Source organism: Brachybacterium fresconis (assembly GCF_017876515.1).
Classification (GTDB): domain Bacteria; phylum Actinomycetota; class Actinomycetes; order Actinomycetales; family Dermabacteraceae; genus Brachybacterium; species Brachybacterium fresconis.
Map to the genome: position 1 here is coordinate 3995236 of NZ_JAGIOC010000001.1, position 56897 is coordinate 4052132.

Annotated in this window: 53 protein-coding genes (2 of these 53 only partly in view); 31 read left to right on the forward strand and 22 right to left on the reverse strand. The window is 71.4% G+C overall.

Annotated elements, in window-relative coordinates:
• The 3 genes from guaB to JOF44_RS17690 form a co-directional block, all read left to right on the forward strand.
• Window positions 1-926: the 3' portion of an IMP dehydrogenase gene (gene guaB, locus JOF44_RS17680; protein WP_209894595.1), read on the forward strand. Its footprint begins 574 nt before the window's first position; the window shows 926 of its 1500 coding nt (coding positions 575-1500); its start codon lies beyond the left edge, outside the window; the stop codon is at window positions 924-926.
• A 126-nt stretch (window positions 927-1052) separates the two neighbouring features.
• On the forward strand, window positions 1053-1769 hold the full coding sequence (locus JOF44_RS17685) for an exonuclease domain-containing protein (RefSeq protein WP_209894598.1): 717 nt from the start codon (window positions 1053-1055) through the stop codon (window positions 1767-1769).
• Window positions 1770-1818: 49 nt separating this feature from the next.
• The gene (locus JOF44_RS17690) at window positions 1819-2928 is read left to right on the forward strand and encodes a GuaB3 family IMP dehydrogenase-related protein (protein ID WP_209894601.1); all 1110 of its coding nucleotides are present in this window, start codon (window positions 1819-1821) and stop codon (window positions 2926-2928) included.
• A gap of 36 nt (window positions 2929-2964) precedes the next feature.
• Here the strand turns inward: JOF44_RS17690 and JOF44_RS17695 are convergent, their stop codons facing one another.
• The 3 genes from JOF44_RS17695 to pta form a co-directional block, all read right to left on the reverse strand.
• Window positions 2965-3513, reverse strand: coding sequence for a hypothetical protein (locus JOF44_RS17695; protein WP_209894604.1), 549 nt, complete (start codon window positions 3511-3513; stop codon window positions 2965-2967).
• 93 nt (window positions 3514-3606) lie between these two features.
• Window positions 3607-4830: an acetate kinase gene (locus JOF44_RS17700; protein ID WP_209894606.1), complete on the reverse strand. Its 1224-nt coding sequence runs from the start codon at window positions 4828-4830 to the stop codon at window positions 3607-3609.
• 26 nt (window positions 4831-4856) lie between these two features.
• Window positions 4857-6965, reverse strand: coding sequence for a phosphate acetyltransferase (pta, locus tag JOF44_RS17705; RefSeq protein ID WP_209894609.1), 2109 nt, complete (start codon window positions 6963-6965; stop codon window positions 4857-4859).
• 71 nt (window positions 6966-7036) lie between these two features.
• On the opposite strand from pta, the gene JOF44_RS17710 reads away from it, so the two are divergent.
• The 3 genes from JOF44_RS17710 (at window position 7037) to guaA (ending at window position 10033) form a co-directional block, all read left to right on the forward strand.
• A complete protein-coding gene (locus tag JOF44_RS17710; RefSeq protein ID WP_209894612.1) occupies window positions 7037-7903 on the forward strand; it encodes an SURF1 family protein in 867 nt (288 codons plus the stop codon).
• Window positions 7904-7906: 3 nt separating this feature from the next.
• Window positions 7907-8320: a DUF3817 domain-containing protein gene (locus JOF44_RS17715; RefSeq protein ID WP_209894615.1), complete on the forward strand. Its 414-nt coding sequence runs from the start codon at window positions 7907-7909 to the stop codon at window positions 8318-8320.
• Between the two features lie 102 nt (window positions 8321-8422).
• Window positions 8423-10033: a glutamine-hydrolyzing GMP synthase gene (gene guaA, locus JOF44_RS17720; protein ID WP_209894618.1), complete on the forward strand. Its 1611-nt coding sequence runs from the start codon at window positions 8423-8425 to the stop codon at window positions 10031-10033.
• Between the two features lie 41 nt (window positions 10034-10074).
• Here guaA and JOF44_RS17725 read toward each other — a convergent pair whose 3' ends face one another.
• Genes JOF44_RS17725 through JOF44_RS17735 form a run of 3 tightly spaced genes read right to left on the reverse strand, consistent with a single transcriptional unit; the run spans window position 10075 to window position 13324 of the window.
• On the reverse strand, window positions 10075-10980 hold the full coding sequence (locus JOF44_RS17725; protein ID WP_209894620.1) for a carbohydrate ABC transporter permease: 906 nt from the start codon (window positions 10978-10980) through the stop codon (window positions 10075-10077).
• Window positions 10977-12011: a carbohydrate ABC transporter permease gene (locus JOF44_RS20875; protein ID WP_209894623.1), complete on the reverse strand. Its 1035-nt coding sequence runs from the start codon at window positions 12009-12011 to the stop codon at window positions 10977-10979. Before JOF44_RS20875 ends, JOF44_RS17725 begins: the two co-directional genes overlap by 4 nt.
• The gene (locus tag JOF44_RS17735; protein ID WP_209894626.1) at window positions 12008-13324 is read right to left on the reverse strand and encodes an extracellular solute-binding protein; all 1317 of its coding nucleotides are present in this window, start codon (window positions 13322-13324) and stop codon (window positions 12008-12010) included. The genes JOF44_RS20875 and JOF44_RS17735 overlap by 4 nt, the downstream gene beginning before the upstream one ends.
• A gap of 439 nt (window positions 13325-13763) precedes the next feature.
• Between JOF44_RS17735 and JOF44_RS17740 the strand changes: the two genes are divergently transcribed.
• Together JOF44_RS17740 and JOF44_RS17745 are read left to right on the forward strand one after the other, a co-directional pair.
• Entirely contained in the window at window positions 13764-14825 is a 1062-nt protein-coding gene (locus JOF44_RS17740; protein ID WP_209894629.1) for a LacI family DNA-binding transcriptional regulator, read from the forward strand.
• 8 nt (window positions 14826-14833) lie between these two features.
• Entirely contained in the window at window positions 14834-16561 is a 1728-nt protein-coding gene (locus tag JOF44_RS17745; RefSeq protein ID WP_245349004.1) for an FAD-dependent oxidoreductase, read from the forward strand.
• Window positions 16562-16704: 143 nt separating this feature from the next.
• Here JOF44_RS17745 and JOF44_RS17750 read toward each other — a convergent pair whose 3' ends face one another.
• Together JOF44_RS17750 and JOF44_RS17755 are read right to left on the reverse strand one after the other, a co-directional pair.
• Window positions 16705-17823, reverse strand: coding sequence for a GNAT family N-acetyltransferase (locus JOF44_RS17750; protein WP_209894632.1), 1119 nt, complete (start codon window positions 17821-17823; stop codon window positions 16705-16707).
• 178 nt (window positions 17824-18001) lie between these two features.
• A complete protein-coding gene (locus JOF44_RS17755) occupies window positions 18002-19735 on the reverse strand; it encodes an MDR family MFS transporter (protein WP_342591831.1) in 1734 nt (577 codons plus the stop codon).
• 179 nt (window positions 19736-19914) lie between these two features.
• On the opposite strand from JOF44_RS17755, the gene JOF44_RS17760 reads away from it, so the two are divergent.
• A complete protein-coding gene (locus tag JOF44_RS17760; protein ID WP_209894638.1) occupies window positions 19915-20565 on the forward strand; it encodes a TetR/AcrR family transcriptional regulator in 651 nt (216 codons plus the stop codon).
• On the opposite strand, the gene JOF44_RS17765 is transcribed toward JOF44_RS17760, so the two are convergent.
• On the reverse strand, window positions 20562-21566 hold the full coding sequence (locus JOF44_RS17765; protein ID WP_209894641.1) for an acyltransferase domain-containing protein: 1005 nt from the start codon (window positions 21564-21566) through the stop codon (window positions 20562-20564). The two genes, JOF44_RS17760 and JOF44_RS17765, sit on opposite strands and share 4 nt — an antisense overlap.
• A 119-nt stretch (window positions 21567-21685) precedes the next feature.
• Between JOF44_RS17765 and JOF44_RS17770 the strand changes: the two genes are divergently transcribed.
• Window positions 21686-22126, forward strand: a complete 441-nt coding sequence (locus JOF44_RS17770; protein WP_209894643.1) for a DUF6653 family protein — start codon at window positions 21686-21688, stop codon at window positions 22124-22126.
• Window positions 22127-22242: 116 nt separating this feature from the next.
• Here the strand turns inward: JOF44_RS17770 and JOF44_RS17775 are convergent, their stop codons facing one another.
• The gene (locus JOF44_RS17775; RefSeq protein WP_209894646.1) at window positions 22243-22989 is read right to left on the reverse strand and encodes a phosphoglyceromutase; all 747 of its coding nucleotides are present in this window, start codon (window positions 22987-22989) and stop codon (window positions 22243-22245) included.
• 114 nt (window positions 22990-23103) lie between these two features.
• Here JOF44_RS17775 and JOF44_RS17780 point away from each other — a divergent pair, with 114 nt between their 5' ends.
• Window positions 23104-23808: an HAD hydrolase-like protein gene (locus tag JOF44_RS17780; protein WP_209894649.1), complete on the forward strand. Its 705-nt coding sequence runs from the start codon at window positions 23104-23106 to the stop codon at window positions 23806-23808.
• Window positions 23809-23823: 15 nt separating this feature from the next.
• Here JOF44_RS17780 and dtd read toward each other — a convergent pair whose 3' ends face one another.
• Both dtd and JOF44_RS21040 read right to left on the reverse strand, forming a co-directional pair.
• Window positions 23824-24249 (reverse strand): D-aminoacyl-tRNA deacylase, encoded by a 426-nt coding sequence (gene dtd, locus JOF44_RS17785; RefSeq protein WP_209894652.1) that lies wholly within the window; start codon window positions 24247-24249, stop codon window positions 23824-23826.
• Between the two features lie 145 nt (window positions 24250-24394).
• A complete protein-coding gene (locus tag JOF44_RS21040; protein ID WP_209894655.1) occupies window positions 24395-26221 on the reverse strand; it encodes a phosphotransferase in 1827 nt (608 codons plus the stop codon).
• A 54-nt stretch (window positions 26222-26275) separates the two neighbouring features.
• On the opposite strand from JOF44_RS21040, the gene JOF44_RS17795 reads away from it, so the two are divergent.
• The 7 genes from JOF44_RS17795 to purM all read left to right on the forward strand — a co-directional run bounded on the left by JOF44_RS17795 (window position 26276) and on the right by purM (window position 32753).
• Window positions 26276-26701 (forward strand): DUF3151 domain-containing protein, encoded by a 426-nt coding sequence (locus tag JOF44_RS17795; RefSeq protein WP_209894657.1) that lies wholly within the window; start codon window positions 26276-26278, stop codon window positions 26699-26701.
• Between the two features lie 345 nt (window positions 26702-27046).
• A complete protein-coding gene (locus JOF44_RS17800) occupies window positions 27047-28345 on the forward strand; it encodes an adenylosuccinate synthase (RefSeq protein ID WP_209894659.1) in 1299 nt (432 codons plus the stop codon).
• A 4-nt stretch (window positions 28346-28349) separates the two neighbouring features.
• Window positions 28350-28832, forward strand: coding sequence for a sterol carrier family protein (locus JOF44_RS17805; RefSeq protein WP_342591832.1), 483 nt, complete (start codon window positions 28350-28352; stop codon window positions 28830-28832).
• Window positions 28829-29626, forward strand: coding sequence for a copper homeostasis protein CutC (locus JOF44_RS17810; protein WP_209894665.1), 798 nt, complete (start codon window positions 28829-28831; stop codon window positions 29624-29626). Before JOF44_RS17805 ends, JOF44_RS17810 begins: the two co-directional genes overlap by 4 nt.
• Window positions 29623-30063 (forward strand): hypothetical protein, encoded by a 441-nt coding sequence (locus JOF44_RS17815; protein ID WP_209894668.1) that lies wholly within the window; start codon window positions 29623-29625, stop codon window positions 30061-30063. The genes JOF44_RS17810 and JOF44_RS17815 overlap by 4 nt, the downstream gene beginning before the upstream one ends.
• 54 nt (window positions 30064-30117) lie before the next feature.
• Complete coding sequence (gene purF / locus JOF44_RS17820; protein WP_209894670.1) at window positions 30118-31608, forward strand: amidophosphoribosyltransferase; 1491 nt, start codon at window positions 30118-30120, stop codon at window positions 31606-31608.
• Window positions 31605-32753, forward strand: a complete 1149-nt coding sequence (purM, locus tag JOF44_RS17825) for a phosphoribosylformylglycinamidine cyclo-ligase (protein ID WP_209894673.1) — start codon at window positions 31605-31607, stop codon at window positions 32751-32753. The genes purF and purM overlap by 4 nt, the downstream gene beginning before the upstream one ends.
• A 178-nt stretch (window positions 32754-32931) precedes the next feature.
• Here the strand turns inward: purM and JOF44_RS17830 are convergent, their stop codons facing one another.
• Entirely contained in the window at window positions 32932-33129 is a 198-nt protein-coding gene (locus JOF44_RS17830; protein WP_209894675.1) for a DUF3073 domain-containing protein, read from the reverse strand.
• 351 nt (window positions 33130-33480) lie between these two features.
• On the opposite strand from JOF44_RS17830, the gene JOF44_RS17835 reads away from it, so the two are divergent.
• The 3 genes from JOF44_RS17835 to JOF44_RS17845 all read left to right on the forward strand — a co-directional run bounded on the left by JOF44_RS17835 (window position 33481) and on the right by JOF44_RS17845 (window position 35232).
• On the forward strand, window positions 33481-33702 hold the full coding sequence (locus JOF44_RS17835; protein ID WP_209894678.1) for a BldC family transcriptional regulator: 222 nt from the start codon (window positions 33481-33483) through the stop codon (window positions 33700-33702).
• Window positions 33699-34667 (forward strand): alpha/beta hydrolase, encoded by a 969-nt coding sequence (locus JOF44_RS17840; protein WP_209894681.1) that lies wholly within the window; start codon window positions 33699-33701, stop codon window positions 34665-34667. Before JOF44_RS17835 ends, JOF44_RS17840 begins: the two co-directional genes overlap by 4 nt.
• Window positions 34668-34746: 79 nt before the next feature.
• A complete protein-coding gene (locus JOF44_RS17845) occupies window positions 34747-35232 on the forward strand; it encodes a hypothetical protein (protein WP_209894684.1) in 486 nt (161 codons plus the stop codon).
• Here JOF44_RS17845 and JOF44_RS17850 read toward each other — a convergent pair.
• Entirely contained in the window at window positions 35205-36326 is a 1122-nt protein-coding gene (locus JOF44_RS17850) for a lysylphosphatidylglycerol synthase domain-containing protein (protein ID WP_209894687.1), read from the reverse strand. The genes JOF44_RS17845 and JOF44_RS17850 overlap by 28 nt on opposite strands.
• A 61-nt stretch (window positions 36327-36387) precedes the next feature.
• Here JOF44_RS17850 and JOF44_RS17855 point away from each other — a divergent pair, with 61 nt between their 5' ends.
• Both JOF44_RS17855 and JOF44_RS17860 read left to right on the forward strand, forming a co-directional pair.
• A complete protein-coding gene (locus tag JOF44_RS17855) occupies window positions 36388-36732 on the forward strand; it encodes a hypothetical protein (RefSeq protein WP_209894690.1) in 345 nt (114 codons plus the stop codon).
• 114 nt (window positions 36733-36846) lie between these two features.
• Window positions 36847-39828 (forward strand): UvrD-helicase domain-containing protein, encoded by a 2982-nt coding sequence (locus JOF44_RS17860; protein ID WP_209894693.1) that lies wholly within the window; start codon window positions 36847-36849, stop codon window positions 39826-39828.
• 10 nt (window positions 39829-39838) lie between these two features.
• On the opposite strand, the gene JOF44_RS17865 is transcribed toward JOF44_RS17860, so the two are convergent.
• The 3 genes from JOF44_RS17865 to JOF44_RS17875 all read right to left on the reverse strand — a co-directional run bounded on the left by JOF44_RS17865 (window position 39839) and on the right by JOF44_RS17875 (window position 41357).
• Window positions 39839-40276 (reverse strand): VOC family protein, encoded by a 438-nt coding sequence (locus tag JOF44_RS17865; RefSeq protein WP_209894696.1) that lies wholly within the window; start codon window positions 40274-40276, stop codon window positions 39839-39841.
• A 140-nt stretch (window positions 40277-40416) separates the two neighbouring features.
• Window positions 40417-41067 carry a hypothetical protein gene (locus tag JOF44_RS17870; protein ID WP_209894699.1) on the reverse strand — a complete coding sequence of 217 codons (651 nt, stop codon included), beginning with the start codon at window positions 41065-41067 and terminating at the stop codon, window positions 40417-40419.
• A 14-nt stretch (window positions 41068-41081) separates the two neighbouring features.
• Window positions 41082-41357, reverse strand: a complete 276-nt coding sequence (locus JOF44_RS17875; RefSeq protein ID WP_209894701.1) for a hypothetical protein — start codon at window positions 41355-41357, stop codon at window positions 41082-41084.
• Between the two features lie 197 nt (window positions 41358-41554).
• On the opposite strand from JOF44_RS17875, the gene sucC reads away from it, so the two are divergent.
• From sucC to JOF44_RS17905, 6 genes are all read left to right on the forward strand, one after another.
• Window positions 41555-42724, forward strand: a complete 1170-nt coding sequence (gene sucC / locus JOF44_RS17880; RefSeq protein ID WP_209894704.1) for an ADP-forming succinate--CoA ligase subunit beta — start codon at window positions 41555-41557, stop codon at window positions 42722-42724.
• Window positions 42725-42736: 12 nt separating this feature from the next.
• Window positions 42737-43627, forward strand: a complete 891-nt coding sequence (sucD, locus tag JOF44_RS17885; protein WP_209894706.1) for a succinate--CoA ligase subunit alpha — start codon at window positions 42737-42739, stop codon at window positions 43625-43627.
• Window positions 43628-43804: 177 nt separating this feature from the next.
• Entirely contained in the window at window positions 43805-43957 is a 153-nt protein-coding gene (locus tag JOF44_RS17890) for a hypothetical protein (protein WP_209894709.1), read from the forward strand.
• A gap of 43 nt (window positions 43958-44000) precedes the next feature.
• Entirely contained in the window at window positions 44001-44720 is a 720-nt protein-coding gene (locus tag JOF44_RS17895) for a metal-dependent transcriptional regulator (protein WP_209894712.1), read from the forward strand.
• A gap of 191 nt (window positions 44721-44911) precedes the next feature.
• Window positions 44912-45850, forward strand: coding sequence for a C40 family peptidase (locus tag JOF44_RS21045; protein WP_209894715.1), 939 nt, complete (start codon window positions 44912-44914; stop codon window positions 45848-45850).
• A 204-nt stretch (window positions 45851-46054) separates the two neighbouring features.
• Window positions 46055-46879, forward strand: a complete 825-nt coding sequence (locus tag JOF44_RS17905; protein ID WP_209894717.1) for a hypothetical protein — start codon at window positions 46055-46057, stop codon at window positions 46877-46879.
• 88 nt (window positions 46880-46967) lie between these two features.
• Here JOF44_RS17905 and JOF44_RS17910 read toward each other — a convergent pair whose 3' ends face one another.
• The 4 genes from JOF44_RS17910 to JOF44_RS17925 all read right to left on the reverse strand — a co-directional run bounded on the left by JOF44_RS17910 (window position 46968) and on the right by JOF44_RS17925 (window position 52118).
• Window positions 46968-47795 (reverse strand): HAD hydrolase family protein, encoded by an 828-nt coding sequence (locus tag JOF44_RS17910; protein WP_209894719.1) that lies wholly within the window; start codon window positions 47793-47795, stop codon window positions 46968-46970.
• 120 nt (window positions 47796-47915) lie between these two features.
• Window positions 47916-48872 (reverse strand): putative RNA methyltransferase, encoded by a 957-nt coding sequence (locus tag JOF44_RS17915; RefSeq protein ID WP_209894721.1) that lies wholly within the window; start codon window positions 48870-48872, stop codon window positions 47916-47918.
• Window positions 48873-48907: 35 nt separating this feature from the next.
• The gene (locus JOF44_RS17920) at window positions 48908-49687 is read right to left on the reverse strand and encodes an MBL fold metallo-hydrolase (RefSeq protein WP_209894723.1); all 780 of its coding nucleotides are present in this window, start codon (window positions 49685-49687) and stop codon (window positions 48908-48910) included.
• Between the two features lie 43 nt (window positions 49688-49730).
• Window positions 49731-52118 (reverse strand): ATP-binding cassette domain-containing protein, encoded by a 2388-nt coding sequence (locus JOF44_RS17925; RefSeq protein ID WP_209894725.1) that lies wholly within the window; start codon window positions 52116-52118, stop codon window positions 49731-49733.
• 137 nt (window positions 52119-52255) lie between these two features.
• Between JOF44_RS17925 and JOF44_RS17930 the strand changes: the two genes are divergently transcribed.
• Entirely contained in the window at window positions 52256-53683 is a 1428-nt protein-coding gene (locus tag JOF44_RS17930) for a mycothione reductase (protein WP_209894727.1), read from the forward strand.
• A gap of 22 nt (window positions 53684-53705) precedes the next feature.
• On the opposite strand, the gene JOF44_RS17935 is transcribed toward JOF44_RS17930, so the two are convergent.
• Window positions 53706-56045 carry an LCP family protein gene (locus JOF44_RS17935; protein WP_209894729.1) on the reverse strand — a complete coding sequence of 780 codons (2340 nt, stop codon included), beginning with the start codon at window positions 56043-56045 and terminating at the stop codon, window positions 53706-53708.
• Between the two features lie 98 nt (window positions 56046-56143).
• Between JOF44_RS17935 and JOF44_RS17940 the strand changes: the two genes are divergently transcribed.
• On the forward strand, window positions 56144-56897 hold the 5' portion of the coding sequence (locus JOF44_RS17940; protein ID WP_209894731.1) for a GuaB1 family IMP dehydrogenase-related protein. 716 nt of this gene lie beyond the right edge of the window; 754 of the gene's 1470 nt are visible here — the first part of the coding sequence; its start codon is at window positions 56144-56146; its stop codon lies beyond the right edge, outside the window.

The following is a 56897-nucleotide window of genomic DNA, read 5'->3' on the forward strand; positions in this document are numbered from 1 at the left end:
CCGACGGCCGCCTCACCGGCCTCATCACCGTCAAGGACTTCGTGAAGTCCGAGCAGTTCCCCGACGCCTCCAAGGACCGCCAGGGCCGCCTGCTCGTCGGCGCCGGCGTCGGGTTCTTCGGCGACTCCCTCGAGCGGGCCGCGGCCCTGCGGGAGGCCGGGGTCGACGTGCTCGTGGTCGACACCGCCAACGGCCACGCCCGTCTGGCGCTGGAGATGATCCGGACCATCAAGAACGACCCGCACTTCGCCGGCGTCCAGGTGATCGGCGGCAACGTCGCCACCCGCGCCGGCGCGCAGGCCCTGGTCGACGCCGGGGCCGACGCCGTCAAGGTCGGCGTCGGGCCGGGGTCCATCTGCACCACCCGCGTGGTCGCCGGCGTCGGCGTCCCGCAGGTCACCGCGATCTACGAGGCCGCCAAGGCCTGCGGCCCCGCCGGGGTCCCGCTGATCGGCGACGGCGGACTGCAGCACTCCGGAGACATCGCCAAGGCCCTGGTCGCCGGGGCCGACACCGTCATGGTCGGGTCCCTGCTGGCCGGCACCGAGGAGTCCCCGGGCGAGGTGGTGCTCGTCGGCGGCAAGCAGTACAAGGCCTACCGCGGCATGGGCTCCCTCGGGGCGATGGCCTCGCGCGGCAAGGAGTCCTTCTCGAAGGACCGCTACTTCCAGGCCGACGTCGACTCCGACGACAAGATCGTCCCCGAGGGCATCGAGGGCCGCGTCTCCTACAAGGGGCAGCTCGGCTCCGTCATCCACCAGCTCGTCGGCGGTCTGCACCAGTCGATGTTCTATGTCGGGGCCGACACCGTGCCCGAGCTCAAGGAGCGCGGGAACTTCGTGCGCATCACCGCGGCCGGGCTCAAGGAATCCCACCCCCATGACATGGCCGCGATCATGGAGGCCCCGAACTACTCCTCGCACTGAGGACGCTGGCGCGGGCCCGGGTGGGCGATCCGCCCTCCCGGGCCCGCTGCGTCGGAAGGTCGTCCCCAGGGAGTGGTCGTCCCCAGTGAGGGATCGACCGTCGGTCCGCCCCGATACGCTGGGTCCATGACCATCAGCACCGCTTCCTGGATCGATGCCCCGCTGCTCGGCTTCGACACCGAGACCACCGGCACGAACGTGACCTCCGATCGGATCGTGACCGTGGCCCTCGTGCACTCGGTCGGTCCGGGCCGGGAGAACGAGACCGTCGCGACCTGGCTGATCGACCCGGAGATCGACATCCCCGAACCCGCTCAGCGGGTCCACGGCATCAGCACCGAGCATGCGCGGGTGAACGGCATGAAGGCCGCGGAGGCGCTCGAGGAGGTCGTCACCATGATCGCCGACGCCCTGAACCAGGACGTCCCGCTGGTCGCCTTCAACGGCAGCTTCGACCTCGCGATCCTCGAGAACGAGCTGACCCGCCTCGGCCTGCCCACCCTCGCCGCGCGCCTCGGCCACGACATCGCCCCCGTGATCGACCCGCTGGTGGTCGACCGCGGCGTGGACCGCTACCGCAAGGGCAAGCGCACCCTCACCGACCTCATCGCCCACTACGGCTGCGAGCAGGACGGTCGCCTGCACACCGCCGACGTGGACGTCTCGGCCACCCTGGACGTGCTGCGCGCCCTCGTGCTCGCCCATCCGAAGCTCGCCGGCTCCGCCCTGCCGGACCTGCATCGCGAGCAGATCGCCTGGCACCGCAGCTGGGCGGAGAACTTCAACCAGTTCCTCCAGAAGAAGGGCAAGACCCCGGACGTCAGCACCACCTGGCCGCTGTGAGTCGGGACCTGGTCGTTCCGAGCCGGGCCGACGGTAGACTCCCTCTGTGATGAGCGAGATCGAGATCGGCCGGAACAAGCGCGGACGCCGCAGCTACGCCTTCGACGACGTGGCGGTGGTCCCGTCCCGGCGCACGCGGGACCCCGAGGACGTCTCGACCGCCTGGCAGGTGGACGCCTATCACTTCGACATCCCGATCTTCGCCGCCCCCATGGACTCCCTGATGTCGCCTGAGACGGCGATCCAGCTCGGGGAGCTCGGCGGTCTCGGAGTGCTCGACCTGGAGGGCCTGTGGACCCGCTACGAGGATCCGACCCCCCAGTTCGACCGGGTCGTCGGGGCGGCCGACGATCAGGTCGTCGACGTCATGCGAGAGATCTACGCCGAGCCGATCAAGCCCGAGCTGATCCGCGATCGCATCCAGCAGCTGCGCGACGCCGGCGTCACCGCCGCCGGGTCGCTGTCCCCGCAGCGCACCCAGGAGCACTGGCGGACGGTCGTCGACGCGGGTGTGGACCTGTTCTTCATCCGCGGCACCACCGTCTCCGCCGAGCACGTCTCGACCGGCCGCGAGCCGCTGAACCTCAAGCGGTTCATCTATGAGCTCGACGTCCCCGTCATCGTCGGCGGCTGCGCGACCTACACCGCCGCCCTCCACCTCATGCGCACCGGCGCCGCCGGCGTGCTGGTCGGTTTCGGCGGCGGCGCGTCCCAGACCACCGAGGAGACCCTCGGCATCTCGGTGCCGCTGGCGAGTGCGGTGGCCGACGTCGCCGCCGCCCGCCGCGACTACATGGATGAATCCGGTGGCCGCTACGTGCACGTCATCGCGGACGGCGGCCTCGGCCGCTCCGGCGACCTCGTCAAGGCCATCGCCTGCGGCGCCGACGGGCTGATGGTCGGTGCGGCGCTCGCCCGTGCCGAGGAGGCGCCCGGCCGCGGCCACCACTGGGGCAGCGAGGCGCATCACCCCACCCTCACCCGCGGCCACCGCGTGGACGTGACCACGGCGGCGCCGCTGGAGCAGATCCTCTTCGGGCCCTCCCTCGGGGCCGACGGCACCACCAACCTCGTCGGTGCCCTGCGCCACGCGATGGCCACCACCGGCTACACGGATCTCAAGGAGTTCCAGCGCATCGAGGTCGTCACGACCGTCTGACGAACGGGCGGGGCCTCGCGAGGCCCGCAGGAGCACTCAGGACCGCACGCGGGCGATGATCCCCCAGATCAGCAGGGCGAGCGCGAGGATGCCCAGGACGATCGGGATCACCAGACCGACGCCGAAGCCGACCAGGGTCCCCATCAGACCGATGTCGGCGACCGCGACATCGCTGACACCCTCGCAGGTCATCGTGACCTCCTGGTCGGAGGTGACCTCGACGGTGCCGATCGGGGTGTACTCGGTGCCGTCGACCGTGGTGGGCACCATGGACTCGTCATCGGGCGCCCAGACCACGTCGGAGCCGCCGTCGGCGGTGCACGAGGCCGATCCGACGTCGGAGGTCGGGACGTACACGTAGTGCAGCGAGGACAGCGAGGCGTCGAACGTGCCGGTCGATCCCCCCAGCGATACCGGCGTCGCGGAGAGCAGTGCGATGAGGGCGACGACGAAGCCGGCGACCAGCGGCATCACGATCAGCCCGATGCCATTGGCGATGATGCCCAGGCTCCCGAAGATGATCCGCTTCAGTCCCCGCTTCTTGCGCGGTGGTTGATACGTGCCGTAGGACGCCTGGTATGTCATCTGTTCCCCCTGAGTATGTCGTGGTCGATCCTCAGCAGGATACGGGTCCGGCAGCGATTCCCGGGATGGGGAGAACTCCCCAGCGGATCCCGCTCAGGCTCTCTCGCGGGCGACCGCGGCGGCCTGCTGCGCGATCGACAGCTCCTCATTGGTCGGCACGATCATCACCGTCACCGGCGAGTCCGGGGTGGAGATCACGCGCGCCTCCTTGCTGCGGGCGGCGTTGGCCTCCAGGTCCAGCTCGATGCCGAGGCCCTCGAGACCGCTCAGCAGGCGCTCGCGGACCATCGGGACGTTCTCGCCGATGCCGGCGGTGAAGGTCAGCACGTCCAGGCCGCCGAGCACGAAGGTGTAGGAGCCCAGGTACTTGCGCAGCCGGTGCACATAGACGTCGGTGGCCAAGATCGCGGCTTCGTCCTCGGCCTCGACGGCCGCCGTGATGTCGCGGAAGTCGCTCATCCCGCACATGCCCATCATCCCCGAGCACTTGTTGAGGATGTCGTCGATCTCGGCGGGCCCGTACCCGGCGCGCCGGTGGAGGTGGAGGTAGATCGTGGGGTCGATGTCGCCCGTGCGGGTGCCCATCACCAGGCCCTCGAGCGGAGTGAGCCCCATCGAGGTCTCCACCGCCCGGTCCCCGCGCACCGCCGAGGCCGACGCCCCGTTGCCCAGGTGCAGGACGATCTGGCGCAGTCCCTCGACATCCCGCCCCTGTGCGGCGAGACGCTCGGAGACGGCGGCCGAGACGTACTGGTGGCTGGTGCCGTGGGCGCCGTAGCGGCGCACCTTGTACTCGGTCGCGATCTCCCGGTTCAGGGCGTAGTTCGCGGCGGCCTCGGGCAGCCTCGTGAAGAAGGCGGTGTCGAAGACGGCGATGTGCGGGACGCCCGGCAGCAGGGCCTGGGCTCCGTCGATCCCCTCGACCGCCGCATAGTTGTGCAGCGGGGCGAGCTTGCCGAGATCGTGGATGTCCCATCGCACCTGCTCGTCGATCAGCACCGGCTCGGCGTAGCGGGCGCCGCCCTGGACCACGCGGTGGCCGACGGCGCGGATCCGGTCCTCGCTCAGTGCCAGGTCCACGTCCTCGAACAGCTGCTGGACGATCCGCATCGCCTCGACGTGGTCGGGGACCGGGCCGGTGAACTCGGACTCCTTCTGCCCGGCGGTGATCGACGCGGTGCCCTGGTCCTGGCCCACCCGCTCGACGATGCCGGCCGCGTCGACCGTCCCGTCGGCCGGGGCCAGCAGCTGGAACTTCAGCGAGGACGACCCGGAGTTGATCACGAGGACGCGGGCGTCGGCGGCGGTGTCGGTCATGGGGGTGTCAGCTCCTGGGTCAGCGATCAGTTCTCGGGCACGGCGGCGGTGCGGGCCGATTCCGCCTGGGCCTGGATGGCGGTGATGACGACGGTGTTGATGATGTCGTCGACGAGCGCCCCGCGGGAGAGGTCGTTGACCGGCTTGTTCAGACCCTGCAGGACGGGGCCGATGGCGATCGCCCCGGCCGAGCGCTGGACCGCCTTGTACGTGTTGTTGCCCGTGTTGAGGTCGGGGAAGACGAACACGGTCGCACGGCCGGCGACCGAGGACTCCGGCAGCTTGGTCCTGGCGACCGAGGCGTCGACCGCGGCGTCGTACTGGATCGGCCCTTCGACGTCGAGATCCGGCGCGGCGGCCCGGACCAGCTCGGTGGCCTCGCGGACCTTGTCGACGTCGGCCCCGGTGCCGGAGGTGCCGGTGGAGTAGGACAGCATCGCCACCCGCGGCGCGACGCCGAACTGCTCGGCGGTCGCGGCGGACTGCGCGGCGATGTCGGCCAGCTGCTCGGCGGTGGGATCGGGGTTCACGGCGCAGTCGCCGTAGACCAGCACCCGGTCCTCGAGCGCCATCAGGAACACCGAGGAGACGATCTGCGCGCCCGGCCTGGTCTTGATGATCTCGAAGGAGGGGCGGATGGTGTGCGCCGTCGAGTGCGTCGCCCCGGAGACCATCCCGTCGGCCTCGCCCATCTGCACCATCATGGTGCCGAAGTAGGAGACGTCCTGGATCCGCTCGCGGGCCTGCTCGAGCGTGACGCCCTTCTTCGCCCGCAGCCGGGCGTACTCGGCGGCGTACCGCTCGAGGTGCTCCGGATCGTGCGGGGAGACGACCCGCGCCTCGGAGACGTCGTGGCCCAGCTGGGAGGCCTTGGCCCGGATCTGGTTCTCCTCGCCCAGCAGGATCAGGTCCGCGACGCCGCGGGCCAGGATCGCCTCGGCGGCCGCGATGATGCGCGGCTCCTCGCCCTCGGGCAGCACGATCGTCTTCTTCTCCCCGCGGGCCCGGGCCAGCAGCTCGAACTCGAACATCATCGGCGTGACGACCTCGCTGCGGCTGACCTCGAGCGCGGCCAGCACGTCGGAGGTGGGCAGGTGCTCGGCGACCGCGCGGCGGGCCGCATCCATCTTCTGGGGACTGCCGGCGCTGAGGCGGCCCCGGGTGCGGGCCACCTTCACGGCGGTGTCGAAGGTCGACAGGTCGGTGGCGATCACCGGGAGGTCCTGCTGGACGCCGGAGACCAGACGGCTGACCTCCTCGGGGACGTCGTAACCGCCGGTCAGCACGATCGCGGACAGCGACGGGAAGGTGCCGGACTGCTGAGCCATGACCAGGCCGGGCAGCAGGTCGTAGCGGTCACCGGGGGCGATCACGGTGCAGTTCTCGGTCAGCCGGCTGAGCACGTTGGGCAGGCTCATCGCGGCGATCACGGTGCCGAGGGCCACGCGGTCCATCCACGACGGGTTGCCCTGCAGGAGCGTGCCGCCCACGGAGTCCTTCACCTCCTGCACGGTCGGCGCCATGATCACAGGGTTCTCCGGGACCACGGCGATCAGCGCTCCGTGGACCCGGGGGCCGACGGTGTCCCGGACGGCGTCGAGCGACTCGGCCTCGGCGCGGTTGACGACCACGGCGATCGGGGCGGCGTGGTGGGCGGTGAACTCGCCGACGGAGACGGCGGCGAGGGCCGCGATCTGGTCCGGGCTGCGGTCCAGGCCGGACAGCACGATCACCACGGGGGCGCCCATGTTCGCGGCGACCTCGGCGTTGAACGCCATCTCGGTGGGGTTGGCCAGGTCGTCGTAGTCGCTGCCGAGCACGACGAGCATCGAGTACCGCTCGGCCAGTTCCCGGTAGCGGCCCAGGATGCGCTCGTGCGCCGTGTCCGGGTCCGCCAGCAGCAGCTGGTGATCCACCCCGATGGCGTCCTCGTACTCCTGGTCGACGGCGGGGTGGGAGGTGAGCAGGTCGACCGCGTAGTCGCGGGCGCGGTCGGCCTTCACGACGGGGCGATAGACCCCGACGCGGTCGGAGCGGGAGGCGAGGGCTTCGAGCAGACCGAAGGCCACCATCGACTTCCCGGTCATTCCCTCGGGACTGGCGATATACACACTCTGGGTCACGCTCCTCAGCATAGGTCCGTGTCGGTGCGCGGCGTGACCGATCGCCCATCGTGCCGTCCAGGTGCGCCTCGTACGATGAGAGCATGCTCCGCACCGCTCTCCGTCCGCGCTTCCTCGGGCTGCTCGCCCTGATGGTGGTCGCGACGATCGTGTGCGGGCTGCTCGCCACCTGGCAGTGGGACCGGGCGCACCAGGCGATCACCGATGACGCCGACGGCGCGGAGCACCGCGGCGCCCTCGAGGACGTGCTCGACGTCGGCGACCCCGTCACCAACGCGATCGTCGGCGACATCGTCACCGCGACGGGGCACTACGAGCCCGAGGACCAGATCGTGGTCCCCGGCCGGCACATCGACGGCACCGATGCGGCGATCGTGGTGACCGCGCTGCGCGTGGACCTCTCCGACGGCTCCACGGGCTACCTGCCGGTGGCGCGCGGCTGGGTCCCGGCCGACGACCTCACCGGCGCCGACGGCGAGATCGATCCCGCCCTCGCCCCGCCGGTGCCCTCCGGCGAGGTCGAGGTGACCGGGCGCCTGGAGGCCAGCGAATCCGCCTCCGGGGGCGTCGAGAACGGGGTCGCCCAGGAGATCGCCACCACGATGCTGGTCAACGTCTGGGGATCGCCCATGTACGCCGGCTACGTCGCGCAGGTCGACCCGGGCGCCGGTCTGCAGCCGATGCCGGAGGCGGAGTCCACCTTCAGCAAGGGTCTGGACCTGCAGAACATCGGCTACTCCTTCCAGTGGGTGCTGTTCGGCGCCTTCTTCCTGTACCTGTGGTGGCGCTCCGTGCGCACCGCCCACCTCGACGAGCTCGCCGACCGGCGCGAGGCGATGGAGGAGTCCCTGCGGGGCTCCGTGCCCGACGCCGACGACGGTGACCACCGCGAAGTGGCGGTCGCCGGTTCGCCCACCTCCACTTCTCCGACCCCTGACAAGGACGTGTGACCCGTGCCCACCCCTCGACCGCTGGACGATGTCGCCTGCAGGACCTCCTTCGCCCGCTTCCGCGTGGCCTCCATCGTGGAGGGCATCGCGCTGCTGGTGCTCGTGACCATCATGGTCATGCGCTACGTCGTGTTCGGCGGAGATGCCTGGTTCACCTCGACCTCCCCGACGTGGGAGCACATCTCCTCCATCTGGTCCCCGATCCACGGCCTGATCTACATGATCTACGTGATCCTCGGCTTCGACCTGTGGCTGAAGATGCGCTGGGCCCTGCCGCGGATGCTGCTGCTGATGTTCTTCGGCGTGATCCCCGTGCTGTCCTTCTTCGGGGAGCGCTGGACCCACCAGCAGGTCGAGAACGACCTCCAGCGGCGCCCCACCCTGCAGGACGAGGCCGAGGCGACTCCGGGCACCTGACCGCCTTCGTCGGTGACCGCGCCGCACGGCGTGACGAGGATTGCGCTGTCGCGGTCCGGACCGGGGCTCCCGCGGGCCCTGCGCGCCCGTAGACTCGGCCTCGTGACCGACACCGACCAGCGCCCCGTCCTCGTCGTCGACTTCGGCGCCCAGTACGCCCAGCTCATCGCCCGCCGCGTCCGGGAGGCCCGGGTCTACTCCGAGGTCGTGCCCCACACGATGGACACGGCGACGATCCTCGCCAAGGATCCCCGGGCGATCATCCTCTCCGGCGGGCCCAGCTCCGTCTACGCCGAGGGCGCCCCGCGCCTGGACCGCGCGCTGCTCGAGGCCGGTGTGCCGGTGCTCGGGCTCTGCTACGGCTTCCAGTCCATGGCTGCGGCCCTGGACGGCACCGTCGCCGCGACCGGCGTGCGCGAGTACGGCGCGACCCGGCTCGCGTCCGTCGACGGCTCCTCCCGTCTGCTGGCCGAGCAGGACATCGAGCAGAACGTGTGGATGAGCCACGGCGACTCCGTGACCGCCGCCCCCGAGGGCTTCGAGGTCGTCGCGACCTCCTCCGCCAGCCCCGTCGCGGCCTTCGAGAACACCGAGAAGTGCCTGTTCGGCGTGCAGTGGCACCCCGAGGTCGGCCACTCCGATCGCGGCCAGGAGGTGCTGGAGAACTTCCTGTACCGCGGCGCGGGCCTGGAGCCGTCCTGGACCACCGGCAGCGTCATCGAGGAGCAGGTCGGGCGGATCCGCGCTCAGGTCGGCGAGGGCACCGCGATCTGCGGCCTGTCCGGGGGCGTCGACTCCGCCGTGGCCGCCGCGCTCGTCCAGCGCGCCATCGGCGACCGCCTCACCTGCGTGTACGTCAATCACGGACTCATGCGCCAGGACGAGTCCGAGCAGATCGAGCAGGCGTTCGGCGAGTCCACCGGCGGCGCCGAGCTGGTCATGGTCGACGCCGAGGAGCAGTTCCTCGCGGCGCTCGCCGGGGTCACCGATCCCGAGCAGAAGCGCAAGATCATCGGTCATGAGTTCATCCGCACCTTCGAGCAGGCGCAGGAGGACATCCTGCGCGAACGCGGCGTCATCGAGGGTGCCGGCGGCGACGCGCACACCGCCGCCCCCGGGCACAAGGCCTTCCTGGTCCAGGGCACCCTGTACCCCGACGTCGTCGAATCCGGCGGGGGAGAGGGCGCGGCCAACATCAAGAGCCACCACAACGTCGGCGGGCTGCCCGAGGACCTCTCCTTCGAGCTGGTCGAGCCGTTGCGCACCCTGTTCAAGGACGAGGTCCGCGCCGTCGGCTCCGAGCTGGGACTGCCCGACGACATCGTGTGGCGCCAGCCCTTCCCCGGACCGGGCCTCGGCATCCGCATCATCGGCGAGGTCACCCGCGAGCGCCTCGACATCCTGCGCGCGGCCGACGCCATCGCCCGCGCCGAGCTGACCGCCGCCGGTCTGGACCGCACCATCTGGCAGTGCCCCGTCGTGCTGCTGGCCGACGTGCGCTCCGTCGGCGTCCAGGGCGACGGGCGCACCTACGGTCACCCCGTCGTGCTGCGCCCCGTCACCAGCGACGACGCGATGACCGCGGACTGGGCCAAGGTGCCCTACGACGTCCTCAGCCGCATCTCGACCCGCATCACCAACGAGGTCAGCGAGATCAACCGGGTCACCCTCGACATCACCAGCAAGCCCCCGGGGACCATCGAGTGGGAGTGAGCGGGGCCTGAGGCCCGGACCGGGCCGAACCCGCGCCGCCGTCAGCCCTTGACGGCGCCCTCCGAGAGCCCGGAGATGAAGTGGCGCTGGTTGAACAGGAACACCAGCAGCACCGGAATGGTCACGATGATCGCGGCCGCCATCAGCGGTGCGTACTGGATGTTGCCGCTCTGCGTGAATCCCGTCAGCGCCAGTTGCACGGTCTGGCTCCGCGGTGAGGACGAGACCACCAAGGGCCACAGCAGATCGTCCCAGACCGCCGTGAAGGAGAAGATCGCGACCACTGCGATGATCGGTTTCGAGATCGGCAGGTAGATCGTCCAGAAGATGCGCAGCTCGCTCGCCCCGTCGATGCGGGCGGCCTCGGCGAGCTCTCGGCTCATGCTGCGGTAGAACTGACGCACCAGGAAGATGCTCATGGTTCCGACCAGGTAGGGGATGGCGAGGCCGCCGAGCGTGTCCGTCAGGCCGCTGCCGCCCCGGCCGAGGGCGTCGTTCCCGCCGGCGAAGGGCACGTGGGAGACCATGAGGAACAGCGGGATCAGCGTCACCGCCACCGGGATGGCGGCCGTGGACAGCAGCACGTAGAACACGACGGTGCTGCCCCGGAACGGCAGATGCGCGAAGGCGTAGCCGGCGGCCACGGCGATCACACAGTTCGACGCCACGGCGGCCAGGGCGACGATGACCGAGTTGAGGAACGCGCGGCCCAGGTTCCCGACGGTCAGGGCGGTCACGAAGTTCTGGAACGTCGGGGACGAGGGCCAGAGCTTCACGTCCCGGAAGGCCTCCTGCGCCGGGGTGAACGCCAGGGAGATCATCCACAGGAACGGGAAGAGGACCACCGCCGTCGCGATCAGCAGCAGCGCGATGTTGAGGGCCCTGCCCCGGTCGCTGCGCGTGACTCGCGGACGCCGTGCTTTCCGGTCGTCGAGGGTGCTGGTCATCGTTCACGCCCTCCTCTCAGGGCGATCAGCGTGAGACCGGCGATGAAGGCGAACAGGACGAACGCCATCGCCGATGCCGACCCCATGCTGGAGTACTCGAAGGCCTCGGTGTAGATCAGGTAGTTGACGGTCGTCGTGGAGTTCATGGGCCCGCCGGAGGTCAGCACGAAGATCTCGGCGAAGCTCTGCGAGAGGTAGATGATGTCGGTCGCCACCACATAGACGAGCATCGGCCGCAGGCCGGGCAGGGTCACGTGCCGGAAGCGGTGCCAGGCTCCGGCGCCGTCGATGCTCGCCGCCTCGTACAGGTGCCGCGGGATCGTCTGGAGCCCCGCCAGCAGCAGCACCATGTTGCTGCCCAGCGCCTTCCAGATGCGCATCACCGAGACGCCGTTCAGCGCGGTCGCCGGATCGTTCAACCACTTCTGGGGCGACAGATCGAAGGTGGCGAGGATGTCGTTGAACAGCCCGTTCTGCGAATACATCCACAGCCAGATCATGCTCACGGCCGTCAGCGAGACGATGTGCGGGACGTACAGCGCGGAGCGGAAGAGCCCGACGCCGCGGAAGGGACGGTTCGCGAGCATCGCCAGCACCAGGGCGATCACGACCGTCGGCGGGAGCACCTGCAGGGTGTACCGCGCCGTCACCCACAGGGCGTTGCGGAATCCGCCGTCGGCGAGCAGATCGGCGTAGTTGGACAGTCCCACGAACGTCGGGGCCCCACGCTGCAGAGGGGTGTACTCGGTGAAGCTGAGCACCAGGCCGTACAGCACCGGCACGATCTGGAAGACCAGCACGTACACGACGGCAGGGGCCACCAGGAGCATGCCCGCGCGGGCCATCGTGCGTTCCAGGGGCCTGCGGGGCCGACGGTCGCGTCGGCGGGAGTCGCTCTCCCGCGTCAGCGGCGGCGCGGGGCCCGCGGACGCGCCGTGCGCGCCGGCGGCCGTCACCTCTGCTCCCCCGCGACCGGCACCCATCTCCACGCGGCCCGTCCCCGGCGAACTGCTCTCGGCGATGGTGATCACGCTTCCTTCGCGATGATCTCTTCGAGTTCGACGGAGGCCTGGTCAAGGGCATCCTGCGGTGTCAGCGCCGCGTTGATCGCCTGCTCGAGGTACTCGGCCAGGGTGTCGCGGATCTGCGTCCACCCCGCGACGTTGGGATTGGAGCGGAAGTGCTCCATGTTCGCGACGGCGGACGCGATCGCCGGGGTCTCCTGGACGTAGTCGCTCTCGACCGCGGAGGCGCGCGCCGGGACGATCCCGACCGTCTCGGCGTACTGGTTGTTGTACTCCGTGCTCCCGATCAGCTGCATGAACTCCCAGGCCAGATCCATCTTCTGACTGTCCGGGTTGATCAGCAGGCCGGTCGCGGCCCCGCCGAAGGCGGCGGGCTCGTCGCCCTCCGCGAACGGCAGCACGTCCATGAAGCGCAGATCGAGATCCGGGGCGGCGGCCATGATCTGGGTCAGGGTCGCCGGATCCGTGAAGAGCATCGAGGTGTCCCCGGTCGCCAGGGGCGACTGCGCCGGCGGCAGAGCGTCCCAGGTGCCGCCGAGGTTGCTGTCGACGGGGGAGTCGCCCTGATAGAGGCTCACGTACCACTGAAGGGCCTCGAGCCCCTCCGGGCTGTTGAACTGCACGGAGGCCCCGTCCTCGGACAGCAGCCTGCCGCCGTGGGCCCACAGCAGGCTGGTGTAGGCCTGCTGCATGCCGGGCGGTTCGGCGCTGAAGACGATGCCGGCGCGCTCGAGTCGATCGCCGGAGCGGACGGCCAGGGCATCGGCCGCCTCGCGCAGATCGACGAGGGTGCTCGGCGGAGCGTCCGGGTCGAGACCGGCCTCCTCGAAGTGCGCGGCGTTGAAGGCCACCTGGCGTCCCGTGGCGGCGATCGGGAACATGTAGTGGGCACCGTCGACGACGCCGCTGTCCAGTCCGGTCTGCAGATCCTTGCGATCCGCCTCGTCCATCTGCTCGAGGCGCTCGTCGAGGGGCTCGATCCGGTCGTACTTCACCAGATCCGCCACGGCGGCGGGGCCGTGACCGTACAGATCCGGGCCGGTCCCCGAGGAGAAGCCAGCGTTCAGCCGCGGGGACATGTCCGCCCAGTCGATGAACGTGACCTTGGCGCCGCGGCCCGTCTTCTCCTCGAAGGCCGGGACCACGACCTCGGTGACGAAGTCCTGCTCGGTGGGCTGCACGCCCGGCCACCAGATGACGAGATCGCCGTCGGCGCCGCTGCCGCCTCCGGATCCACCTCCGCAGGCCGACAGCATCAGCGGTGCCCCGACGGCGGCGGTCGCGGCGGTCAGGAACGTGCGTCTGCGGGTGGGGAGCACGATGGGTACCTCTCGTTCCACTCAGAGTTGGTCGGCATTGGTCGGCATTGGTCGGCATTGGTCGGCATTGGTCGGCATTGGTCGGCGCTGGTCGGCGCGTCCGCCGCGGGGCTCACGCCCGTCCGCACCGGCCGCGGTCCGCACCGGGACCCGGCCCGATCTTCGGGTCGGATGGTCTCGGCTCGGAGAAGGCGTTACGTATTAGGTTCTGATCAGAACGATAGGCATGGTGCAGATCACAGTCAAGAGGTCGGCGTCCTGCTCGGATGTCGGCGGCGACGGGGTGCGTGCGGCATATGCGTCCGTGACCTTGGAGAGTCGGTGTGCCGCTCGAGTCCCCCGTCGACTCATCGGTCCTCCTTGAGGATCGCGGGGCTGCCGTCTACAGTCGATGCTGATACTTATACGAACCAGCGATTCTGCGAACCAGGAGGTGTCGGTGCGAGTACGCCAGCGCGATATCGCGCACGCCGCAGGGGTCTCCCAGGCGACCGTGTCCCTGGTGGTCAGCGGGCGCGCCTCCGAGGGAGGGGTCTCCGCCCGGACCCAGGAACGGGTGCGCTCGGCGATGGGGGACCTGGGGTACGTGCCCGATCCCGTCGCGCAGTCCCTCCGGGGCGGTCGCAGCGGATTGATCGGAGTCTTCACCTACGAGCCGGTCTTCCCGGCGACGCCCGATGACTACTTCCACGAGTTCCTGGTCGGCATCGAGGTCGCGGCCGCGGAGCTCGGGCGCGACCTGGTGCTGTTCTCCTCCACCCAGCGCGCGGACGGCAGTCGGACCATCTACGACCGCGGGGCCAATCGGCTCCAGGTCGCCGACGGGTCCGTGGTGCTCGGCCAGCAGCGTGACGAGCAGGAGCTGACCCGGCTCGCCGAGGACGGCTACCCCTTCGTGAGCCTGGGCGGCTACGACCCGGTTCCCGAGGCGGCCTGGGTGGCCGTCGACTACGAGGGAGCTGTCCGTGCGATCGTCGAGGATCTGCACGGCGCGGGGCATCGTTGCCTCGCCTACGTCCGCGGGGACGACGCGCGACTGCCCTCGGTGGCCCGTCGCGAGGCCTTCGACGCCGCGACGGTCGGCGACGAGACGCATCGGGTCCCGCTCTCGCAGCTGACCCGTGACGTCGTGGAGCAGTGGATCCGAGACGGCGTGAGCGCCGTGGTGGCCGAGAACCCGACCGTGGCCGAGAGCCTCGCGTCGACGACGGCCCGGGCAGGATTGCGGTTCCCGGACGACCTGTCGGCCGTGTGCCTGGAGAGACCGCTGCGCAGCGGCCGGACAGCAGGGTGGTCGCACCTGGTCATCCCGAAGCAGGAGGTCGGCAGCCGCTCGGTGAAGGTGCTCGCGGCGATCCTCGACCGTGACCTCCCGGCCGACCACCACGGAATGATCCGGTGCCTGCCGCACCACCTCGGCACGATCGCGCCTGTCGAAGACCGGCCGGACAGACCCGCCCGACCCGCCCGGACCGATTCGGGCCGCCAGAGAACACCGTAGGAAGGGTCATGACCATGCCGAGCTTTTCCGACCAGCGCTCGGAGTCCCGGGCCGACCTCGTCGTGATCGGCGGTGGGCTCGGCGGCGTCGCGGCGGCGCTGACCGCCGCACGACTCGGGCGCCGGGTGATCCTCACCGAGGCCGATGCGTGGCTCGGCGGTCAGCTGACCGTTCAGGCCGTGCCGCCGGACGAGTCCCGCTGGGCCGACAGCCACCCCACCTCGGCCTCCTATGCGGAATTCCGGGAGCGCGTGCGCGATCACTATCGCCGCACATTCCCGCTGACGGATGCGGCCCGACGCGATCCCGTCCTCAATCCGGGCTCCGGATTCGTCTCCCGCTTGTGCCACGAGCCGCGGATCGGGGCACTCGTGCTCGAGGAGATGCTCTCCCCGCTGCTCTCCGGCGGACGCCTGGAGTGGCTGCGCGAGCACGAGCCGGTCGCCGTGGACCGTCAGGGTGACCGCATCACCGCCGTCGTCGTGCGAGAGGCGTCCTCCGGGAGGGAGCGCCGGCTCGTCGCGCCGCTGTTCGTGGACGCGACGGAGCTCGGCGACCTGCTGGCCCTCGGCGACCTCGACCACGTCGTCGGGGCGGAGAGCCGCGCCGAGCACGGTGAGCTGCACGCCCCTCGCGACGCCGATCCGTCGGACCAGCAGGCGATCACCTGGTGCTGCGCCCTGGAGTGGGCACCGGGGCATGAGGATCTCGTGCCCCGCCCCGCGCTGTACGAGCGCTTCGCCACGGTCGTGCCGGATTTCTGGCCCGGGCCGCAGCTCTCCTTCGACGACGTCCACCCGATCACCCTCGAGCGGCGCTCCCGGCCGATCTTCGCGGGCGACCCGAACAACCACCAGCGACTCGACGGGGCGAGCGACATGTGGCACTACCGGCGCATCCGCGCCCAACGGCTGATGGATCCGGGTACCCCCGGCTCCGACGTGACGCTGGTGAACTGGCCGCAGATCGATTACTGGGACGCGCCGCTGCTCGGCGTCGATGCGGACCGTCGCGGCCTGGCCGAGGAGGAGGCCCGGCAGCTCACGCTGTCCTTCGTCCACTGGCTGCAGCACGAGGCGCCGCGCAGCGACGGAGGGACGGGATACCCGGAGCTGCGTCTGCGCGGTGACGTCCTCGGCACCTCGGACGGATTGGCGCGGCAGCCCTACATCCGCGAATCGCGTCGGATCCGCGCCCTGTTCACCATCACCGAAGAGCACATCGGCCGTGAGATGCGCGGCGAGCACACGGGCTCGGAGGAGTTCGCCGACACCGTCGGCACCGGCCACTACCGCATCGACCTGCACCCCTCGACCTCGGGGCGGAACTACGTCGACATCGACTGCTTCCCCTTCCAGATCCCGCTGGGCGCGCTCATCCCGCGGGACGTGGCGAACCTCGTGCCGGCGAACAAGAACATCGGCACCACCCACATCTCCAACGGCGCCTACCGGCTCCACCCCGTGGAATGGTCGATCGGCGAGGCCGTCGGAGCCCTGTCGGAGATCAGCGGGCGCCACGGCGTCGACCCGGTTGCCGTCCACGGCAGCGGCGAGCTCACCCGCGAGCTGCAGGGACTGCTGGCCGACGAGCTGGGCGTGCAGCTGGCCTGGCCGGAGGCGATCCGGCGGAGGCTTCCCGAGGACGAGGACGAGGACGAGGACGAGAGGGAGGCCGGGACCGGGACCGAGGTCTCTACGGTCCGAGGAACCACGGCGACCGCGCAGGACGCCTGACGATCGGCACGACGGCCCCGGCGCCTCGATCGAGAACGTCATCTGGGGTGCCTCAGCCCACGGGGAGGCGCCCAGAATGACGATCTCGAGCCGGGGTCGTTCCCGTCATGGGCGTCCGGGCTGACGATCTCGACCCAGCCCACCTACTCGTCTCGACCAGGGAGCGTGCACTCCGCCGGCGGTTCGAGCAGGCGCGAGGTGTGCGCGGGCGCGGAGGAATGCCAGGACTGCGTGCGCTCGTAGGTCGCCCAGCCCATCGACTCGTACAGCCCGTCGGCACCGGTGGGGGAGTCGGCGTCGACCTCGAGATCGACATGCGTGCGGCCGCGCTCGGCGGCGTCGCGGATCGCGGCCCCCAGCAGGGACTTCGCGATGCCGTGTCCGCGGGCGCTGCGATGGACGCCGAGGTACTCGAGGTAGGTGCCCTCACCCAGGGTCGGAGTGGCCGGCATCCGCGCCGCGACCAGGCCGCCGGCGGGCAGCCACATCTCCTCGCGCTCGATCTCCGCGATCCACCAGTGATCCCAGGCCGCCTCCTCGGGGGTCTCGATGAGGCGCTGGACGAACTCCGCGAAGGATTCGCGATAGGAGCCCCAGTGGTCGGCGAAGGACTCCTCGAGCATCCGGTGGACGGTGCGGACGTCCTGGGCCACGGGCAGTCCGGAATCATGGCGATGCACGGGCCGCATACGGGTGCCCTCGCGGGGCTCGGGCCCGCCGTCGGCATCGTCGGCCGTCACCGAGCGGCGCATGTGCAGCCAGGTGCGCACCTTCTCGTACCCGGCGGCCTGCAGCAGGCGCGCGCGGTCGACGTCCAGCTCGTTGGTGTCGCAGGACATCTGCGTGCTCTCGACCCCGCGGTGGCGGGCGAAGGATCCGCCGACCTCGACCGCCCAGTCCAGGAGGGCGGCGGCCAGGGCCTTGCGCTCGGGCGCCTCGCGGGCGACGACGAACTGCAGGTCGGTGCGGCCGCGGGCACGATCCTCGAGGGCGACCCAGGCCAGCGGGCCCTCGTCCTCGGTGGGGGAGCCGTCGGCCGCGGCGGGGACGACGACGATCTCGCGCCGGGACCAGGACTTCAGTCCGACCAGCTGGGAGCGCAGCGAGTCCTCGTCGACGATGCCCTCCGGAGTGTGCTCCCGCTGGGCCGCGGCGAGCAGGTCCGCCAACGGTTCGACGTCGGTCTCGGAGGGCAGACGGGTCGTCAGCCTCCCCTCGAGCGAGGCGGGCAGCGAGGGTGGGAAGTGATCGGTGAGAGGCACCCGTTCATGGTCCCACGGAGCCCGCGGCCTGCACCGGGTCCGGGGTGGAACCGTGACCAGGGTGGTATGGAATCGGCATCGATGACGGAGGGCGAGAGAGGGAGAGGCCCCGTACCGATCACTCGGCGCAGAGCCTCTCGGACCCGGCAGCGACGACCCGGGTGCCTCGCTCTCGGGATCAGTCGCGGGCGCGGTGGGAGCCGGCGGGGACGTCGGAGGTCGCCTCGAGGGTCCCGGCGGCGCCGGAGCCCTCGTCGGCCTCGCCGTGGATCTCGTCCTCGTCGACCGCGAGCGCAGGGACCGAGCCCGTGCTGGTGGCCGGCTCCGGGCGATCCAGGGTCTCGCGGAGCTTCAGGTGCGGGATGAAGATCGACAGCACGATGGCGGCGACCACGAAGGGGATCGCGGTGAAGAACACGTCGTGCATCGCCTCGCCCATGCCGGTGCGGATGGCCTCGACGACGGGGGCCGGGAGCTTCTCCAGCGTGGACTGGTCGAGCACCGACCCCACGCCGGCGCCGCTCTCGCCGCCCTGCATCATGGCGGACGCGCCGGAGGGCAGGTGGCTGGCGATCGCCGGCTGCATCCGCGAGGTCATCACCGTGCCCAGGACGGCGATGCCGACGGTCGAGCCGATGTTGCGGAAGAACTGGACCGAGGCGGTGGCCACGCCCAGCTCGGACTGCGGCACCGCGTTCTGCACCACCAGGGTGAAGATCTGCATCATCATGCCCAGCCCCAGACCGATCACCACCATCGCGACCGTCAGGTGCCAGGCGGCGTCGCCGTAGGAGACCTGGGTGAGCAGCCAGTAGCCCGTCAGCATCACGAGCCCGCCGACGATCAGGATCTCCTTGTACCGACCGGTCTTGGAGACCAGCAGGCCGGAGAGGATGGACATGCCGATCATCGAGACTGACTGCGGGATGAGGATCGCGCCGGATCCGGTGGCCGAGACCCCCATGACGGCCTGGGCGTACACCGGGATGTAGATGATGGCGCCGAACATCGCCACGGCGACCGCGAAGGAGGCCAGGATCGACAGCGCGACCACCGGACGGGCCAGCATGCCCAGCGGCAGCAGCGGGTTCTCGGCCCGCATCTCGATCCGCACGAACAGTCCCAGCAGCAGGGCGGCCGCGACGTACATGGCGATGATCGTCGGGGAATCCCAGGCGTAGGTGGCGCCGCCCCAGGAGGTCGCCAGCAGAGCGATGACCAGGCCCGGCGTGAGGGTGATGATGCCGAGCACGTCGACGGTGGTGCGGCGGGCGACGTGGTCCAGGTGCAGGAAGCGCAGCACGAACGCGAAGGCGATCACACCCAGCGGCAGGGTGAGGAAGAACAGGTAGCGCCACCCGAAGTGGTCGGTCACGGTGCCGCCGATCAGCGGCCCGGCGATGGACGCCAGACCGAATGTGGCGCCCATCAGGCCCTGGTACTTGCCGCGCTGGCGCGGCGGGATGATGTCGCCGATGATCGTCTGGGACAGGGGCATCAGGGTGCCCATGCCCAGGCCCTGCACGGCGCGCGCGGCGACCAGGAACCAGAAGTTCGTCGAGAAGCCGGCCAGGATCGAGCCGAGCAGGAAGATCGCGATGCCGGCGAGGTAGAAGCCGCGGCGGCCGTACTGGTCGGAGAGCTTGCCGACGACGGGGACGGTGACGGCGGAGACCAGCATCGCGGAGGTCGCGATCCAGCTGTAGTGCGCCATCCCGCCCAGGTCGGCGACGATGACCGGCATGGCGGGGCTGACGATGGTCTGGGAGAGGGAGGCGACCAGCATGCCGAGCATGAGGCCGACGAAGACGAGCTTGCTCCGCCGGTCCAGGCCGACGAAGGCTTCGGGGGCGGAGGGCGCGGTGCCGACGGCGGGGCCGGGTGCCGACGCGGGGGTCGATGCAGTGGTCACGGGGGTCCTCGGAAGGTGAGAGGGGGCGGGCGGACGTTCTCGGGCGGGAGGGAACTCGTCCGACGGTCGCAGCGCACCATCGAGCCTCGACCGGACAATCCTAGCCAACTGTTGCATTGACTGCACTATTTCAGCGGATGCAACATTTGTGATCTGACGGACCTACGATGGGAGCCGTGATGGACCCACAGACTTCCTCTGCCCCGCCCGCCCCCGAGTCGGGTGAGTCCGGCGATCCTGCGACCGAGGGCCTCGGTCTGCGCGAGTTGAAGAAGCGCCAGACCCGCGTGGCCATGCACCGGGCTGCGCTCGAGCTCGTCGCCGAGCACGGCTTCACTCAGGTGACGGTCGAGATGATCGCCCGACGCGCCGGCGTCTCCACCCGCACGTTCTTCAACCACTGGACCACCAAGGATGCGGCGGTCCTCGGCGTGATCACGGGGGACTCGCTCGAGGTCTCCGACCGACTGCGCGCGGAGCTCGCCGAGCACTCGCCCCGCGAGGCGCTGCGGGCGGTGCTGCGCGATGCACTGACCGCGATTCCCGCGGATCCGGAGCTGCGGGAGCTGAAGAAGCAGGTGATGGCCAAGGAGCCGCTGCTGCACTCGATCTCCTCGGGCCGGCTGCTGGAGGTCCAGACCGAGATGACCGAGGCCCTGACGGCAGCGCTGGAGGGGGACGAGGCCCGCACCCGCGCCGTCGTCGCCGTGCAGGTCGGCTTCGCGCTGACCCGCAGCGCGTTCGCGCTGTCCATGGCCAAGGGCATCGACCCGCTCGCGGCGTTCGACGAGGTCACGGACCTCTACGATGCGGGGATCATCGAGGCCTAGCGCACCAGACGGCCGACGCCGACCTCCCAGCCGCGACCGTCGGCCAGCCGCTCGGCGACGACGCGCTCGAGCCGCGTGCTGCGCGGCAGGGCAGCGGCGTCATAGGGCGGGCGCTCGCCGAAGACGAAGAACGCCGCGGAGTCCGCGCCGGGGGAGTGGGAGCTGATCTCCCAGCGGTCGACGAAGGCTCCGATGTTCGAGCCCGACCCGAGCTCGGTGACGAGCACCGGGTTCATCAGCCAGGAGTCGCAGACGAACTCGTGCCCGACAGTGGGCGCTCCCGTGGGTCGTCCGGTGTCGAGGTCGGCGTAGTGCGCGGTGATGTACTCGGTGGCGCGGGTGAGGGAGTCCTCGACCGCGTCGGGGGTCAGCGGACCGCGGGCGGGGATGTGGGTGCCGAGCACCCAGCGCTCCTGGTCGCTCCCCGTGGCGATGCGGTGCAGGTCGAACTGCAGGCGGCCCAGATGGACCAGGCGCCCGGTCCAGTTCAGGGCCATCCAGCCCAGCTGGTGCAGGCCGAGCCGCCCGCTGCTGCGCCGGTGCACGCGCATCTGCTGGCCGAGATCGGCGAGGACCTCCCAGGACAGCTCGGTGCTGAGCCCCCGTGTCGCATGCCAGGCGCGCACGGTGCTCGTGCTCACCGCGAGCGCGAGGATCGCGACCAGGCCCTCGCCGGGCGCGAGGCGCTGCTGGAGGACCCGGTGGTGCTCGCCGAGCGATGCGAGGTCCGCCTCCGGCACGTCGAGGCCGGCTCCGGCCCGCAGGAGGTTCGCGGTACGGGTGATCTCCGCGAGGATCTCGTCGTCGGCGGCTGCGGCCCCCAGCAGGGGCAGGAGCTCGTCATGGTCCTGCCCCGTGATCCCCAGGAGTTCGAGCAGCTCGGGGGCCGACGGGGCGGTCAGCATCGTGGCGACATCGGCCGCGCCGAGCTCGTCGGCAGGACGGACTGTCGTCGGCGGATCGCCGAGGAGCTGGAGGGATGCATCGCGGGGGGAGGTCATGGGCATACACAGTAGTAGCCTCGAGCCATCCGCCCATCGCACCACCCGAGACGGGCCGGGCGCCGGGCGGGCCGGGAATCTCCGACGTCGACCCGCGACGGCGGGGGAGGAGCACCGTGGTGACCACCGAGACGATCGCTTCGCTGCGTCGGGCCCTCTTCGCGCGGCATGCCCATCCGCTCAGCGCGTGGAGCCGCTGGGCGACGACCCCGGTCCTGCTGGTGCCGCTGTGGACACGGAGCACCGTGGCTGCGGGGGCGACCGCGGCCTGGTTCGCCGTCAATCCGGTCATGACGCCGCCTCCGGGGCGGCAGGACGCGTTCGCCACCCGTGCCATGCTCGGCGAGGAGCTCTGGGCGACCGACCGCTCGCGGGACCCGGGGATGGGCCGGGTCAATGCCGTCGGGTCGGCGCTGCTCGGGCTGGGGGCCGTGGCCGCATGGAAGCACAGATGCGGTGTCGTCGCCGTCTGCGTGACTGCGAACATGGCGCTGACCATGTACAGCTGGTCGCGATACGCCGCCATCCGCGACGCGGAGCGCCCGCGAAGTCTGCGGTGATCGCCCCGCACCGGACGCTCGCGACGACGGATGAGGGCCCCTCCAGCAGCTGCCGGAGGGGCCCTCATCGGTGGCTGGGGTACAGGTCCGCAGCCCGGTGCTCGTGCGGGTCGGGCTTACTTCTTGCCCTGATTCGCGACGGCCTCGGCGGCGGCCTTCGCGGCGACCGGGTCGAGGTAGCGGCCGCCCGTCTCGATGGGCTCGAAGCTCTCGTCGAGCTCGTACACCAGCGGCTGACCGGTGGGGATGTTCAGCCCGGAGATCTCCTCGTCGGAGATGCCGTCGAGGTACTTCACCAGGGCGCGCAGCGAGTTGCCGTGGGCGGCGATCAGCACGACCTTGTCGTCGACGAGATCGGGCTTGATGCCCTCCTCCCAGTACGGCAGGAAGCGCTCGACGACGTCCTTGAGGCACTCGGACTTCGGCAGCTGGTCGCCGAGGTCCGCGTACTGCGGGTCCTGGTCCTGGCTGAACTCGGTGCCGAACTCGATCTCGGGCGGCGGGGTGTCGTAGGAGCGGCGCCAGGCCATGAACTTCTCCTCGCCGTACTTCTCCCGGATCTCGGACTTGTTCATGCCCTGCAGGGCACCGTAGTGGCGCTCGTTCAGGCGCCAGTCGCGCTTGACGGGGATCCAGTGGCGGTCCGCGGCGTCGAGGGCGAGGTTGGCGGTCATGATCGCGCGGCGCTGCAAGGAGGTGTGCACGATGTCGGGGAGGAACCCGGCCTCCTTCAGCAGATCGCCGCCCTCGATGGCCTCCTGGCGGCCCTTCTCGGTGAGGGGCACATCGACCCAGCCGGTGAACAGGTTCTTCGCGTTCCAGTCGCTCTCGCCGTGGCGGAGCAGCACGAGTGTGTAGGTCATGACGCCAGCGTACGCGGGGGCGGGACGAGGCGCATATCGCGCCCACGCAGCTGCCGCACGGGCGGGTGACGAGCATCGCCGACAGCGTCGATCGCCCGCCGATAGTGTCGCGTCATGTCCTTCCTCGCGCCCGGCGCCCTCGCCGATGTCCCCGTCGTGCTGCTCGACCTCGACGGCACCCTGGTCGACTCGGGGCCGGGGATCCTCGACGGCCTCGAGCACGCCTTCGCCGCGTGCGGGGTGGAGCTGCCCCCGCCCGAGGTGCTGCGGACCTTCGTCGGCCCGCCGCTGGACGAATCGTTCCAAGGCACCCTGGGTCTCAGCGCCGAGCGCGCCGAGACGCTCACCCTCGCCTACAACGAGCACTACCAGGGCAACGGGCTCCTCACGGCCCCGCCGTACCCGGGGATCCCCGAGCTGGTGGAACGCCTCGCTCAGGAGGGCCGCACCCTCGCCGTGGCGACCAACAAACCCGAGACCTCTGCGCGCCACCTCCTCGCCCTGCAGGGGCTCGACGGAGACCTGGCGCTGATCGGCGGCACCGACCGGGCGACGGGCCGGGAGGACAAGGCGGCCGTGATCGGCAGTGTCCTGGCTCGACTCGGTCTCGAGACGCGGTCCATGACGAGCGGTCCGGCGGGCCTCGACGGGGCGCCGGCCGTGATGATCGGCGATCGGATCCACGATGCCGAGGGTGCATCCGTGCACGGCCTGCCCGCCGTGCTCACCGGCTGGGGGTACGGGGGAACGATCGAGCGGGACTCCGCATGGCCCCGCGCGGAGACCGTCGCCGACCTCGCGGCGATGCTGCTGCGCTGAGAGCTCTGCCGGCCCTCAGGCCTCCAGCAGGAGCGTGACGGGGCCGTCGCCCACGAGGCCGACGCGCATGTGCGCGCCGAAACGGCCCGCGGAGACCTCCACCCCGCGATCGCGGATCGCCTCGACGACCTGCTCCACGAGCGGCTCGGCCACCGGCCCCGGGGCGGCGGCGCTCCAGGACGGCCGACGTCCCTTGCGCGCATCGCCGTACAGCGTGAACTGGGAGACGACCAGGACCTGGGCGCCGGTATCGAGCACCGAGCGTTCGCCCTCGAGGATCCGCAGCTCGCAGATCTTCCGTGCGATGGTGGACACCTGCTCGGGCCCGTCCTCATGGGTCACGCCGACCAGTGCCAGCAGACCCTCGCCCTCGACCGCACCGATCACCTCGCCGTCGACCTCGACCTGAGCACCGTCGACTCTCTGGAGCACTGCACGCATGCTCTGATCCTGGCACATCCCGACATCCCGACATCCCGACATCCCGACGGCGGGGCCGGGCCGGTCACACCGCCAGATCGGTCGTGCCGGTCACATCGCCAGAGGGGACGTGCCGGTCACGACGCGAGAGGGGTCGTGCCGATCACTACGGCAGGATGGAGTCGATCCGACGCTCCTGGGTGGGGGAGTCGTCGCCGCTGTCGCTGCGATCGGGCAGCTCGGCCACCGGGAGCGGCTGGGTCGACCCCGGGGATTCCGGGGGCGAGGCGGAGCGCGGTGCGGGAGCGGCGTGCGTCGCGGGGGCGGAGCCCGTCGCGGGGGCGGCGTGCGTCGCCTGCTGGGGAGCCGACGGGTGCTGGGCTGCCTGCGCCTGCTGGGGCGCCGGTGCCTGCTGGGGCACCGGTGCCTGGTGCGGTGCCGCCGCGGCTCCGTCGAGCGGGACCTGCTGCGTCGGCGGCACCTGCTGCTGCGCGGGGGCCTCGTGCTGGGGGGCGGCCGGGGGTGCGGCCCGGGCGGGAGCGACGGGCTGCTGCTCGGGCCTGGGCGTCGGCCGGGAGGGGGCGACGGATCGGGGCTGCGCGGGCGATCCGTCGACCGGGCGCTGCGGAGCGGGTCCGCTCGGAGCGCTCGAGGACGGAAGAGGGGAGGGCGCGGCCGCGGACGGAGGCGCCTCCTGCGCGGCGAGACGATGCGACTCCGCCGCGCGAGCCCGGGACACCCATGCCTCGGCCACGCGCACGATCGCCTCGGTGGCGGCCTCCCAGGCCGCTTCCTGCTGGCGATGCGGCCCGGTGGCCAGCGACAGCACGACACCCGCGGAGCGCAGGGCGAGCTCGGTGGGATCGACGCGGTCCGCGAAGGTCCTCTGCCAGGTGCGGATCGCCTCCTCGACACGCTCCTGCATGGCGCGATCGATCCTGCCGGCATTGCCGTAGTCGGCCAGCACGCTGAGGTGGGCGAGCAGGCAGGCGAGGTCGTCGGCCCGTCGGCCCGGACCCACCGTGTCGATGTCCAGCAGGCCGACCACCCTGCCGTGCTCGACGAAGACCTGGGCCTCGTAGAAGTCCCCGTGGACCACGTCGTGGGGACGCATGTCCATCCGCTGCTCGAGGGCGGACAGGCCGTCGCGGATCGTGCGCACGAGGGCGTCGAGCCGCGGTCCCAGGGACGGCACCGAGGAGCTGACGATCCCGGCGTAGAACTCCACGGAATCGGTCCAGGGCGGCCGCAGCGACAGGGTGTACAGCGAGGCGGGGAGTCGATCCAGGAGGGCGACCAGGTCCTCGGCGGAACAGGCCTCGACGCCCTCGTCGATCACGGCGCGCGCCAGCGGACGGCCGGGCAGCTCCTCGAGCACCACCAGCCCGTCGTGATGGGCGATCACCGCGGGGACCGGGACCCCTGCCGCCAGCAGACGCTCGTGGCGGTCGACGATCTCGCCGCTGCGATGGGGCTGCATGACCTTGAGGTAGACGGCTCGGTCGCCCTGGCTCGCCCGCAGCACGGCCCGGCGGCCGGGCCGATAGGAGACGACGTCGATCGCGATGGACGCGGACGGGTCCTGACCCAGCGGCACCCCCAGGTCCGCCAGGGTGCGGCCGACGACGTCCGGGTAGCACACCTGCGGGAGCATCGGCAGCCAGGGGTCGTGGGGGTAGCGCCACACGCGCACGTTGATGTCCCCGTCGGTCATCACCAGGGTCTGCTCGGCGACGTAGAGGTTCTTCTCGCGTTCGCCGATGTGGGCGCTCGCGCCGAACAGCTCCTCCCGCGCCGGGGCCTGCGGGCCGTCGAGCTCGGGCCAGGACACCATCGTGCGGTAGAGCGCCTTCGTGCTGCGGCCGGGCCGGTGGTCGACATGATCCAGCTGCCAGCTGTGCAGCACGCCGCCGGAGTTCCCGACGGCCGATCGGAGCAGGCCTCCTGCTCCGGACCCGGTGAGAAGCTCCGAGCCGTCCTGCGTTCGTGACATGGGGTATCAATCTGGTCCGAGAGGTCATCAGGCGCCAGCGCCTACGATGCTTGCATGGCAGATCGTACCGATAACCTCACCAGCGGGAATCTTCTGGGTATCCCGGAGACCCTCCTTCCCGACGATTTCGTCGACGTCCAGGTGACCGAGGAGCTCACCGACGGTGAGCCGCGCGACATCGCGGCCCGCCATCCCGAGTCCCCGATGGTCTGGGCGACCCTGGCGCAGGACGCGCTGACCGACGGCGACGAGGTCGCGGCCTACGCCTACGCCCGCACCGGGTACCACCGAGGTCTCGACGCCCTGCGTCAGGCCGGGTGGCGGGGCCAGGGCCCGATCCCGGCCTCCCACGCCCCCAACCGCGGCTTCCTGCGCGCCCTGGCGATGCTGGGGGAGACCTCTCGCCGTCTGGGCGATGACGCGGAGGCCGACCGGGTGACCGCGTTCCTGCGCGAGGCGGACCCGAGCCTGCTCGGCTGAGTTCCTGCGCGAGGCGGACCCGAGCCTGCTCGGCTGAGCCTCGTGGCGCTGCTCGGCTGAGCGGGATCGTCGACGGTCCGCGCATCCGGTGGCGTCCTGCGAGCACGGTGGCCCGTGGACGGGGCTGCCTGCTCGCGGAGCGCCCGCGGATGCGGTGACGCCAGGACGGCGTGCGCGCCCAGCCGTCGCCCGGGCTGTGCTTGGTAGGCTCTGCGGGGTCCATCGGCCGCGCCGCGGACCCGCCGACCCGCAGTCCCGCCGCGGACCCGCAGTCCCACTGACCCGCAGTCCTTCTTCTCACTCCGAATCGTCGAATGTCGTCGATCACTCGTCCCAGGAGCCGCCATGCCCGCCGTCATGATCGTCGGAGCCCAGTGGGGTGACGAGGGGAAAGGCAAGGCCACCGACCTGCTCGGAGAGCGGGTCGACTACGTCGTCAAGCCCAACGGCGGCAACAACGCCGGGCACACCGTGGTCGTCGGCGGCGAGAAGTTCGAGCTCAAGCTCCTTCCCGCCGGCATCCTGTCCCCGCAGGTCACCCCGGTGATCGGCAACGGTGTGGTCGTCAATCTCGAAGCACTGTTCGAGGAGATCGGCATGCTCGAGGCCCGCGGTGTGGACACCTCCCGCCTGCGGATCAGCGCCGACGCCCACGTCGTCACCTCCTTCCACCAGACCATGGACAAGGTCACCGAGCGCTTCCTCGGCAAGCGCGCCATCGGCACCACCGGGCGCGGCATCGGCCCGGCCTACATGGACAAGATCGGGCGCCTCGGCATCCGCATCCAGGACCTCTTCGACGGCTCGATCCTGCGGCAGAAGGTCGAGAGCTCGCTGCGCCAGAAGAACGAGCTGCTGGTCAAGGTCTACAACCGGCGGGACGTCGATCCCGAGGCGATCACCCAGGAGCTGCTCACCTACGCCGAGCGACTCCGCCCGATGGTGGTCGACACCGTCGAGCTGCTGAACTCCGCCCTGGATCGCGACGAGGTCGTGCTCATGGAGGGCGGTCAGGCCACCTACCTGGACGTCGACCACGGCACCTACCCGTTCGTGACGAGCTCGAACCCGACCGCGGGCGGTGCCTGCACCGGCGCCGGGATCGGCCCCACCCGCGTCGACCGGGTGATCGGGATCGTCAAGGCCTACACCACCCGCGTCGGTGCCGGGCCGTTCCCCACCGAGCTGTTCGACAAGTGGGGGGAGTACCTCCAGACCACCGGCGGCGAGGTCGGCGTGAACACCGGGCGCCCCCGCCGCTGCGGCTGGTACGACGCCCTCATGATCCGCCATGCGGTGCGGATCAACGGCTTCACCGACATCGTGCTGACCAAGCTCGACGTGCTCACCGGCCTCGACGAGGTGCCGATCTGCACCGGCTACGACATCGACGGGGTCATTCACCGCGAGATGCCGATGACCCAGACCGAGTTCCACCATGCGACGCCGGTCTACGAGACCCTTCCCGGCTGGTCCGAGGACCTCTCCGGGGCGCGCGCCGTCGAGGACCTCCCGGAGAACGCCCGGGCCTACGTCCATCGTCTCGAGGAGCTCGCCGGCTGCCGGATCAGCGCGATCGGCGTCGGCGCCGATCGGACCGACACCATCGCCGTGCACGACCTGCTGCCGGAGACGACCCGCTGACGTGGTGACCCGCAGGACCGATCCCGACGCCGGGCGCAGCGCCCTGGCCCGGTGGGCGTGCGACCCCGAGGCCGCTCGGCGCGCCGTACTCGCCCCCGCCGTCCGGCACACGCTGGAGACCTTCGCCGAGGAGCACCCCGGCGGAGCGGTCGAGCTGCGCGTCCCGCCGTACGCGGCCGTGCAGGCCATCGCCGGGACCCGGCACACCCGCGGGACCCCGCCCGCCGTGGTCGAGACCGACGCCGCCACCTGGCTCGAGCTCGTCACAGGTGATCTTCCCTGGGCCGACGCCGTCGCCGCCGGGCGCGTCCGCGCCAGCGGCGAACGCAGCGACCTCGCCGAGCACCTGCCCCTGCCCGGCGCGCGCCGCATCGTCCGGACCGCGCGGGAGCAGCGGGAGCAGGCCGCGCCGCCCGTCCGGGAGCAGACCGCGCCGCCCTCTCGAGGGAAGCAGCCGACCGATCACGAGCCCCAGGAGGACCGATGAGCTGCGCCGTGGAGATCGCCGTCCAGGACCTCGCCGGCCTGGAGGTCGCCGCGCTCGGCGGCGCCGACCGGGTGGAGCTGTGCACGGACCTCGCCCGCGGGGGCCTGACGCCGCCGCCCGAGCTCGTCGAGCAGTGCGTCGACCGCGCCGCGTCCCTGGTGGCCGCCCGGGACGCCAAGCCCCACTTCGACGTGCACGTGCTGATCCGCTCCCGCGCCGGTCAGGACGACTTCCTGGGACGGCCCGCCGAGTTCGCCTACTCCGACGAGGAGATCGCCCTGATGGCCCGCCAGGCCGAGGAGACCGTCGCCGCCGGCGCCGCCGGCGTGGTGCTCGGCGCTCTCACCCCCGACGGCGAGCTGGACGTCCCCGGGATCGAGACGGTCCGGGACGCCGCCCTGGTGGCCGGGCAGTCCGCGGTGCGCGGCGTGACCCTGACCTTCCACCGGGCCGTCGACGCCCTCCCGGGCCGTGAGCAGCGTGCCCAGGCCGTGCGCGAGCTCCTCCGCCTCGGCTTCCACCGGGTGCTCAGCTCCGGCGGGGCCGACCGCGCCCTGGACGGGGCCGAGGAACTCGCCGCGATGGTCGCCGCCGCCGAGGAGCTGCTGGACGTCTGCGCAGGGGGAGGGGTCCGCCCCGCGGACGTCGCCGATCTCGCCGCCCGCACCGGCGTCCCCGACGTGCACCTGTCCGCCCGCCGCCGCCCCGGCGCCCCCGTCGAACCGGGCGCCCCCGACACCGAGACCGACCCGGCCGTCGTCGCCGCCGCGGTCGACGCCGCAGGAGAGCTGTGAACACCACCCGAGACGCTGACGACGCCGACCACGCCGAGCACACCGCCGATACCGGCCGGGCCGCACCGTCCGACACCGGAGCGGGCGAGGAGTCCGAGGTCACCGCGGCGCCCCCCGAGGAGACCCTCGCGGACGAGCCCGCCACGACCTCCGACCGGCCCGCCGTCGAGCAGGCCGACACCGCGCAGGACACCGGGACCACCAGCATCTACGTGCGCCGCGGCCGCATCCCCGCCCTGGGATTCTGGGTCGCCGTCCTGATCGGTGCGCCCATGGTGATCGCCCTGGTCATCTCGCCCTTCCTCACCCTCCAGGATGCCAGCAGCATGGTGTCCTTCGTGCTCGTGGTCGGGGTCTTCGTGGGAATCCCGCTGGCCGCGGTCGCCGCCGCGATCGACGCCGTCCGCCACCGCCGCGGTGGTCCTCGCCGACGCTGAGCCACGGCCGCGGACTCCACCGCCTCGCCCGATGTGCTGTGTCATCATGGTGCGGTGGCACGCGGAGACGGAAAGCTCACCCATGACCTGCTCCCCGGGGAGAAGGGCCCGCAGGATTCCTGTGGGGTCTTCGGCGTCTTCGCCCCCGGCGAGGACGTCTCGAAACTGACCTACTACGGTCTGTACGCCCTGCAGCACCGGGGGCAGGAATCCGCCGGGATCGCGGCCTCCGACGGCTCGCAGATCCTGGTCTACAAGGACATGGGACTGGTTTCCCAGGTGTTCGACGAGGCGTCCCTCGAAGCCCTGCAGGGACACATCGCCATCGGACACACCCGCTACTCGACCACCGGCGGCTCCGTGTGGTCCAACGCTCAGCCCACCCTCGGTCCGCGCCCCGACGGCACCGTGGCGCTCGCCCACAACGGCAACCTCGTCAACACCGAGGAGCTGCTGGAGCTGGTCGAGCAGCGTCGCGGCACGCCCCGCTCCGGGGAGCTCGCCCGCGGAAACACCACCGACACCGCGCTGGTCACCGCGCTGCTCGACGCCGATGGTCCGCTCGAGGACTCGCTGCGCGAGATCATGCCGCGCCTGCATGGCGCCTACTGCTTCACCCTCATGAACGAGTCCACGCTCTATGCGGCGCGCGACCCGCAGGGGATCCGCCCCCTCGTGCTGGGCCGCCTCGAGCGCGGCTGGGTGGTGGCCTCCGAGACCGCCGCCCTGGACATCTGCGGCGCGAGCTTCGTGCGCGAGGTCGCCCCCGGCGAGATGATCGTCATCGACGAGCGCGGGCTGCGCTGCGAGCAGGTCATGGAGCCGCGGCCCAAGGGCTGCGTCTTCGAGTACGCCTACCTCGCCCGTCCCGACACCCGGATCGCCGGGCGCAGCGTCAATGAGGCGCGTGCCGAGATGGGCCGCCAGCTGGCCCGCGAGCACCCCGTGGACGCGGACCTGGTGATTCCCACCCCGGAATCCGGCACACCGGCCGCGATCGGCTACGCCCAGGAGTCCGGCATCCCCTACGGCCAGGGCATGGTCAAGAACGCCTATGTCGGCCGCACCTTCATCCAGCCCAGCCAGACCATCCGCCAGCTCGGCATCCGGTTGAAGCTCAATCCCCTGCGGGAGGTCATCGAGGGCAAGCGCCTGGTGGTCGTCGATGACTCGATCGTGCGCGGCAACACCCAGCGCGCCGTGGTCCGGATGCTCCGCGAGGCCGGCGCCGCCGAGGTCCACGTGCGGATCTCCTCGCCGCCGGTGCGCTGGCCCTGCTTCTACGGCATCGACTTCGCCTCCCGGGCCGAGCTGATCGCCAACGGGCTGGGCATCGAAGAGATCGCACGGTCCCTGGGAGCGGACTCGCTCGGCTACATCTCCGAGGAGGGCATGGTCGCGGCCACCGAGCAGCCCGCCGACACCCTGTGCACCGCCTGCTTCTCCGGGACGTACCCGGTCTCGCTGCCCGACCCCGTCGCCCGCGCCCAGGGGATCGTCACGTCGGACGACCATGAAGCCATCGCCGTCGGGAAGGACTCATGAACACCACGGACCCCAGCGCCCCCGCGATCACCTACGCCGATTCCGGGGTCGACACCGCCGCGGGGGACCGCGCCGTCGAGCTCATGAAGGAGGCCGTGGCCGCGACCCACGGCCCGCAGGTGCTCGGGGGGATCGGTGCCTTCGCCGGGCTCGTCGACGTCAGCGCGCTGAAGGACTACCGACGCCCCTTGCTGGCCTCGTCCACCGACGGCGTCGGCACCAAGATCGCGATCGCCCGGGAGATGGACACCCATGACACGATCGGCCGCGACCTCGTCGGCATGGTCGTCGACGACATCGTCGTGGTCGGGGCGGCGCCGCTGGCCATGACCGACTACATCGCCTGCGGCGCCGTGGTGCCCGAGCGGATCGCCGACATCGTCCGCGGGATCGCCGAGGGCTGCCGGCTCGCCGACTGCGCGCTGGTGGGCGGTGAGACCGCGGAGCATCCCGGGCTGATGGCCGCGGAGGACTACGACGTGGCCGGTGCCGCCGTCGGCGTCGTCGAGGCCGATCAGCTGCTGGGACCGGACCGTGTCCGCCGCGGCGACGTGGTGATCGGGATGGACGCCTCCGGTCTGCACTCCAACGGCTACTCGCTGGTGCGGGCCGTGCTGGCCGCGCAGGGCCTGTCGCTGGAGGCCCACATCGATGCCTTCGGCCGCAGCCTCGGCGAGGAGCTGCTGGAGCCCACGCGCATCTACACCGCCGACCTGCTGGCCGTCCTCGCGGACCCGCGGACCGCCGGCGCCGTGCACGCGCTCAGCCACGTCACCGGCGGCGGCCTCGGGGCGAACCTCGCCCGCGTCATGCCCCGGGGCCTGGCGGCACGCGTCGACCGCGGCAGCTGGGAGCCCGGCGCGGTGTTCTCGCAGATCGCCCGCTGGGGCTCGGTGCCGCAGCTCGACCTGGAGGGCACGCTGAACATGGGGATCGGCATGGTCGCCCTGGTCGGTGCCGAGCAGGCCGACGCGACCCTCGCGGTGCTGTCCGAGCAGGGCCTGGGCGCCCGGGTGATCGGCGAGGTCGTCGCCGAGGACCGGCTGCCCGAGCCGGGCACCCCGTCCGAGCACGTCATCGCGGGCGCCAAGGGCGTCGACGGCGGAGCGGTCCTGCTCGCCGGTCAGCACCCGGGCTGGGCCTGAGGCGTCATGACCCCCGACAGGGAACGAGGGCCGACCCATCGGGTCAGCCCTCGTTCCTGGTCACGGTTCCTGTATGCGTCGGATGTGCGTCGGACGGTCCGCCATCCGCTGTGGTGCGTGCGTCCCGCCATCGGCTCGTCCGTTCCCGGAGGTCGCGTGCGCGGGTCGTCGGTGGACCTCAGCGCCGGTGCGCCGACGGTGCGTTCTCGTCCGCCCAGTCGTCGCTGTCCTCGGTCCGATCGTCGCCGTCCGCGGAGCTCTCGCCCCGCTGGGACTGCAGCTCACGCTGCAGCGCCGACAGGTCCGTCGGCGGGCTGTAGTACTTGAGGTCCCGTGCCACCTTGGTGTGCTTGGCTTTCTGTCGGCCGCGACCCATGGATCTGACCCCCTGTGCGTCGGCTGCCGGGCTTCTTGTCGACCCGGAAGATGGCAGTGTGTCGGAACCTGATCGTACATGCATGCCCTGGCTTCCGGCGAACCGCGAGGGGCCGGACGTGCTCGACATCCCTTCCGGGCCGTCGCGGCGCGCTGATGATACCGTCCAGAAACTTGGCCGGAAGCAGAGGTATGATCTACCTGCACACGATCCTCTACCGACTACTCTGGGGTAGGCGGTGGAACCGGGGCCGCCGTCACCGGACTCGTCAGGTCGGCGCGGCCCGCGGACGAATCCGGCCCGGAGCTTGTCGCACTGTCCGCCCGCTGTACCGCTCGAAAGGCCCCTTGCATGAACACTGGACCCACGGAGCGCCCGCATGAACCCGGTGACCCCGATGCGGAGCTGATGACTCCCGCTCAGGTCGCCAAGATGTTCCATGTCGACCCCAAGACCGTCACGCGCTGGGCCCAGGCAGGCAAGCTCTCCTACATGCGCACGCTGGGCGGCCATCGCCGCTACCGTCGTGACGAGGTGGTCGATCTGCTGCGGGACAGCACCGAGGACGCGTGATCGAGGACCCGGTCCTCGGCGCCGGGTACACGGTCCGTCGGCTCGATCTGGGGGCCGACGGCGAGGGGCCGCTGGTCGCCTCCCTCGTGCATCGCGAGCCGACCGACCATCAGGCACGTCGGGCCCGAGAGACCGTCGACCGTGACGAGAAGCCCCCGATCCTGGTCATGCACGGCTGGTCGGACTACGTCTTCGACCGGGCGCTGCTGGAACATCTCGGCAGAGCCGGGCACGATGTCTGGGGCCTGGACCTGCGCAAGTACGGGCGCAGTCTGCTGCCGGACCAGACCCCCACCTCCGTCGACCATCTCAGCCGCTACGACCGGGAGATCGGGACGGCGCTGCGGATCATCGGGGCGGATCGCCCCCCGGTGCTGCTGGCCCACTCGGCCGGCGGGCTCACCGCAGCGCTGTGGGCGCAGCGTCGGCCCGGCACGGTCCGTGCGCTCGCCCTGAACTCGCCGTGGCTGGAGATGCATCTCGGATCGGGCGTGCGCACCCTCGCGCAAGCCCCCGTGCGACTGCTGGCCGAGCATCTGCGCGCACGCCCGATCCTGCCGGCGGGCTCCTCGCACTACGCCCGCGCCCTCCATCGTGATTTCGGGGGGATGTACGACTACGACCTGGCGCTCAAGCCTGCTCACGGCCACCGTTTTCCCGCGGAGACCCTGGCCGCCGTGCTCGACGGCCAGACCCGGCTGCGTGCCGCGGGGCCGCTGCCGATCCCGGTGCTCGTGATGCACTCGGCCCGCAGCCGGTTCGGGGCGTCCTTCCGCGAGGAGATGCGACGTGCCGATTCCGTACTGGACGTGCACGCCCTCGCCAGGGCCGCTCGGCGTCTGGGGCCCGATGTGCGCATCGAGCCGATCGACGGCGCCCGCCACGACGTGTTCCTCTCCGATGCGGACGCACGGGCCCGTGCGATCGGGATCCTGGACGACTGGTTGGAGACGCTCGCACCGTGAACGCCTACGATGAGGGCGCCCGGCGCCGGTGCGCTCGAGAGTGCGAACGGCCCCGGGACCAGCCAGAAGGAGATGCCGGATGACCTCGGACCCGCGCCAGCTGAGGGAGCACGCCACGGCTCTCCGCCGCGGTGCCGACCGACTCACCCTGCTGCGTCTGCGGCTGGCCAACACGATCGCGGACGTCACCCGCTCCGAGGGCGCGGCCACCCGACGGCTCGGGGAGCAGGTCCGCCAGCGGTGGACGGATCAGCAGCACCTCGAGCTGGGACGCATCGCGGCCGGCCTGCGGGCCGGCGCCAAGCAGCTGGATGGGATCGCGACCACCGGGGAGCGCACCAGCGGCCGGCGGCTCGGAGGGTACGAGGGCGCCGGGTTCCTGGGTCGCGGCGACGACGCCCACCGCCACGTGGGCGAGGTCGCGGAGTTCGTGGGCACCGCCCGCGGTGCCAGCATCGGCGGTTTCCCGCTCCGGCCGGCGGCCGACGAGGGACTGCTCACCCACCCCTCGCACGCCCTCGGCATCGACACCCCGGCCTATGACGAGGACGCCGACGAGGAGTGACCTCGCCGGGCGGGCAGCGTGGCCGAGACGGCGATGCTGATCGCCCCCGCCAGCAACGGCACCACCAGAGTCGCCACCAGCATCAGCATCATCGCCGCCGCGGCTTCGGCCGCCGCGACCCCGAGCCCGACCAGCGCCGCGGCCAGGACCGTCTCGGAGATGCCGGCCCCACCCGGGGTCACCGGCACCAGGGACAGCACCCGACCGAGCGCGAACACGGCCACCGTCAGCAGCAGCGGCACCTCGGCGCCGACCGCCTCGATCGCCAGCAGCAGCGCCACCCACTGCGCGGCCCGCGCCGCCAGCGTGGGCAGCAGCAGCGCCGCCGCCCGCCGACGCAACAGCAGGATCAGGGCATCTCGCTGGGCCAGGATCACGGCCGCGTACCGGGACGGGATCAGCTCCCCGAACCGCCGGAGCAGACGCGTGAGCACCCGGCGGCGCAGGACGATCACGGTCAGCGCCAGGGCGAGCACCGCGCCGAGGACCGCGACCAGCCCCGCCCACAGGGCACCGGGCAGGGAGACCCCCGTCGGGGCCAGCCACGAAGAGAGGGCGTAGGCGCCCAGTCCCAGCAGCGGGACCAGGATCGAGGTGATCACCATCTCGACCAGCGAGGCGGCGATGATCCCCGTGACGATCACGACCACCGTGATCCCCGACCGGCGCAGGATCCACCCCAGCAGGCCGAGGCCGAGCACCGACCCGCCCGGCAGCGCCAGTCCCATGCCCGCCGACGCCGTCTGCCCGAGCAGCGCCGAGGGATACCGGGCGCCGTCCACGGCAGTGCGCACGGTCAGCGCCTCCAGCGCCAGGGCGAGCAGTCCGAGCAGGGCGACCGCGATCGGGGCCCAGGCGGGGACCGCGGCCAGCGCGGCGCCGATCTGCGCCCAGTTCACGCCGACCACCCAGGGCAGCCCCCAGACGAGCACCGCGACCACCAGCAGCAGCGAGAGCACACCGGTGACGATCTTGCCGGGCGAGACCGTCGGGCGGTGCTCGAGGTCCAGATCCGACGGCACCCAGGCGGGCCCCAGCCCGGCGGTGGGCTCGGGAGCAGGTGTGTCGGGAGAGCCGTCGGGAGCCGCTGACATGCGGCGATTCTCGCACGTCGCAGGCAGATCCCACTCAGGTCCCGCCCCGTATCGTGGAGGCATGTCCTTCGTGATCTCACTCCTCGTCGTCCTGCACCTGCTCTGCTGGGCCATCAGCCTCGGCCTGTGGGTGGCCGCCCTGCGCACCAAGCAGCCCGACCGGGCCATGGCGCACGCCGCCGGCGGGGCCCTGGTGCTGGGCGTCATCATGATGGGTCTGTCGATGGCCACCGGCACCGACGCGCACCTGTGGTTCACCCTGAAGCTGGTGATCGCCCTGGTCGTGACCGCCTTCTCCTATGTGGCGATCAACCGCCGCGAGGAGACCCCCGCGATCATCTGGTACGGCATCCCGACCGCGATCGCGGTGAACGTGGTCATCGCGGTCTTCGGGATCGGGCGCTGACCCGACCGGGACCACCGGAGCGGCGGGTCGCTCCGTCCTCCACCACGACCTCTCGTCCACACGGGGCCTGCCGGAACTCGCGCCGTCGGGCCCCGTGCCTATCCTGGGGACCTCATGAGTTCACTCTTCGACGACCTCTCCCTGCCCGATGCCTTCCGCCGCCTCGACGGTGTGACGGTCGCGCCATCGACCTCCGCGGCCACCGACGGGAGCGCGGGACAGGAGCAGCGGCATCCGGCACCGCAGGACGCATCCGCCGGGGAGGGGCCGTCCTGGGAGGAGCCACCCCTGGAGGAGGAGCCACCGCCGGAGGAGGAACCACCGCCGGAGGACGAGCCGCCGTTCGAGGACGAGCGGCCGGTCGGGGACGAACCGCCGCCGGCGGCGATCCCCGCGGCGCCGGCGGAGTTCGAGCAGATCCCGCATCCGGCCGACCGCGCCCGATCCGTCGGAGCCCGCCACGACGCGTTCGCCGTCGACCCCGCCATCCTGACCGAGCTCACCGACGGGTTGAACCCGGCCCAGCGCGAGGCCGTCGAGCACCGCGGCAGCCCGCTGCTGATCGTCGCCGGCGCCGGCTCCGGGAAGACCCGCGTGCTCACCCGGCGCATCGCGCACCTGCTGCGCGCCCGGGAGGCCCTGCCCGGTGAGATCCTCGCGATCACCTTCACCAACAAGGCCGCCGCCGAGATGCGCGAACGGGTCCAGGAGCTGGTGGGGCCGGTCGCCCGCAGCATGTGGGTCTCCACCTTCCACAGCGCCTGCGTGCGGATCCTGCGTCGGGACGCCCAGACCGTCGGCCTCAAGTCCACCTTCACGATCTACGACAGCGCCGACTCCCTGCGGCTGATCACCACGATCGCCAAGGACCTCGAGCTCGACACCAAGAAGCACGCCCCGAGGGCCCTGGCCTCGCGCATCTCCTCGCTGAAGAACGACCTCACGGACCCGATCGACTTCGCCGACGAGGCCGAGAGCGCGAAGAACCCCTTCGAGCGGACGCTGGCGCGGATCTACACGAACTACACCGAGCGGCTGCGCCAGGCCAATGCGGTGGACTTCGACGACCTCATCGCCCTGACCGTGACCCTGCTGCGGGAGAACCCGGCGATCCGCGAGAGCTACCGCCGCCGGTTCCGCCACCTCCTGGTCGACGAGTACCAGGACACCAACATCGCGCAGTACCAGCTGGTGCGGGAGCTGGTGGGGGAGGACCCCCGCGCAGACCTCACCGTGGTGGGTGACTCCGACCAGTCGATCTACGCCTTCCGCGGGGCCACGATCCGCAACATCGTCGAGTTCGAGAAGGACTTCCCCTCGGCGCGCACCATCGTGCTGGAGCAGAACTACCGCTCCACCCAGAACATCCTCACCGCGGCCAATGCGGTGATCGAGGAGAACGAGGGCCGGCGCAAGAAGAACCTGTGGACCGACCAGGGTGAGGGCGAGCGGATCACCCTGTACGTCGCCGACGACGAGCAGGCCGAGGCCCGCTACATCGGTCGCCAGATCGATGCCCTGGTCGACGACGGCCGCAGCGCCGGGGACATCGCGATCTTCTACCGCGCCAACGCGCAGTCCCGGGCCCTGGAGGACCAGCTGATCCGGGTGGGGCTGCCCTACCGGGTCGTCGGCGGGACCCGCTTCTACGAGCGGCGCGAGATCAAGGACGCCATGGCGTACCTGCGCGTCCTGGCCAACCCGGCCGACGAGATCAATCTGCGGCGCATCCTCAACGTGCCCAAGCGCGGGATCGGCGACCGGGCCGAGGCCGCGATCGCGATGCTGGCCGAGCGAGAACGGATCAGTTTCGGTCAGGCGCTGCGGCGAGCCGAGGAGGCGCCGGGGATCGCCACCCGCTCCCTGAACGCGGTGCGCAGCTTCGTCGCGATGCTCGAGGACCTCCAGGAGATGGCCTCCCGCGGAGACGGCCCCGCCGAGCTGGTCGAGGCGATCCTGCAGCGCTCGGGCTACTACGCCGAGCTGCAGGGCAGCGAGGACCCCCAGGACGAGTCGCGCCTGGAGAACCTCGCCGAGCTGATCAGCGTGGCCGCCGAGTTCGAGGCCGAGACCGAGGCGGCCGACGCCGCCGCCAGCGAGTTCGAGGAGGCCGACGAGGACGAGACGGCGACCGGCGACCGGGCCGGGGCCAACGAGGGAGAGGCCGACGGGGGCGAGCCCGCGGCGACGACGGCCGCGCCCGAGGCGGCGGGGACGTCCGAAGCGCCCCGGCTCGCCGCGGCCGCCGCGGCGGACGAGACTCCCGCGGCGGGCGAGACCACGTCGTCCGACGACGCTCCTGTGACCGGTGCCGTCCCCGAGGCGATCGGGGCCGACATCGACCCCGAGGCCGCGCTGAGCGCCCCCGACGACCCCGCGGCCTCGCTCCTGGATCGCTTCCTGGAGAAGGTCTCCCTGGTGGCCGACGCCGACCAGCTGCCCGGCGGGGAGGACCAGTTCGTCACCCTGATGACCCTGCACACGGCCAAGGGCCTGGAGTTCCCGGTCGTCTTCCTCACCGGCATGGAGGACGGCACCTTCCCGCACAACCGCACCCTGTCGGACCCCGACGATCTGCAGGAGGAGCGACGCCTGGCCTACGTGGGCATCACCCGCTCCCGCGAGCGGCTCTACCTCACCCGCGCCCAGATGCGCACCACCTGGGGCCAGTCGCAGTTCATGCCCGGAAGCCGCTTCCTCGACGAGATCCCCGAGGACGTGCTCGACGTGGCACGGGCCGGCTCCACTCTCGGCGGCGCGGGCTTCGGCGGTATCGGCGCGGGCGGATACGGCTCCGTCAGCCATGGCGGCGGCAACCGCTCCGGCGGCGGGCGCGGACCCTCCTTCAGCGGCGGGATCGGCGGGGGACGCAGCGACGTGAAGCGGCCCAGCTTCGGCTCGGGGCGCCAGCCCGTCTCCGCCGCGGCGATGCCCCAGCTGAGCGTCGGCGACCGCGTCACGCACGACTCCTTCGGCATGGGCTCGGTCACCGAGGTCTCCGGACAGGGGGAGAAGACGCAGGTCGAGGTGCAGTTCAAGCCGCCGAACGGGACCAAGCGGCTGCTGCTGCGCTATGCGCCGCTGACGAAGCTCTGAGCACGAGGATCTAGGGTCGAGGCACGACCAGCTCCACCTCGATGCCCTCCACGGTCTCGCCGTACCAGGCCGTGTGATCGGTGCCTCCGGCATGCGGGTAGGACTCGGAGAACAGCTCGCGCCACCCGTGCTGGGCGGCGTTCGCGCGGATCTCATCGAGCACAGCGCGGTCCGGTGAGATCAGAGCCAGGTGATTCATCCCTGGTGCACGGCGCTCCGCGTGATCGCCGATGACATCGGGGGACTGCTCGAGCACCAGGTAGGCGTCGTCGCCGTGGCGCCAGATCCGACCGGCCTCCCACCCCTCGACGCGCTCCGCGACCCATCCCAAGCTGCTCAGCAACCAGTGCCAGGCGGGCGCGGCCTCGGCCAGGTCGGCGGTCCACAGCTCCAGATGGTGCAGTCCTGCAGGCGGCCTGCGGGGTGCCGAGGGACGGGAAAGGCTCATGCGGGGAGTGTACGGCGCAGGAGGTGATGAGGACCGCGCCCCACGGGCTGCGCCACCGGGTGTCCGGCCCTATCGGGTCACCTCGATCAGGGCCCGCGGGCAGGCCGTGACGGGGACAGGTCACGGGTATGCGGCGGCTCTCAGGACGCGGGGTCGTCCTCGCCCGTCTCCGTGTCGCGGTGGCGGAAGCGGGAGTACATGCCCGTCGCGAAGCTGATCACGACGATCACCAGGACGGCGATGACCACGGCCGAGAACGGGATCTGGAGACCCGCTGCCGCGAGCACCAGCCAGATCGCGAGCAGGGACAGGCCGATCAGGATCGCATCGCGCAGGGAGCGCAGGATCCGCGGGACGATCGCGGCGGAGCGCACCCGACGCTCGGCGACCGTGTAGTACGCGGCGGCGCCCTTGCTCAGGGCATCGGTGTCGATCTGGCGTCGCGGCGAGGAGGTCCGACGCGATTCGTCGTCGGCGCTCTGCTCGCCGCTCGGACGCCGGTCACGGCTCACCGTCCGCTCGCGGGTCGGCGTGTGCACGTGGCTCGCCGGTCGCTCGTGGCTCGGGCCGCGGTCCCCATCCCGTCGCGGCTCGCGGTCGCGGGGGTCGTCACGTCGCTCGTCCGATGTGGAGTCTCCCTCGTCCTCCCGTCCGGCGTCCACGGCGCGGCCGGCGGCGCGGGCATAGTCGCCGGCTCGCGAGCCGGCCCGCTTCGCGGCGTCGCGCGCCCCGGGGGCCTGCTTGCGGGCCGTGTTCCGTGCGGCCTTCGCGTATGTCTTCCAGTCAGCCATGGCGTCTCCTCGCCTCAGCGATCGTCGCCGGGACGGTCGTCCTCGCGCCAGCGGATGTCCCCGCCGCCCCGCGGCGCGGTCCGGGGTCGCGGATTCCGGGAGCGGTGGTCGTTGTAGTAGGAGAGCCCCACGTTCAGCGCGAGGGTGATCCCCACCGACAGCAGGAAGCCCGCGAAGGTCGAGCGCACCCCCAGCAGACGCAGCACCACGAACAGCACGCCGATCGCGATGACGCTGAAGCCGAGGTGCTCGCGCACACGGCGGGCGAGACTGCGGGATCGTCGGCTCATCCGTCCATGCTATCGGTCGGATCTGAACGCCCGATCCGGTGGGAGGCGGTTTCCTCGCTCGACGTGAGACTGCGCGCACCCTGGCCGCTGCGGTGTGGTGAGCACTGCAGAAGCGATACGCTGAGCGCGTTCCCAGGGGTGGCATCGTGGCCGCTGTGGCCTGCCGCCCTCTGCCGATATCGAGAGGAATGCACCCCGTGGACCTGTATGAGTACCAGGCCCGCGATCTCTTCGAGAAGCACGGCGTGCCCGTGCTCGGAGGAGTCGTCGCGGAGGATCCTGCCACTGCCAAGGCTGCCGCCCAGCAGCTCGGCACCCCGGTCGTCGTCGTCAAGGCCCAGGTGAAGACCGGTGGCCGCGGCAAGGCCGGTGGCGTGAAGATCGCCAAGTCCCCCGAGGAGGCGGAGCAGAAGGCCTCCGAGATCCTCGGGATGGACATCAAGGGCCACACCGTGCATCGCGTCATGGTCGCCGCCGGCGCCGACATCGCCGAGGAGTACTACTTCTCGCTGCTGCTGGACCGTGCGAACCGCAACTACCTGGCGATGTGCTCCGTCGAGGGCGGCGTGGAGATCGAGCAGCTCGCCGTCGAGCGGCCCGAGGCCCTCGCCCGCGTGGCCGTCGACCCCAATGTCGGCATCGACGAGGCCAAGGCCGCCGAGATCGTGCAGGCTGCGAACTTCGACGAGGAGACCGCGCACAAGGTCGCTCCCGTGCTGATCAAGCTGTGGGACGCCTACCGCGAGGAGGACGCCTCGCTGGTCGAGGTCAACCCGCTGGTCAAGACCGGTGACGGCGAGATCATCGCCCTGGACGGCAAGATCACCATCGACGAGAACGCGGCCTTCCGTCACGAGGACCACGCGTCCCTGGTCGATACCGCCTCCGAGGATCCGCTGGAGACCAAGGCCAAGGCCCTGGACCTCAACTACGTCAAGCTCGACGGCGAGGTCGGCATCATCGGCAACGGCGCGGGCCTGGTCATGTCCACGCTCGACGTGGTCGCCTACGCGGGCGAGCAGCACGGCGTCAAGCCCGCCAACTTCCTCGACATCGGCGGCGGCGCCTCCGCCGAGGTGATGGCCAACGGCCTCGACGTGATCCTCGGCGACGAGCAGGTCGCCGCCGTGTTCGTCAACGTCTTCGGCGGCATCACCGCCTGCGACGCCGTGGCCAACGGCATCGTCGGCGCCCTGAAGAAGCTCGGCGACGCTGCGACCAAGCCGCTCGTGGTCCGTCTCGACGGCAACAACGTCGAGGAGGGTCGCCAGATCCTCGCGGACTTCGCGCACCCTCTCGTCACCCAGGCCGACACCATGGACGGCGGCGCCGCGAAGGTCGCCGAGCTCGCCGCCGCAGGAAAGTGAGCAGCACCCGAGATGTCTATCTTCCTTGATGCCAACAGCAAGGTCATCGTCCAGGGCATGACGGGCTCGGAGGGCATGAAGCACTCCCAGCGCATGCTCGACTCCGGCACGAACGTCGTCGGCGGCGTGAACCCCCGCAAGGCCGGCCAGTCCGTCTCCTTCGACGGCGGCCACGACGTGCCCGTCTTCGGATCCGTCGCGGAGGCCATGGAGGCCACCGGTGCGAACGTCTCGGTGGTCTTCGTGCCGCCGAAGTTCGCCAAGAGCGCGGCGGTCGAGGCGATCGACGCCGCGATCGAGCTCCTGGTGATCATCACCGAGGGGATCCCGGCCAAGGACGCCGCCGAGTTCTTCAACTACGCCCAGTCCAAGGGCACCACCCGCATCATCGGGCCCAACTGCCCCGGTGTGATCACCCCCGGTGTCTCCAACGCGGGCATAACGCCCTCGAACATCACCGGCACCGGCAAGCTGGGCCTGGTCTCCAAGTCCGGCACGCTGACCTACCAGATGATGTACGAGCTGGCCGACATCGGTTTCACCACCGCCATCGGCATCGGCGGCGACCCGGTCATCGGCACCACGCACATCGACGCGCTCGAGGCGTTCGAGAACGACCCCGAGACCGTCGGCGTCGTGATGATCGGCGAGATCGGCGGAGACGCCGAGGAGCGCGCGGCCGCGTACATCAAGGACAACATGTCCAAGCCGGTCGTCGGCTACGTCGCGGGCTTCACCGCCCCCGAGGGCAAGACGATGGGCCACGCCGGCGCCATCGTCTCCGGCTCCGCGGGCACCGCCCAGGCGAAGAAGGAGGCCCTCGAGGCCGCCGGCGTCAAGGTCGGCAAGACCCCGACCGAGACCGCCGACCTCATGCGCGAGATCGTCAAGGCCCAGGCCTGATCGATTCCTCGCCGGGGTGAGGCCGGCCGCGAGGCCGGTTCACCCGCAGGCAGTGCCCCGGACCCCACGCGGGTCCGGGGCACTGCGTGGTCCGCAGGGTCGTGTGCCGCGCGAGGACAGGCCGATCTCCTTCGCGCGGAGGAGGCGGCGGATGGTTCGTTCCGCGAGGATCGCCCCATGAGCACTCGCGCCGCAGATTCCCACGCCACCGCGTCGGTCTCCGACACCGGGCGGGAGATCGGGACCGATCGTCCCGTCGTGATCGTTCCGCTGATCGGTGTCTTCGTGCTCGCGATCGCGGTGGGCGCGGCGCGTCGGTCGGGCGACTAAGCTATCGGGAGCCTGCCGTGCGCCCGACCTAGGAGGGGACCCCGTGACCGGAGATCTCATCGACACCACCGAGATGTATCTGAAGACGGTGTTCGAGCTCCACGAAGCGGGCATCGCGCCGATGCGCGCGCGGATCGCGGAGCGCCTGGGTCATTCCGGACCGACGGTCTCCCAGACCGTCGCCCGCATGGAGCGCGACGGCCTGCTCCATCTGGACGACCAGCGACGCATCCGCCTGACCGAGAAGGGCCACGGGGTCGCCACGGACGTGATGCGCAAGCATCGTCTGGCCGAGCGTCACCTGCTGGACGTGATCGGTCTGGACTACGCCCTCGTCCACGAGGAGGCCTGCCGCTGGGAGCACGTCATGAGCCTCGAGGTCGAGCAGCGGCTCGCGGAGAAGCTCGAGCCGCCCTTCGTCGACCCCTACGGCAACCCGATCCCCGGGCTGTCCGCCCTCGGGATCACCGAGACCCACGCCACCGAGGACGGTAAAGGAACGGCCAATCCGCCCCGCGAGCTGATCGACGTCCTGCAGGACGGTCAGACGGCTCGGGTCCAGCTGCGTCGCATCGGGGAGAGAGTCCAGAGCGACGTCCAGCTCCTGGGAGAACTCGCACGTCAGGGCATTGTTCCGCAGGCGGAACTGGACGCCGAACGGCTCGGGGGCTCCCTCGTGCTGCGCGGCCCGGCCGGCGGTGAAGTGGCCGTCTCCGAGGTCGTGGCAGGTCAGCTCCATGTGACACTGCTCGCCGCCGGGTAAAGGCTCCGTCAAGCTCTTCCCCAGAGCTTTCTGTCGCCCTGACTGCGGGGGGTCCCAGCGCCTAGGCTCGAACCCGTGCCGAGGCGTCCTGCTCTCGGCATTCCGCCTGGAGAGCCCCACCGCGCACCAGGACCGGAGATGGAGCACACGCATCGCGCGGGGGCAGACGCCCGGGGGCCGGGAGCCACAACGTGTCGAAGACTGTGAACAACACTCACCGCCGCGCCATGCGCACGGTGACCCCTGCCGTCCGTGCCGGACGCGCCACCGCCGGAGCCGCCATGGCCGCCGCGATGCTGTTCGGCGGCGCCGCCGCCGCGACCGCCGAGCCGTCCGATCCGCAGGCCGATGCCCCGGCCGCGCCGCAGGCCGACGCCCCTTCCACCGTGATCGCCCCCGTCGCCGCCCCCGCGGTCGGCCTCCCCGCCGTCGAGACCGGAGACGACGCCGAGGAGCCCTCCTTCGCCCCCGCCGCCACCAGCATCTCCGTCGAGGTCGGCCCCACCGAGGAAGAGATCGCCGCCGCCGAGGCCGCTGCTGAGGAGGCCGCCGCCCAGGAAGCCGCTGAGCAGGAGGCCGCCGAGCAGGCAGCCGCTCAGGACGAGCAGGACCAGCAGGCGACCGAGACCCGCGAGGACGACGACTCGAGCCGTTCGAACGAGCGCTCCGAGCCCGAGGAATCCGAGGGCCAGAGCTCCGAGGGGCAGAGCTCCGAGGGCGAGAGCTCCGAGGGGCAGAGCTCCGATTCCTCCGGCGATTCCGGCGAGCAGCAGTCCTCGTCGGCCCCCTCCGCCGCCAAGGGCGGCTCGATCCTCGCCACCGCACGTTCCGGCATCGGCACTCCCTACGTCTTCGGCGGCACCTCGCCCTCGGGCTGGGACTGCTCCGGCTTCGTCCAGTGGGTCTACGGCCAGCACGGCATCGACCTGCCGCGCGGCGCCAACGCGCAGGGTGCTTCCGGCACGGTCATCCCGCGCTCCCAGGCCCAGCCCGGCGACCTCGTCTTCAAGCCCGGTCACATCGGCATCTACGCGGGCAACGGTCAGTTCGTCGACGCCGGCAACCCGCGTGTGGACACCTCCGAGCGCGACATCTACTCCGGCAGCTGGACCTTCGTCCGCGTCGGCTGACACGCCTCGCACTTGCTGCGGCCCCGTTCCACCTCGGTGGGACGGGGCCGTTCCCGTTCTCGCGCCGGCTGGGGCGTGCGGCATCCGCTGGGGCCGGCGGCATCCGCTGGGGCCCGCGGCGTCCGCTGGGGCCGGCGATGCGGACCGGGAGCCGGGGGAGCCCGCTGAGAACCTTCCCGGACGGCGCCCGGTACCGTGGGGCCGGTGTCCACCGTCCGAGATCTCCTCGCCGTCCTGCTGCTGATCGCCGCCACCGTGCTCGCCAGCCTCTGGCTGCCCGCCGTCTGGCTGCAGTCACATGTCGTGGACCGGAGCGGGTTCCTGGAGATCACCCAGCCTCTCGCGGATGACCCTGCGTTCCAGCGCACCCTGACCGACGGGGCCGTGGAGACGATCCTCAGCGACGAGAACATGCCGGAATGGATCTCCGACCCGCTGACGCCGATCGCTCAGGAGCAGGCCGCCCGGGCCACCGACACCGAGGTCTACACCACCGTATGGGATGCCGCGATGATCGAACTGCACGGAGCGCTGTTCTCCCCGGGCACCTCCGAGCTCGAGGTCGACCTCGCCCCGGTGATCGACGCGCTGCTGACCGGCGTCGAGGACCAGGTGCCCCTCCTGGATGTCCCGCGACCGGACTCCGCCGCCGTCACGATCGCCACCATCCCCGACGTCCCGCTGCTCACCCACGCCACGATCCTGGACCCCTGGGCGCAGCGGGCCGGCCCGATCGCGCTGGGCCTGGCGGTGCTGGCCCTGCTGATCGCCCGTCGCCGTCGGGGAATGCTGATGACGGCGGGTCTGGGCACCATGATCGCCGGCCTCGCCACCTGGGCCCTCGCCCAGCGGATCACGGACCTGGTGCCGGACCGGGTCGATCAGGCGGCCTTCCTCGGGCCCATCGTGCAGGCCTTCGAGCAGCGCTTCACAGGCGACGTGACGCCGCAGGGCGTCATCCTGCTCGGGGTGGGCGCCCTGGTCGCGGCCACCGGACTCGTGCTGATCGGACTGCGCCGACACGGCTGAGAGCGCCCGCCTCCGGCACCTGCTGTGCCCGGCACCCGTCCGCGCCCGGCGACCGAGCACTGTGCACGGCTGCCGCGAGGGAAGGGTCTCAGCCCAGGCCGAGCTGGGTGAACGCTCGTGAGACCCCGTGCTGGGCCGGTCCGTGGACCTCGAGCTCCGCCGCCGCCCGGACCTCGGCGGGGGCGCCGGCGATCGCGATCGCCGTCCCGGCCTCCCGCAGCATGCCCAGATCGTTCATCCCGTCACCGATGGCGATGGTGGAGTCCCGGTCCATTCCCAGATGTGCTCTCACCCGGTGCATCCCGTCGGCCTTGTCCACCGCCAGCAGGTGCAGCTCCCCGGAGGAGAGGTCGTCGGTCGTGATCGAGCTGGGCAGCGCCCCGACCTCGGGCCCGCACTCGGCCGCGAGCTGCTCGATCGGTGCCCGTGAGTCCCACAGCGAGATCTTCGCGAAGGAGCAGTCGGCCAGGTCCTCGCGCACGCGGACGGCGGCGATGATGTCCCGGGGGCCCTGTCCGATCCCCTCGGCCGCCTCCTCCGGCACGGGGCGCATCCGGGCGCGGATCCGCTCGGCGGAGGCCGGGGTGCACCACAGCGCGTCGGGCGCCTCGAGGGCGAAGGCGACGTCATGGGCGCGCAGCACCTCGACGGTGCGGTGGCCCAGCGCGGCGGGGAAGCGCTCGTCGTGCAGCACCTGATCGCCGAGGCGGACGTATCCGCCCGCGGAGGCGATCACCCCATCGAACAGCGCCGCGACCTCGGGCACCACGATCGAGACCGGGCGCCCGGTGCACAGCAGGACCACGTGCCCGGCCGCCCGGGCGCGCTGGACGGCCTCGGCGTGCTCGCGCGGGACCACGCCCTGCTCGGCGAGGGTGCCGTCGAAGTCGATGAACACGCAGCGGCGGTCGGCCACAGGGGTCTCCTCGGAGAGGTCGGGATGAGGCCGTCCAGCTTAATCGTTGCTCCCGTGCGCCATGGCCCGTGCCCATGCTGCACAGGACGCCGCACGACTGAGCGCCCACCACCGGCGCCGTCAGCGCCGGCGGTGCGTGCTGATCAGTACGGAGACGGTGACCTCGGACATCGAGGAGTCTTGCTCGGCGAGCGACCGGGCGAGGGTCTCCTGAGGGACGTGACGGGCGCTCGGGGTCATCGCCACCAGGTCCCGCGCCCGTGCCTCGTCCAGCGGCAGCTCATAGGTCAGCTCGCGCGTCGCGGTCGTGTCGAAGAACGGCTCGAGCGCCCCGTGCAGGCGCTCCTCCTTGCGCGGATCCATCGACACCATGCCCGGGATCGCCTCCCGCAGCTCGGCGAGATGATCGGCCCCCGGACGCGCGACCACCAGGGCCCCGGACGGCCTGAGCACCCGGGCGAACTCGGCGGGATGACGCGGGGCGAACACGTCGACCAGCAGGTCGATCGAGTCATCGGCGAGCGGGAACGGCGCGAAGACATCCCCGGAGCATGCGGCCGCCCGGTCGTGGGCGCGGGCGGCGAAGCGCAGGGAGCGCGCCGAGGTGTCGACTCCGAGCCCCCGGGCTCCCTCGAAGCGGTCCAGGAGCCCCGCGAGGTAATAGCCGGGGCCGCACCCCATGTCCAGGACGGTCGGAGCGGCGCCGCTCGGGTCCGGGCCGGCCGACGGGCTCTGCACGGCGGGGACGGACGGACCGGGCGAGCGCGACGTGCGCGGCGGCTCCGTGACGGCCAGGGACGGGACGGCGGCTTCCGCGAGCTCGGCGATCGCCGCGAGCAGCGGGGCATAGGCTCCGCTGCCCAGGAAGCGCTCCCGGGCCCGGGCCATCTCGTCGTCGTCCCCGCTCCTGGCCCCGCCGCCGCCCAGCATCGAGGCGTACCCGGCCCGGGCGATGTCGAAGGTGTGCCGCTGCGAGCAGTGCAGGCTCCGATCGCGCACCGTCAGCTGTGCGCCGCAGGTGGGACAGCGCAGGATGTCGAGGGCGTCGAGCAGGGCAGCGGGGACGGCAGAGGGCACGACGGCAGGATATCCGTGCCGGCCCGCTCGGGTGCTCACGCGCTCCCGTCGCCCGGTGCCCGCTCCCAGGCGTCGCGGTCGTGGGCGGTCAGGATGCGGACGCCCCCGTCGGCCGCGAGGGCGGACAGGGCCCGCTGCGTGCGCCGCAGCGCCGCCGTGTCGTGGGCGAGCAGTCCTTGGCGGAGGTGCACGTCGGGCCGGGTGTCGCCCGGGCGCAGCGAGGCCGCGGAATGCGCGGCGTCCCCGGCGTGCAGCAGCCACCCGTCCTCGACGGGGACGGCGACCCCCGCGTGCCCGGCGGTGTGGCCCGGCAGCGGCACCAGCAGCAGTCCCGGGGCGACCTCGGCGAGCTCGAGCACGCCCGCCACTCCGTGCCAGCGACCGTCGCCGGGCGGATGTCCGACGACCTCGGGCCGGTGGGCCCACTGGGCGGGACGGTAGCGCAGGGACTCCCGCAGGCCGCGACGGCGGAGGACCGCGACGTGCTCCATCGCCGTCAGGTGCACGCGGGCGGAGGGGAAGTCGCCGATTCCGCCGGCGTGGTCGAGATCGGCGTGGGTGAGGACGATATCGGTGACCGCCGCCGGATCGTGGCCCAGCGCGCGGACATGCGCGGACGCCGTCTCCTCCTCCCGCAGCGCTGCCCCGAGCACATGCCGCATCGGCCCCAGCCGGCGCGGATCACGGACGTCGGCGCTCCCGAAACCGGCATCGACCAGCACCAGGCGCGCATCGGCCTCCAGCAGCAGCACGTGGCACACCATCGCGGCACCCCCGGGGTGCAGGGTCCCGCAGTTCAGGTGGTGGATGCGCATGGCGGTCCCGGTCCGGCGCTCAGCTCAGCATTCCGCTCAGCACTCAGCCCTGCCCCACGTACTGCGCCAGGTGCGTCCCGGTCAGGGTCGAGGCGTCGGCGACCAGCTGGGACGGCGTCCCCTCGAACACGACCCGGCCGCCGTCGACACCGGCCCCGGGCCCGAGATCGATGATCCAGTCCGCATGGGCCATGACGGCCTGATGATGCTCGATGACGATCACCGTCCGGCCGGAGTCCACCAGGCGATCCAGCAGGGCCAGGAGAGTGTCGATGTCGGCCAGGTGCAGGCCCGTCGTCGGCTCGTCGAGCACCAGGACCCCGCCCGTGTCGCCCATGCGGGTGGCGAGCTTGAGCCGCTGCCGCTCGCCGCCGGACAGCGTGGCCAGTCCCTGGCCGATGGTCAGATATCCCAGGCCGACCTCCTCCAGGTGGCGCAGGATCTTCGCGGCCGCGGGGACCTTCGCCGCCGGGGAGGTCAGCAGCGTCAGCGCCTCCTCGACGGACATCTCCAGCACGTCGGCGATGTTCGCCCCGCCGAGGGTGTACTCCAGCACCGAGGCCTGGAACCGCCTGCCCTCGCACTCCTCGCAGGGGGTCGTGACGGTCTCCATGAAGCCGAGCTCGGTGAAGATCATCCCGGCGCCCCTGCACACCGGGCAGGCTCCCTCGGAGTTGCTGGAGAACAGCGCGGGCTTCACCCCGTTGGCCTTCGCGAAGGCCTTGCGGATCGGCTCCAGCAGGCCCGTGTAGGTCGCGGGGTTGGAACGGCGCGAGCCCCGGATCGCTCCTTGATCGACCACGGTGACCTCGGCGCCGCGGGGCAGTGAGCCGTGCACCAGAGAGCTCTTGCCGGAGCCGGCCACCCCGGTGATCACGGTGAGCACGCCCAGCGGCACGTCCACGTCCACGTCGCGCAGGTTGTGCTGGTCGGCGCCGCGGATCTCGAGGGCACCGGTCGGCTCGCGCACCTCGTCCTTCACCGTGGCGCGGCGGTCGAGATGGCGCCCCGTGAGGGTGTCGGAAGCCCGCAGACCCATCACATCCCCCTCGTACTGCAGGTCCCCGCCGTGCACGCCGGCGCGCGGGCCGAGGTCGACGACGTGGTCGGCGATGGCGATCGATTCGGGCTTGTGCTCGACCACCAGCACCGTGTTGCCCTTGTCCCGCAGGGCCAGCAGCAGCTGGTTCATGGTCGCGATGTCGTGCGGGTGCAGCCCGATGGTGGGCTCGTCGAACACATAGGTGATATCGGTCAGCGCCGAGCCGAGGTGCCGGATCATCTTGGTGCGCTGGGATTCGCCGCCGGAGAGCGTGCCGGAGGAGCGGTCCAGGGAGAGATAGCCCAGTCCGATCGTCACGAAGGAATCCAGCAGGGCCGAGAGGTTGCCCAGCAGCGGGGCGACCGTCGGCCCCGTGTGCCGGGCGCGCAGCGCCTGCACCCAGGCGGCCAGGTCGGTGATCTGCAGGGAGCTGGCGTCGGCGATCGAGACGCCGTCGATCCGCGCGCCGCGGGCGTGCTCCGCCAGCCGCGTCCCCTCGCACTCCGGGCAGACGATGAACTTCACGGCCCGGTCCACGAACGCCCGCACGTGCGGCTGCATCGCGTCGCGGTCCTTGGACAGCATCGACTTCTGGATCTTCGGGATCAGACCCTCGTAGGTCATGTTCACCCCGTCGATCTTCACCTTCGTGGGCTCCTTGTACAGGAAGTCGTGCAGCTGACGCTTCGTGAAGGACCGGATCGGCCGGTCCGAGGGGAAGAAGCCGGAGGCGGCGAACTGCTTCTGGTACCAGCCCCCGGCGGCGTAGTTCGGGATCGTGAACGGGCCCTCGTCCAGCGACTTGTCCTCGTCGTACAGCTCGGTGAGATCCACGTCGGAGACCTCGCCCATCCCCTCGCAGCGCGGGCACATGCCGCCCACCCGGGAGAAGGTGGTCTTCTCGGCGATGGTCTTCGCGCCCTTCTGCACGGTCATCGCCCCGGACGCGGTGACGCTGGGGACGTTGAAGGAGTACGCGCCGGGCCCGCCGACGTGCGGCTCGGCGAGCTTGGAGAACAGGGTGCGCAGGTAGGAGCCCGCGTCGGTGACGGTCCCGACGGTGGAGCGCATGTTGGCCCCCATCCGTTCCTGGTCGACGATGATCGCGGGGGTCAGCCCCTGCAGCTCGTCGACGTCGGGGCGGGCGAGCGAGGGCATGAAGCCCTGGACGAACGAGCTGTAGGTCTCGTTGATCATCCGCTGGGACTCGGCGGCGATGGTCCCGAACACCAGCGAGCTCTTCCCGGAGCCGGAGACCCCGGTGAACACGCTCAGACGGCGCTTGGGCAGGTCGAGGGAGATGTCGCGGAGATTGTTCTCCCGGGCGCCGCGCACCCGGATCACGTCATGGGCGTCGGCAGGGCGGTGGTCGGCGGCGGCGGGAGTCATCGATCCTCCAGGGGCTCGGCCTGCGGGCGACCGGATCGGACGCTGCGATCATCGATCCTAGTACCGGCCCCCGCATCCCTGTCTCGGCGTCGTGATACCGGAGCCCCGGTCCGGCACCGGGCGGATAGCCTGGAGCGGTGACCGACGAGACGCATTTCGACATCGCCCTGATCGGCTCCGGCTCCGCGAACTCCTTCCCGGGGCCCGAGTTCGCGGGCCGCTCCATCGTGCAGATCGACCGTGGGGTGGGTCCCGACCACGTGTTCGGGGGGACCTGCCTGAACCTCGGCTGCATCCCCACGAAGATGTTCGTGCACACCGCGAACCTCGCCGCGACCCCCTCCGAGGCCGGCCGCTTCGGGCTGACCGAGCAGCTGCGCCACGTCGACTGGCCCGCGATCCGCGACCGCATCTTCGGGCGCATCGACCCGATCACCGCCGGCGGCGAGGTGTATCGCCGCGACCACTCGGACAACGCGAACCTCACCCTGCTGCGGGGCACCGCGACCTTCACCGGAGCGAAGACCCTGCGCGTGCAGGAGTCGGACGGCGCCGAGCGCACCCTGAGCGCCGACACCATCGTCCTCGGCGCCGGCTCCCGGCCGACGCTGCCGCCGATCGCCGGTCTCGCCGAGTCGGCCCCGCACACCTCGGACACGATCATGCGGATCGACCGCCTGCCCTCCTCGCTCGCGATCCTCGGTTCCGGTGTGATCGCCGTCGAGATGGCGCACGTGTTCGCCTCCCTCGGCGTGGAGGTCACGCTCATCGCCCGCTCCGAGCGGGTGCTGCGCACGGCCGACGCCGACATCTCGGCACGGCTGACCGAGATCCTCGGCGACCGGCTGCACCTGGAGACCCGCCTGTCGACCGCCTCGGTGCGCCGCACCGCCGGCGGGGTCGAGCTGCGCGGCACGCGCGACGGCGAGGAGGTCGTGCTGTGCGCCGAGGAGCTGCTCGTCGCGACGGGGCGTCGCCCCAACTCCGACCTGCTGGGCGTCTCCGCCGCCGGCATCGACACCACCGAGGACGGCCGTGTCGCGGTCGACGCCCACCAGCGGGTGCTCGCAGGCGGCGAGGTCCTCGAGGGCCTCTGGGCCCTGGGCGACCTCTCCAGCGACCACCAGCTCAAGCACGTCGCCAACCACGAACAGCGCATCGTGCGGCACAACATCCTGCATCCCGAGCAGCTGCGCCGTTCCGACACGATGCCGATCCCCAGCGGTGTGTTCACCCACCCGCAGGTGGCCTGGGTCGGGATGGACGAGGAGGCGGCCCGCCGCAGCGGCCGCGACATCACCGTCGCCGTCCAGGAGTACGCCTCGATCGCCTACGGCTGGGCGATGGAGGACACCACCGGTTTCGTGAAGCTCATCGCCGATGCCGGGACCACCGAGATCCTCGGCGCCCACCTCATCGGCCCCGAGGCCACCACCCTGGTGCAGCTGATGATCCAGGCGATGAGCACCGGGCAGACCGCCCGGGACATCGCCACCGCCCAGTACTGGATCCACCCGGCGATGCCGGAGCTGATCGAGAACGCCCTGCTCCAGCTGGTGGACTGACTCCCCGGCGCAGCAGCCTCGCTCAGCCCTGCTGGGCGTCGCCTCCGGGCAGGCAGGACTGCAGCGGATCGTGGTCGATCTCCGGAGCATCCGTCGGGGCCGCCTCGGCCGATGAGGACTCCTCCTCGGTCGGGGTCTCCTCCTCGGTGGTCTGCTCCTCGGTGGTCTGCTCCTCGGTGGTCTGCTCCTCGGAGTCCGCGGTGTCGTCGGAGGAGCCCTCCTCCTCGGGGGCGGCACCGGTCTCCGCGGGATCGGTCGAACCGGGCTCGGTCTCCCCGAGCACGGACTCCGGCGGGTCCTGCTTCATGGAGTCCTCGATGGAGGCCTGCACCCAGGACTCGAGGTACTCGTAGTCCGGATCGCCCGAGGGCGTCACGTCCGGGGTGATCGGGTAGGAGGTGAAGCCGCCGTCCTTGATCCGCAGGGCGAGGTCGACGAAGGCGTCCAGGTTCGAGACCGGGATGTCGGTCTGGATGTTCGCCTCCGTGGCGGAGACCAGACGGGGGACCGACATGGCCAGGGTCGCCGGGTCGGCCTCCTCGGCCACCGCTCGCACGATGCGCTGCTGGCGGCAGTTGCGGTCGAAGTCGTTGGAGCCCTCGCGGGAGCGGGCGTACCACAGGGCATGGTAGCCGTCGAGCTTCTGCGAGCCCGGTTCGATGTAGCCGTCGATCGGACCCGCGCCGCCGCCGATGGGGATGCGCCGCTCCACGACGAGGTCGACGCCGCCGATGGCGTTGACGATGTCCTCGAAGCCCTGCAGATTCACCATCGCGTAGTAATCGGTGTCCAGGCCGAGGGTCTCCTCGACCGCCCAGCGGGTGGCCGTCAGCCCCGGGTTGGAATCACCGGGGAAGAGATCGGGATGCTCCTCCGCCCAGGTCCACACCGCGTTGATGAGGTCCTGGTTCGGACCGTAGTAGTCGAAGCCGTCGGGGAACTCCTCCGCCGCGGGGGTCCCCTCCGGGAACTCGACCTTCTCGAGGTTTCGCGGGATGGAGAACAGGGCGGTCTGGCCGGTCTCGGTATCGACCGAGGCGACCATGATCGTGTCCGGACGGGTTCCGGTGCGGTCGGCGCCGGCGTCCTGGCCCAGCAGCATGACGTTCACCCGCTCGGTGTTCGCCCAGGGGTCCTTGCCCTCCGCGAGCGTCCGACCCTCGCCGTCCCGGCCGCCGAAGACGGAGGTCGAACCGAGCAGCCCTTGCGCGGCCCACAGTGACTGCACGCCGCGCCCGAAGGGGAGGGCGACTCCCACCACCATGAGGGCGGCCAGAGCGAGGGCGAGGTACCGCTTGGTCCCCGCGAGCTGCTCGCGGCGGGAGTGGACGAGGTTCGCCGCCACGATCTGCAGCGCCCAGACGAGCCCGACGACCACGATCGTGATCAGGATCCCGATCAGGATGGAGCGATTGGTCAGCAGCATCATGCCGTTGCGCACGGGATCGCCGATGACCAGGAAGGCCGTCAGCGTCACGGCAGCGAGGGCCAGGATCGCGAGCAGCACCCAGCCGATGCGTCGCAGGTGGGTGGTGACCAGGCCCGAGCCCGGCAGCAGCGCGGTGAGGACGGTCCAGAACGCCACCTTCGGCAGGGAGCCGTCGTCCGTCGTCGCCGCAGCCGCGCCGACGGCGGCGGAGGAGTCGGCGGCGTCGACGGCGGCGGGGGGATCGGGCTCCGTGGGGCCGTCGCCGGGTGCTGCGGGCTCGGACGAGCTGCGGGGGGCGAGCGAGTCCGACCAGGCGTCGTGCTCGCTCGAGGTCGCCTCCTGCGACCAGGCGTCGTGCACCGGCGCGTTGCCGCGCAGCGGGCGCGAGAACGAGGGGCGCGAGGGCGACGGCGCGGAGGCCGACGTCGAGGAGCTCGCGTGGTCGGTGTCCTCCTGGCCGGCGGCGCCCTGCGCGGATGCGGCCGCCGGGGTGCCGTCCGCGGCCAGCGGGTAGGCGGCGCGTCGGCCCCGGGGCCGACGCGGTGACGGGTCGGCGGAGGATCCGCCGGGGGTCGCGGGCTCTTCCGGAGGGGGTGAAGTCTCTGCCGGAGGGGGCGAGGGCTCTGCCGCCGCGGGAGGTGCGGACTCCGCCGCCGGAGGGGGTGAGGGCTCTTCTGCGGGAGCGGGGGAGGACTCTGCTGCGCCGGAGAGCGAGGACGAGCTCGACGCGGAGGGAGCGGGGGCTCCGGATTCCGCGGACGGGGCCGTGCCCCCGATCCACGTCCGCTTGGGGTTCGGGGTGCCGAAGGCCGCCTCTCGATTCCGTCGCGCCTGGTCCGGTGGCAGGGGCGACGACGGGGCGCGTCGGACCGGCTCCTGGTGTCTGCCGGATCGACGTCGCCGGCGCCGGGAGGCCGAGGAGGGGTCCATCATGCGCTACATCCTAGATTCACGAGGACGGATCGTCTCGCATCTGCCTGTGAGAACCTGGTGCAGGTCGTATGACGGGCCGATATCCGTATCCTGGCACCATGCGCCTGATCCATACCGCGTCGACGGACCTGACCTACGACGACTGCTTCTTCCTGCCCGCCCGTTCCGCGATCACCTCCCGCTTCGATGTCGATCTCTCCAGCGATGACGGCACCGGCACCACGATCCCGCTGATCGCCGCGAACATGACCGCGGTCTCCGGCCGTCGCATGGCGGAGGTCATGGCTCGGCGCGGCGGACTCGCCGTGCTCCCCCAGGACCTCTCGTCGGAGCGGATCGACTCGATCATCCGCTCCGTGAAGCAGCGTGACCTGCTGGTGGACCACCCCCTGACCCTCACGGTCGACGGCACCCTCGGCCAAGCCGCCGATCTGCTGCCCAAGCGCCCCCACGGCATCGTCGTCGTGATCGACGAGCAGCGCCGACCCGTCGGCACGATCTCCGCGGAGGAGATCGCCGGCCGTGATTCCTTCGCCCCGGTCGGCGACGTGCTGAGCACGGACGTTCCCGTCCTGCAGCCCGCGGACCTCGACGTCGCTCCCGCCGAGCTGCACGCCCGCATCGCCGCCACCCACCACGATGCCGCCGTCGTCGTCGAGTCCGCGGCGGCAGGCGGCGCGCTGCGCGGCGTGCTGACCGCCACGGGCGTGCTGCGCTCGACCATCTACCGCCCCGCGACCGACGCCGCCGGTCAGCTGCGGGTCGCGGTCGCCGTCGGCATCAACGCCGACGTCTCCACCCGGGTGCGTGAGCTGGTCGCCGCCGGTGCCGACGTGATCGTGCTGGATACCG

Bases quoted from the DNA above. Each gene is read 5' to 3' on its own strand.
- JOF44_RS17760 (WP_209894638.1), top strand. From the start codon at position 19,915: ATGGACCCACAGACTTCCTCTGCCCCGCCCGCCCCCGAGTCGGGTGAG.
- JOF44_RS17920 (WP_209894723.1), bottom strand. From the start codon at position 49,687: ATGCGCATCCACCACCTGAACTGCGGGACCCTGCACCCCGGGGGTGCC.
- JOF44_RS17850 (WP_209894687.1), bottom strand. From the start codon at position 36,326: ATGTCAGCGGCTCCCGACGGCTCTCCCGACACACCTGCTCCCGAGCCC.
- JOF44_RS17685 (WP_209894598.1), top strand. From the start codon at position 1,053: ATGACCATCAGCACCGCTTCCTGGATCGATGCCCCGCTGCTCGGCTTC.
- JOF44_RS17935 (WP_209894729.1), bottom strand. From the start codon at position 56,045: ATGATGGACCCCTCCTCGGCCTCCCGGCGCCGGCGACGTCGATCCGGC.
- JOF44_RS17765 (WP_209894641.1), bottom strand. From the start codon at position 21,566: ATGACCTCCCCCCGCGATGCATCCCTCCAGCTCCTCGGCGATCCGCCG.
- JOF44_RS17925 (WP_209894725.1), bottom strand. From the start codon at position 52,118: ATGACTCCCGCCGCCGCCGACCACCGCCCTGCCGACGCCCATGACGTG.
- purM (WP_209894673.1), top strand. From the start codon at position 31,605: ATGAACACCACGGACCCCAGCGCCCCCGCGATCACCTACGCCGATTCC.
- JOF44_RS17860 (WP_209894693.1), top strand. From the start codon at position 36,847: ATGAGTTCACTCTTCGACGACCTCTCCCTGCCCGATGCCTTCCGCCGC.
- JOF44_RS17835 (WP_209894678.1), top strand. From the start codon at position 33,481: ATGAACACTGGACCCACGGAGCGCCCGCATGAACCCGGTGACCCCGAT.
- sucD (WP_209894706.1), top strand. From the start codon at position 42,737: ATGTCTATCTTCCTTGATGCCAACAGCAAGGTCATCGTCCAGGGCATG.
- JOF44_RS21040 (WP_209894655.1), bottom strand. From the start codon at position 26,221: ATGTCACGAACGCAGGACGGCTCGGAGCTTCTCACCGGGTCCGGAGCA.
- JOF44_RS17710 (WP_209894612.1), top strand. From the start codon at position 7,037: ATGCTCCGCACCGCTCTCCGTCCGCGCTTCCTCGGGCTGCTCGCCCTG.
- JOF44_RS17800 (WP_209894659.1), top strand. From the start codon at position 27,047: ATGCCCGCCGTCATGATCGTCGGAGCCCAGTGGGGTGACGAGGGGAAA.
- JOF44_RS17725 (WP_209894620.1), bottom strand. From the start codon at position 10,980: ATGACCAGCACCCTCGACGACCGGAAAGCACGGCGTCCGCGAGTCACG.
- JOF44_RS17830 (WP_209894675.1), bottom strand. From the start codon at position 33,129: ATGGGTCGCGGCCGACAGAAAGCCAAGCACACCAAGGTGGCACGGGAC.
- JOF44_RS17700 (WP_209894606.1), bottom strand. From the start codon at position 4,830: ATGACCGACACCGCCGCCGACGCCCGCGTCCTCGTGATCAACTCCGGG.
- JOF44_RS17845 (WP_209894684.1), top strand. From the start codon at position 34,747: ATGACCTCGGACCCGCGCCAGCTGAGGGAGCACGCCACGGCTCTCCGC.
- JOF44_RS17745 (WP_245349004.1), top strand. From the start codon at position 14,834: ATGACCATGCCGAGCTTTTCCGACCAGCGCTCGGAGTCCCGGGCCGAC.
- JOF44_RS17795 (WP_209894657.1), top strand. From the start codon at position 26,276: ATGGCAGATCGTACCGATAACCTCACCAGCGGGAATCTTCTGGGTATC.
- JOF44_RS17690 (WP_209894601.1), top strand. From the start codon at position 1,819: ATGAGCGAGATCGAGATCGGCCGGAACAAGCGCGGACGCCGCAGCTAC.
- JOF44_RS17875 (WP_209894701.1), bottom strand. From the start codon at position 41,357: ATGAGCCGACGATCCCGCAGTCTCGCCCGCCGTGTGCGCGAGCACCTC.
- JOF44_RS17865 (WP_209894696.1), bottom strand. From the start codon at position 40,276: ATGAGCCTTTCCCGTCCCTCGGCACCCCGCAGGCCGCCTGCAGGACTG.
- JOF44_RS17775 (WP_209894646.1), bottom strand. From the start codon at position 22,989: ATGACCTACACACTCGTGCTGCTCCGCCACGGCGAGAGCGACTGGAAC.
- dtd (WP_209894652.1), bottom strand. From the start codon at position 24,249: ATGCGTGCAGTGCTCCAGAGAGTCGACGGTGCTCAGGTCGAGGTCGAC.
- JOF44_RS17855 (WP_209894690.1), top strand. From the start codon at position 36,388: ATGTCCTTCGTGATCTCACTCCTCGTCGTCCTGCACCTGCTCTGCTGG.
- JOF44_RS17695 (WP_209894604.1), bottom strand. From the start codon at position 3,513: ATGACATACCAGGCGTCCTACGGCACGTATCAACCACCGCGCAAGAAG.
- JOF44_RS17890 (WP_209894709.1), top strand. From the start codon at position 43,805: ATGAGCACTCGCGCCGCAGATTCCCACGCCACCGCGTCGGTCTCCGAC.
- JOF44_RS17780 (WP_209894649.1), top strand. From the start codon at position 23,104: ATGTCCTTCCTCGCGCCCGGCGCCCTCGCCGATGTCCCCGTCGTGCTG.
- JOF44_RS17870 (WP_209894699.1), bottom strand. From the start codon at position 41,067: ATGGCTGACTGGAAGACATACGCGAAGGCCGCACGGAACACGGCCCGC.
- pta (WP_209894609.1), bottom strand. From the start codon at position 6,965: ATGCTGAGGAGCGTGACCCAGAGTGTGTATATCGCCAGTCCCGAGGGA.
- JOF44_RS17810 (WP_209894665.1), top strand. From the start codon at position 28,829: ATGAGCTGCGCCGTGGAGATCGCCGTCCAGGACCTCGCCGGCCTGGAG.